The 47,755-nt window shown below is 70.3% G+C and carries 43 protein-coding genes (1 of these 43 running past the window's edge); 22 read left to right on the forward strand and 21 right to left on the reverse strand.

The genetic code is table 11. The annotated features are described in order from the left end of the window. Together ABGB01_RS32670 and ABGB01_RS32675 are read left to right on the forward strand one after the other, a co-directional pair. Nucleotides 1–212: the final stretch of a histidine kinase gene (locus ABGB01_RS32670; RefSeq protein WP_347777392.1), read on the forward strand. It extends 940 nt beyond the left edge of the window; 212 of the gene's 1,152 nt are visible here — the last part of the coding sequence; its start codon lies off the left edge, out of view; its stop codon occupies nt 210–212. Between the two features lie 78 nt (nt 213–290). Then, the gene (locus ABGB01_RS32675) at nt 291–608 is read left to right on the forward strand and encodes an STAS domain-containing protein (protein ID WP_347777394.1); all 318 of its coding nucleotides are present in this window, start codon (nt 291–293) and stop codon (nt 606–608) included. Between the two features lie 115 nt (nt 609–723). On the opposite strand, the gene ABGB01_RS32680 is transcribed toward ABGB01_RS32675, so the two are convergent. From ABGB01_RS32680 to nucS, 3 genes are all read right to left on the reverse strand, one after another. Further along, on the reverse strand, nt 724–1,272 hold the full coding sequence (locus ABGB01_RS32680) for a TetR/AcrR family transcriptional regulator (protein WP_347777396.1): 549 nt from the start codon (nt 1,270–1,272) through the stop codon (nt 724–726). 144 nt (nt 1,273–1,416) lie between these two features. Then, nucleotides 1,417–2,889 (reverse strand): aldehyde dehydrogenase family protein, encoded by a 1,473-nt coding sequence (locus tag ABGB01_RS32685; RefSeq protein WP_347777398.1) that lies wholly within the window; start codon nt 2,887–2,889, stop codon nt 1,417–1,419. A 309-nt stretch (nt 2,890–3,198) separates the two neighbouring features. Then, nucleotides 3,199–3,861 carry an endonuclease NucS gene (gene nucS / locus ABGB01_RS32690; RefSeq protein ID WP_132595512.1) on the reverse strand — a complete coding sequence of 221 codons (663 nt, stop codon included), beginning with the start codon at nt 3,859–3,861 and terminating at the stop codon, nt 3,199–3,201. Between the two features lie 124 nt (nt 3,862–3,985). Between nucS and ABGB01_RS32695 the strand changes: the two genes are divergently transcribed. From ABGB01_RS32695 to ABGB01_RS32715, 5 genes are all read left to right on the forward strand, one after another. Next, entirely contained in the window at nt 3,986–4,276 is a 291-nt protein-coding gene (locus ABGB01_RS32695) for an ATP/GTP-binding protein (protein WP_347777400.1), read from the forward strand. A gap of 11 nt (nt 4,277–4,287) precedes the next feature. After that, entirely contained in the window at nt 4,288–4,992 is a 705-nt protein-coding gene (locus ABGB01_RS32700) for an alpha/beta fold hydrolase (RefSeq protein ID WP_347777469.1), read from the forward strand. A gap of 275 nt (nt 4,993–5,267) precedes the next feature. Continuing rightward, nucleotides 5,268–8,438, forward strand: coding sequence for a LamG-like jellyroll fold domain-containing protein (locus tag ABGB01_RS32705; RefSeq protein WP_347777401.1), 3,171 nt, complete (start codon nt 5,268–5,270; stop codon nt 8,436–8,438). A gap of 238 nt (nt 8,439–8,676) precedes the next feature. After that, the gene (locus tag ABGB01_RS32710; protein ID WP_347777403.1) at nt 8,677–14,766 is read left to right on the forward strand and encodes an RHS repeat-associated core domain-containing protein; all 6,090 of its coding nucleotides are present in this window, start codon (nt 8,677–8,679) and stop codon (nt 14,764–14,766) included. A 182-nt stretch (nt 14,767–14,948) separates the two neighbouring features. After that, on the forward strand, nt 14,949–15,731 hold the full coding sequence (locus tag ABGB01_RS32715) for an alpha/beta fold hydrolase (protein WP_347777405.1): 783 nt from the start codon (nt 14,949–14,951) through the stop codon (nt 15,729–15,731). 98 nt (nt 15,732–15,829) lie between these two features. Here the strand turns inward: ABGB01_RS32715 and ABGB01_RS32720 are convergent, their stop codons facing one another. The 3 genes from ABGB01_RS32720 to mce form a co-directional block, all read right to left on the reverse strand. Further along, complete coding sequence (locus tag ABGB01_RS32720) at nt 15,830–17,092, reverse strand: AI-2E family transporter (RefSeq protein ID WP_347777406.1); 1,263 nt, start codon at nt 17,090–17,092, stop codon at nt 15,830–15,832. Between the two features lie 138 nt (nt 17,093–17,230). Then, nucleotides 17,231–18,523, reverse strand: a complete 1,293-nt coding sequence (locus tag ABGB01_RS32725; RefSeq protein WP_347777408.1) for a DivIVA domain-containing protein — start codon at nt 18,521–18,523, stop codon at nt 17,231–17,233. Nucleotides 18,524–18,717: 194 nt separating this feature from the next. After that, nucleotides 18,718–19,140, reverse strand: coding sequence for a methylmalonyl-CoA epimerase (mce, locus tag ABGB01_RS32730; protein WP_347777410.1), 423 nt, complete (start codon nt 19,138–19,140; stop codon nt 18,718–18,720). 86 nt (nt 19,141–19,226) lie between these two features. Here mce and ABGB01_RS32735 point away from each other — a divergent pair, with 86 nt between their 5' ends. Next, on the forward strand, nt 19,227–20,408 hold the full coding sequence (locus tag ABGB01_RS32735) for an acetyl-CoA C-acetyltransferase (protein ID WP_347777412.1): 1,182 nt from the start codon (nt 19,227–19,229) through the stop codon (nt 20,406–20,408). A 325-nt stretch (nt 20,409–20,733) separates the two neighbouring features. Here ABGB01_RS32735 and ABGB01_RS32740 read toward each other — a convergent pair whose 3' ends face one another. The 5 genes from ABGB01_RS32740 to ABGB01_RS32760 form a co-directional block, all read right to left on the reverse strand. Beyond that, a complete protein-coding gene (locus ABGB01_RS32740) occupies nt 20,734–21,012 on the reverse strand; it encodes a PIN domain-containing protein (protein ID WP_347777414.1) in 279 nt (92 codons plus the stop codon). A gap of 109 nt (nt 21,013–21,121) precedes the next feature. After that, nucleotides 21,122–21,388 carry a hypothetical protein gene (locus tag ABGB01_RS32745; protein ID WP_347777416.1) on the reverse strand — a complete coding sequence of 89 codons (267 nt, stop codon included), beginning with the start codon at nt 21,386–21,388 and terminating at the stop codon, nt 21,122–21,124. 194 nt (nt 21,389–21,582) lie between these two features. Beyond that, nucleotides 21,583–21,735 carry a hypothetical protein gene (locus ABGB01_RS32750; RefSeq protein WP_347777418.1) on the reverse strand — a complete coding sequence of 51 codons (153 nt, stop codon included), beginning with the start codon at nt 21,733–21,735 and terminating at the stop codon, nt 21,583–21,585. Between the two features lie 141 nt (nt 21,736–21,876). Continuing rightward, entirely contained in the window at nt 21,877–22,548 is a 672-nt protein-coding gene (locus ABGB01_RS32755; RefSeq protein ID WP_347777420.1) for a DUF4230 domain-containing protein, read from the reverse strand. A gap of 25 nt (nt 22,549–22,573) precedes the next feature. Continuing rightward, nucleotides 22,574–24,055, reverse strand: coding sequence for a hypothetical protein (locus ABGB01_RS32760; RefSeq protein ID WP_347777422.1), 1,482 nt, complete (start codon nt 24,053–24,055; stop codon nt 22,574–22,576). A gap of 228 nt (nt 24,056–24,283) precedes the next feature. On the opposite strand from ABGB01_RS32760, the gene ABGB01_RS32765 reads away from it, so the two are divergent. The 4 genes from ABGB01_RS32765 to ABGB01_RS32780 are packed head-to-tail and all read left to right on the forward strand — an operon-like array spanning nt 24,284 to nt 27,873. Continuing rightward, entirely contained in the window at nt 24,284–24,835 is a 552-nt protein-coding gene (locus ABGB01_RS32765; RefSeq protein ID WP_347777424.1) for a MarR family transcriptional regulator, read from the forward strand. Next, nucleotides 24,819–25,769, forward strand: a complete 951-nt coding sequence (locus ABGB01_RS32770; protein ID WP_347777426.1) for a tetratricopeptide repeat protein — start codon at nt 24,819–24,821, stop codon at nt 25,767–25,769. The genes ABGB01_RS32765 and ABGB01_RS32770 overlap by 17 nt, the downstream gene beginning before the upstream one ends. A 9-nt stretch (nt 25,770–25,778) precedes the next feature. Further along, entirely contained in the window at nt 25,779–26,408 is a 630-nt protein-coding gene (locus ABGB01_RS32775; RefSeq protein WP_347777428.1) for a cytidylate kinase-like family protein, read from the forward strand. Between the two features lie 55 nt (nt 26,409–26,463). Beyond that, nucleotides 26,464–27,873, forward strand: a complete 1,410-nt coding sequence (locus ABGB01_RS32780) for an NAD-dependent malic enzyme (RefSeq protein ID WP_347777430.1) — start codon at nt 26,464–26,466, stop codon at nt 27,871–27,873. A 121-nt stretch (nt 27,874–27,994) separates the two neighbouring features. On the opposite strand, the gene ABGB01_RS32785 is transcribed toward ABGB01_RS32780, so the two are convergent. From ABGB01_RS32785 to ABGB01_RS32800, 4 genes are all read right to left on the reverse strand, one after another. Then, a complete protein-coding gene (locus ABGB01_RS32785) occupies nt 27,995–28,531 on the reverse strand; it encodes a hypothetical protein (RefSeq protein WP_347777432.1) in 537 nt (178 codons plus the stop codon). Nucleotides 28,532–28,681: 150 nt separating this feature from the next. Next, on the reverse strand, nt 28,682–30,232 hold the full coding sequence (locus ABGB01_RS32790; protein ID WP_347777434.1) for a glycerol-3-phosphate dehydrogenase/oxidase: 1,551 nt from the start codon (nt 30,230–30,232) through the stop codon (nt 28,682–28,684). Then, nucleotides 30,229–31,722: a glycerol kinase GlpK gene (glpK, locus tag ABGB01_RS32795; RefSeq protein ID WP_347777436.1), complete on the reverse strand. Its 1,494-nt coding sequence runs from the start codon at nt 31,720–31,722 to the stop codon at nt 30,229–30,231. The genes ABGB01_RS32790 and glpK overlap by 4 nt, the downstream gene beginning before the upstream one ends. Nucleotides 31,723–31,802: 80 nt before the next feature. Then, on the reverse strand, nt 31,803–32,552 hold the full coding sequence (locus ABGB01_RS32800; protein WP_347777438.1) for an IclR family transcriptional regulator: 750 nt from the start codon (nt 32,550–32,552) through the stop codon (nt 31,803–31,805). A 501-nt stretch (nt 32,553–33,053) separates the two neighbouring features. On the opposite strand from ABGB01_RS32800, the gene ABGB01_RS32805 reads away from it, so the two are divergent. Next, nucleotides 33,054–33,671 (forward strand): TetR/AcrR family transcriptional regulator, encoded by a 618-nt coding sequence (locus ABGB01_RS32805; protein ID WP_347777440.1) that lies wholly within the window; start codon nt 33,054–33,056, stop codon nt 33,669–33,671. A 16-nt stretch (nt 33,672–33,687) separates the two neighbouring features. Here the strand turns inward: ABGB01_RS32805 and ABGB01_RS32810 are convergent, their stop codons facing one another. Beyond that, complete coding sequence (locus ABGB01_RS32810) at nt 33,688–34,194, reverse strand: hypothetical protein (RefSeq protein ID WP_347777442.1); 507 nt, start codon at nt 34,192–34,194, stop codon at nt 33,688–33,690. Between the two features lie 112 nt (nt 34,195–34,306). Between ABGB01_RS32810 and ABGB01_RS32815 the strand changes: the two genes are divergently transcribed. Then, on the forward strand, nt 34,307–34,885 hold the full coding sequence (locus ABGB01_RS32815; protein ID WP_347777444.1) for a YqgE/AlgH family protein: 579 nt from the start codon (nt 34,307–34,309) through the stop codon (nt 34,883–34,885). Between the two features lie 22 nt (nt 34,886–34,907). Here the strand turns inward: ABGB01_RS32815 and ABGB01_RS32820 are convergent, their stop codons facing one another. After that, on the reverse strand, nt 34,908–35,516 hold the full coding sequence (locus ABGB01_RS32820) for a TetR family transcriptional regulator (RefSeq protein ID WP_347777446.1): 609 nt from the start codon (nt 35,514–35,516) through the stop codon (nt 34,908–34,910). A 157-nt stretch (nt 35,517–35,673) separates the two neighbouring features. Between ABGB01_RS32820 and ABGB01_RS32825 the strand changes: the two genes are divergently transcribed. From ABGB01_RS32825 to ABGB01_RS32850, 6 genes are all read left to right on the forward strand, one after another. Next, a complete protein-coding gene (locus tag ABGB01_RS32825) occupies nt 35,674–37,281 on the forward strand; it encodes a DHA2 family efflux MFS transporter permease subunit (protein WP_347777448.1) in 1,608 nt (535 codons plus the stop codon). Between the two features lie 167 nt (nt 37,282–37,448). Then, a complete protein-coding gene (locus ABGB01_RS32830; RefSeq protein ID WP_132509798.1) occupies nt 37,449–37,709 on the forward strand; it encodes a DUF3039 domain-containing protein in 261 nt (86 codons plus the stop codon). Nucleotides 37,710–37,785: 76 nt separating this feature from the next. Continuing rightward, the gene (locus tag ABGB01_RS32835) at nt 37,786–38,658 is read left to right on the forward strand and encodes a zinc metalloprotease (RefSeq protein WP_347777450.1); all 873 of its coding nucleotides are present in this window, start codon (nt 37,786–37,788) and stop codon (nt 38,656–38,658) included. A 28-nt stretch (nt 38,659–38,686) separates the two neighbouring features. Further along, entirely contained in the window at nt 38,687–40,072 is a 1,386-nt protein-coding gene (locus ABGB01_RS32840; RefSeq protein WP_347777452.1) for an MFS transporter, read from the forward strand. Between the two features lie 84 nt (nt 40,073–40,156). After that, a complete protein-coding gene (locus tag ABGB01_RS32845) occupies nt 40,157–41,404 on the forward strand; it encodes a hypothetical protein (RefSeq protein ID WP_347777454.1) in 1,248 nt (415 codons plus the stop codon). 134 nt (nt 41,405–41,538) lie between these two features. Beyond that, nucleotides 41,539–43,290, forward strand: a complete 1,752-nt coding sequence (locus tag ABGB01_RS32850) for a DEAD/DEAH box helicase (protein WP_347777456.1) — start codon at nt 41,539–41,541, stop codon at nt 43,288–43,290. Nucleotides 43,291–43,362: 72 nt separating this feature from the next. Here the strand turns inward: ABGB01_RS32850 and ABGB01_RS32855 are convergent, their stop codons facing one another. The 3 genes from ABGB01_RS32855 to ABGB01_RS32865 all read right to left on the reverse strand — a co-directional run bounded on the left by ABGB01_RS32855 (nt 43,363) and on the right by ABGB01_RS32865 (nt 46,191). Then, complete coding sequence (locus tag ABGB01_RS32855) at nt 43,363–43,866, reverse strand: GNAT family N-acetyltransferase (protein ID WP_347777458.1); 504 nt, start codon at nt 43,864–43,866, stop codon at nt 43,363–43,365. Nucleotides 43,867–43,958: 92 nt separating this feature from the next. Further along, nucleotides 43,959–45,104, reverse strand: a complete 1,146-nt coding sequence (locus tag ABGB01_RS32860; RefSeq protein WP_347777460.1) for a hypothetical protein — start codon at nt 45,102–45,104, stop codon at nt 43,959–43,961. Beyond that, nucleotides 45,094–46,191, reverse strand: coding sequence for a helix-turn-helix transcriptional regulator (locus ABGB01_RS32865; RefSeq protein WP_347777461.1), 1,098 nt, complete (start codon nt 46,189–46,191; stop codon nt 45,094–45,096). Before ABGB01_RS32865 ends, ABGB01_RS32860 begins: the two co-directional genes overlap by 11 nt. Nucleotides 46,192–46,580: 389 nt before the next feature. On the opposite strand from ABGB01_RS32865, the gene ABGB01_RS32870 reads away from it, so the two are divergent. Then, a complete protein-coding gene (locus tag ABGB01_RS32870; RefSeq protein ID WP_347621815.1) occupies nt 46,581–46,805 on the forward strand; it encodes a hypothetical protein in 225 nt (74 codons plus the stop codon). 187 nt (nt 46,806–46,992) lie between these two features. Further along, nucleotides 46,993–47,364, forward strand: coding sequence for an STAS domain-containing protein (locus tag ABGB01_RS32875; protein WP_347777463.1), 372 nt, complete (start codon nt 46,993–46,995; stop codon nt 47,362–47,364). Nucleotides 47,365–47,512: 148 nt separating this feature from the next. On the opposite strand, the gene ABGB01_RS32880 is transcribed toward ABGB01_RS32875, so the two are convergent. Further along, on the reverse strand, nt 47,513–47,755 hold a 243-nt coding region (locus ABGB01_RS32880; protein WP_347777465.1), incomplete at its 5' end, for a transposase.

Genomic DNA, 47,755 nt, shown 5'->3' on the forward strand with positions numbered 1-47,755 from the left:
TCTGCCGCATCACGATCCGCTTCACCGATGAGGAGGCGGAGCTGGAGGTGCGCAACGACGGGGCGGTCGAGCACCAGAGCGAGGACCTGGGGAGCGGATTGGCGGGCCTGAGGGAGCGGTTGGCCGCCGCGGGCGGGGAGGTGAGCGCCCGGCCGGCAGGTGATGGCGAGTTCGTGCTGAACGCAGTCGTGTCACTTCCGATACGTGGGTAGGAGAGGTTTGCGGGGAGTTTCACCCGGCGCGGTTCGCGATGGCGGTGACCTGCCCGTAGGCGTGACTGAGGAGGTGACATGCGCGTCCGGGGGAATCCGAGAGCCCAGGTGGTGCGGATAGGGGTCCGGCTTGACGCCGGAACGTCGGCCGGGGTGCGCGAGCGCCTGCACAAAGCTCTCGACACCGGCGAAGGCGATCTGATCCTCGATCTCACCAAGCTGGAGATGATCGACGCGACTGGTCTCGGGGTGCTCGTGGGAGCGCATCGGCGCGCGTTGAGCGTGCAACGTCGCCTCGTTCTTCGGGGGGTGCCCCCGCGGATCATGCGGATACTCGCGGTGACCCGGCTGAATCGGGTGCTGCACGTGGAGGTTCCCGCCGCCGCGGTGGCCTGAGGTGACATATCGGAGCGGGCGACGATCAGCCGTCGCCCGCTCTTTCTTGGCATAGACAAAAAGCAGATTACGGCTGTCCGTGATTCCGCTCTGAATCCTCGTGCAAAAGAGATGGTTATGCGGAGCCGGAGCCGAGGCTGCGGTAGAAGATGTGCACGGCGACGGCGACGAGTTCGTCGATCTCCGGTTGCTCCTCGGAGAGCAGCCATTCGATGAGCAACTCTTGGAGCGCGCCAATGACACCCAGCGCCACCAGGCGCCGATTGGACGGGGCGGCCTGCGGGAAATCGGCGGACGCCTCCTCCACGAGCCCGGCGAACGACTCGGTCGCGCGCTGGCGCGACATGGCCAGCACATCCCCTGATCTGCGCACCTCGACGTGCATGATGCGGGCCCGGCGCCAGTCGGCCGTGGCGAACTCGACATACGCGCGGATCCCCGCCTCGACCCGGCCCGCCAGCGTGTCGGGCGCTTCCTGTAACGCCTTGGCCACGATGGCCAGAGTTTCCTCCACGCAGCGTTCGTGCAACGCCTGAAGGAGCTCTTCGCGGCCGCCGAAACATTCGTAGAAGGCCCGGTTGGAGATCCTCGCCTCCGAGCACAACCTTTCGATGGTCGTCGCCGCGAAACCCGGTTTCGCGTATAGCGTGTACGCGGCCGTCATCAGCCGCTCTCGTCTGTCCGCCAGCCTTTGCTCAGCCGACATTCCCCGGTAAGACCGGTTCACATTCCACCCGTCCAACATGATCGTGGCCCCCAGAGCACACAATTATGGACGGATGATCGGATTTGGGAAAGAGTGCGGCGATTATCTCTTACGTCGCCCGTGCAAGAACGTGACAAGCCTGATCAGCCGCTCAAGATCCGCGGGCCCACGGGAGAACGACGTCAGGTTCATCCCGGGCATCGCGAAGCGCTGCCGGGAGATCGCCTTGGGCCTGGCGAACTCGCGCAGGCCGTCGGCTCCGTGGATCCGGCCGAACCCCGAATCACCCATCCCGCCGAACGGCAGCGCCGGAACCCCGGCGAACGAGATCACCGAGTTGATGGCGGTCATCCCCGTGCGCATCCTCCTGGCCAGGTCCGTCGCCCGCCGCGCGTTCCTGGAGAACACCGTGCCGCCCAGCCCGTAGGCCGAGGCGTTGGCCAGCTCCAGCGCCTCGTGCGCGTCACGGGTGCGCCGCACGGTGATGGTCGGCCCGAACGTCTCCTCCCGCACCGCGGGGGAGTCCTCCGGCACGTCCTCCACGATCACCGGATCGACGTACGGCGCCCGCACCGAGCCGGCGCCGCCGGCCACCACGCGGCCCGCCTTGGCGGCGTCGTCGATGTGCCGCTTGATGATGTCCACCTGACCGGGCATCGTGATCGGGCCGTAGTGCTCGCCGGCCCGCACCCCGGCCACCCGCTCGGACAACTCGCGCATGAAGCCGTCATAGACGGCGTCGACGACGTACACACGTTCGACGCCCACGCACGTCTGGCCCGCGTTGGACATCGCGCCCCACAGGCAGGCGTCCGCCGCCGCCCGCAGGTCGGCGTCGGCGTCCACGATGAACGCGTCCTTGCCGCCGCACTCGGCCACGATCGGCGTGAGGTTCTCGGCGCAGGCCGCCATGACGCGCTTCGCCGTGGCGGTCGAGCCGGTGAACGCCACCTTCTTCATCCTCGGGTCCGCGGCCAGCGCCGCCCCCGTCTCGCCCAGCCCTGTCACGGTCTGCAACACCGGGTGCTCCGGGACGGACTCCTCGAACAGCTCCGCCAGTCGCACGCCGATGCCGGGAGTGAGCTCGCTCGGCTTGAACACGACCGCGTTGCCGGCGGCGAGCGCGTAGGCGATGGAGCCCATCGGGGTGAAGACCGGGTAGTTCCACGGGCCGATCACGCCGACCACGCCCAGCGGCAGGTATTCGAGGGTGGCGGTCAAATTGAGGCCGATCATGCCGGTGGCGACCCGGCGGCGGCCCAGCACCTTCGCCGCGTTGCGGGCGGCCCAGTCGAGGTGCGTGATGGCGAGGACGAGCTCCAGCGTGGCGTCGCCGACCGGTTTGCCGGTCTCCTGATGGACCAGCTTGGCGAGGGCCCTGAGCTCCCGGGTGACGACCGCCTTGTAGTCGAGCAGCCGCCGCCTCCGCTCGGCCGCCCCGATCGCGGCCCACCACCGTGCGGCCTCCTCCGCCCGCCCCACCGCCTGGTGCACGGCCTCGGGGGCCTGGTTGGGGTGACTGCCGACGATCTCGCCGGTCGCCGGGTTGAGTGAGTCGAACGTCAGCGTCGCCATGGCGTCACCATAAACCGCCCACCCTCCGCTTACCACAGCCCCACCCACGCCGGAAAGCTCCTGAAGGGAAGGAGACCCGGCGAGGGCCGACATTTCGCTACTTACAGGGCCTACAGGGCGCGCCGTAGCGGCGGGCCACCACTGAAGGGTCAGATGCCGTTCCCCTGGAGGGCCGTCAGCCGGAGTGTGGCGGGTGGCTGGCCTTCGCGGAGCCGTAAAGGATCTAGAAGAGAGCCGGGTCAGCGGGCGTTTCCTGGAGGGCGGCCGACCGGCGACGGCGGGTGGCCGGCCGCGGCGGAGCCGTAAAGATCAAAAAAGAGTGGGATTCTCTGGCTGGATGCCGCGGAGGGCGTCGTAGTCGAGGGTGACGCAGGCGATGCCGCGGTCGGAGGCGAGGACGCGGGCCTGGGGTTTGATCTCCTGGGCGGCGAAGACACCGCGCACGGGCGACAGCAGCGGGTCGCGGTTGAGCAGCTCGAGGTAGCGGGTGAGCTGCTCGACGCCGTCGATCTCGCCCCGGCGCTTGATCTCGACGGCCACCGTCGCTCCGTGCCCGTCGCGGCACAGGATGTCGACGGGGCCGATCGCCGTCATGTATTCGCGCCGGATCAGCGAATAGCCGTCGCCCAGCGTGGTGATGTGCTCGGCGAGCAGCTCCTGCAGGTGGGCTTCCACGCCGTCCTTGATCAGCCCGGGGTCGACGCCCAGCTCGTGGCTGGAGTCGTGGAGGATCTCCGCCATGGTGAGGACGAGCTTCTCGCCGGTCTTGCCGTGCGTGACCGTCCAGGTCTCGCCGTCCTCTTTGAGCTTGCACGGCGGGTTCATCCAGTTGAGCGGCTTGAACGCGCGGTCGTCGGCGTGAATGCTCACGCTGCCGTCCGCTTTGATCAGCACAAGTCTCGGCGCCATCGGCAGGTGCGCCGTGAGCCGTCCGACATAATCCACGCTGCACCGCGCGATGACCAACCGCATGACGCCCCACCTTAGCGGCTCTGGAAAACTGGCCGCATGGCGTTCGAACGGGTGGGAGCGGCCGGGCCAGGCAGACGGGCACGGCGCGGATGGCGGATGTGGGTGTGATGGGTCTCCGGAGCCGATGAGCCCGCGTCGCGCCCGCCGCAGGGAGTCCTCCCGCCCTTTCGGCTTCCCGACCGGCCTGGACAAGGTGGAGGAGTGGCCTGACGGCTCGTGGAAAGTACGCGTGCTGACCGGCTCGTCGTCCACGAAGAACTACCGGTGCCCGGGCTGCGACCAGGAGATCCGCGTCGGGCTGCCGCACATCGTGGCCTGGCCCGCCTGGCCGGGGGGCGACGAGGAGCGCCGCCACTGGCATCAGGCCTGCTGGCGTAAGAGACTCGACCGCGGCCCAGGCCGCAGCCGTTACTGAGAGGACCCATGGTGGAGATTCGCGCGGCCACGGTGCTGCCCGCCCGGCGAGAGCCGATCGAGTTGCACACCGGCGACGGCCTGACCCTGGTCGGCGAGCTGGCCCTGCCCTTAGACCGGCCTCCTGTGGCCACGCTGGTCACGCTGCACCCGCTGCCCACCCACGGCGGTTTCATGGACAGCCACGTCTACAAGAAGGCCGCCAACCGCCTGCCCGCCCTCGCCGACCTGGCCGTGCTGCGCTTCAACACGCGTGGCACGTCGTCGGAGCGCGGCACCTCGGAGGGCACGTTCGACGGCGGTCAGGGTGAGCGGTTCGACGTGGCCGCGGCCCTCGAATACGCCGAGTTCCACGATCTGCCGCACGTGTGGGTGGTCGGCTGGTCGTTCGGCACCGAGCTGACGCTGAAATGGGCGCACGATCCGCTCGTGGAGGGCGCGATCCTGCTCTCGCCCCCGCTCCACCGGGCCACGGACGACGACCTGGACGCCTGGGCGCGGTTCGGGCGGCCGCTGGTCGCACTGGTGCCCGAGTTCGACGACTATCTGCGGCCCGAGGAGGCCCGCGAGCGGTTCGCCCGGGTGCCGCAGGCCGAGGTCGTCGGGGTCGACGGCGCCAAGCACCTGTGGGTGGGGGAGCCGTACGTGCGCGTCGCGCTGGACGAGATCGTCAAGCGGGTGAATCCGGGGGCCTGGCCTCTCCCGACGGAGGTCTGAGACCGCCTTGGCGGATAGTTCCATGTGCCCAAGATCACTGAAGATTTTTTTGAGCAGAATGAGCAGAACTCTGGACCAAGTGAATCAACCGGGGTGAAAATCCGATCGTCAACCGAAGATCGTGGAGACGCCGGGTGCTTGGGCCCCGCGCGTAACCCCTGCTCAGCGTGGGCGAGGAACGTATGCGGGTGATGCGTGGAGTGGCTGCGGCGGCGTTATCGGCGACGATCTTAGTGGTTCCGCAGTCGGTGTCCGCACAGGAACGATCACAGCGGGTGGCCGGGCCGCCGGCGCACGTCCCGGCGGAGACCGAAGGGGCCGCGCTGGCGATGGCCAGGCGCGCGGGCAGGCCGGTCGAGGTCGAGTCGATGCGCAGCGAGACCCGCCAGGTGTTCGCCCAGCCCGACGGCAGGCTCACCATGGAGATGCACGTGCGGCCCGTACGCGTGCGCAAGGGGGACCGCTGGGTCCCCGTCGACACCACGCTCCGCCTGCGCCCCGACGGCGCGGTCGAGCCGGTCGCCACGGCGGTCGGCCTGACGTTCTCCGGCGGCGGCAGCGGCCCGCTGGCCGCCATGTCGCGCGGGGGCAAGTCGATGCGGCTGGGGTGGACGGGCACCCTGCCCAGGCCGGTGCTGAAGGGCGACACCGCCACCTACCCCGAGGTCATGCCGGGCGTGGACCTCCAGGTCACCGCGGACGTGGACGGCTTCTCGCACCTCCTGGTGGTCAAGTCGCGGGCCGCCGCGGCCGGGCTGACCGAGCTGGCGTTCCCGCTCTCCGTCTCTGGCCTGTCGGTGAAGGCGGACAACGCGGGCAACCTTGAGGCCGTCGACGACAACGACGGCACGATCTTCGTCGCGCCCACCCCCAAGATGTGGGACTCCGAGGGCATGACGAGCCCGCAGGCGCTCAAGGAGGGCCGCTCGCCGGAGGCCAGGGAGACCACGATGGGCGTGCGGCTGGCGGACGGCCGGCTGCGGCTCAGGCCCGACAGGAAGATGCTGACGGACCCGGGGACCCGCTTCCCCGTCTACCTCGACCCGTACTTCTCCGCCGCCCGCAACGCCTGGACGGCCGTCTGGAGCAACTGGCCCAACTCGAACTACCTCAACTCCAGCGACGTCGCCAGGGTGGGCCACGTCAACTCGCAGAAGAACCGCTCGTTCTTCCAGATGAACACCGGCTCGGCCATCCACGGCAAGCAGATCGTCAAGGCCACGCTGCGCACGTACGAGACGTGGTCGTACTCGTGCAGCGCCCGCAAGGTGGAGGCCTGGGCGACCAACACCATCAGCAAGAGCACCACCTGGAACAAGCAGCCCGCATGGGTCACCAAGCTGGACACGAAGAACGTCGCCAAGGGCTGGGGACCGAGCTGCCTGCCCGGCGGGGTCGAGTTCGACGTCACCCCGCAGGTGGTCAACGCCGCCGCCAAGCAGTGGCCCAACGTCACCATCGGCCTGCGCGCGACCAGCGAGACCGACCAGTACGCCTGGAAGAAGTTCAGGAACAACCCGAGCCTGGTCATCGAGTACAACTCGGTGCCCGGCGCCCCCGTGGCCGCGGACCTGTGGTCGGACCCGGGCGGCGCCTGCGTCTCCGGCGACGGCAGGCCGGTCATCGGCACCGACACACCCAAGTTGTGGGCCAAGCTGACGGACGCCGACAACTCGGTCAGGGGCCGGTTCGAGTGGTACGACGCCGGCGGGGTCAAGTCGGGCGAGTACGTCACCCCGCTGGGTTCGTCGGGCGGCGCGTTCTCCGCGACCATCCCGAACAGCCTGTTCGCCGACGGCGCGATGATCCGCTGGCGGGTGCGCGCCGAGGACGGCACGGCCACCGGCGCGTGGAGCCCGTGGTGCGAGGCCACGGTGGACGCGACGGCCCCCGGCAGGGAACCGCAGGTCTCCTCGCCCGACTACACGGAGAACGGCTGGAGCGACGGCGTCGGCCTGCCCGGCACGTTCGCGTTCGCCCCGAACGGCGTCCCTGACGTCGCCGCCTACCTCTGGGGCCTCGACACGACGCCCAAGGCGGAGTCCGTGCCCGCCGCGGACGGCACGGCCTCGATCGTGCTCACCCCGCGCCACAGCGGCCCCAACGTGCTGGCGGTGCGCAGCAGGGACCGCGCCGGCCACCTCGGCCCGATCCGCACCTACGTCTTCAACGTCAACACCGGCAAGCCGCCGAGCGGGCACTGGACGATGGACGAAGGCCAGGGGACCGTGGCCGCCGACGCCACCGGCGCCCACCCGGCGGCGCTGCACGGGGCCACCTGGACGGCCGGCAGGACCGGGTCCGCGCTGGGCCTGGCCGGCGCGTACGCCCAGACGTCCGGCCCTGTCGTCGACACCAGCCGCAACTTCACCGTCAGCGCCTGGGCCCGCCTGACCAGCACGGCCGCCTCCGCGACGGCCGTCACCCAGGAGGGCGGCAGGACGGGCGCGTTCGCGCTGCAGTACGCCAAGGCCGACGACCGCTGGGCGCTGAGCCTGCCGGGCGCGGACGCGGACGGCGCGCCGGTGGCCCGGGCCCTGTCGCAGGCCGCGCCCCGGCTCGGCGAATGGACCCACCTGACCGGCGTCTACGACTCGGCGGCCGGCCAGATCGCGCTCTACGTGAACGGCCGGCTGGAGTCCACGGTCGCCGTCTCACCACCATGGAACGCCACAGGCCCCCTGACGATCGGCCGCGGAAGGGTCGGCGGGGCGGCTTCGGACCACTGGCAAGGGGACGTCGACGAGGTGCGGGTGTACGCCCGCGCCATGTTCGCCGACGAGGTCGCCGATCTGGTCAACAGCGCTGCCACGCTGGTCGGCCACTGGAGGCTGGACGAGGAGTCCGGCTCGTCGGCTGCCGATTCCTCGGGCCGCGCGACCGCCGCGTCGTTGTCCGGAGCCGCCTCGTGGACGGGCGGGTGGCTGGACGGCGCGCTCGCGCTGGACGGCGTCGACGGGCACGCCCAGACGAGCGCGCCCGCCGTCAACACCAGGACGGGTTTCACCGTCGCCGCCTGGACCCAGCTCGACTACCTTCCCACCCGCGCCACCGCGGCCGTGGCCCAGACCGGCAGCCGCGCCGCCGGTTTCCAGCTCGGCTTCGACCAGGGGCGGTGGGCCCTGGGCATGGCCGCCGCCGACACCGACGACGCCGCCCTCGTCAGCACCCGGTCCGACGCCGTTCCCATCCCCCTGGAGTGGACGCACGTGGCCGGCGTGTACGACGCCCTGGCCGGAGAGCTGCGCATCTACGTCAACGGCCGCCTGTCCACGACCACCGTGACCGACCACATCAGCGCCTGGAACGCCACCGGCCCGTTGCACCTGGGCCGGACCAGGACCGCGGGCGTCCTCACCGGCTACTGGCCGGGTGCCCTCGACGACGTCCGCACGTACGACGGTGTGCTCAACGCCGAGCAGATCGCCCAACTGGCCGCCCAATAAGTGTCGCAGTAAGTCCCGACTAACCCAGTAATTCCCCCTAGCAGCACCTCACTGGGAGAGATCCATGGACCCACAGAGCGAGTTAGACCTGCCCGAATCCCGCTGGAATCGTTTTCAGCAACCCCGGGAACCGGGCGACCCAGACATCGCAGACCCCTCATGGAACAGGCTCATCGAGCCCAAGCCGGAGCCCCGCTGGCCACGCCGGCTGGCCACAGTCCTCTCGATCGTCCTAGTCATGCCCATGGCGTACGCCATGCCCGCCCACGCCGCGCCCCGCCAGGCCCCGTCCGTGCAGAAGGAGACACCGGTCAAGGGCGAGAAGGTCCCGGTGGTCCCGCCGATGGCCGACCCGGTGAAGAAGCAGGCGTGGCAGGCGCCACCGGGCGTCACCTGGCCCAAGCCGCAGACGGCCGAGCTCGGAGGCGCCGGCGCGAAGACCCAGGCGGCCGGATTCCCGGTACGGCTGGCCGCGCGGAAGGGTGTGACCGCGGCGGCCCCGGTGAAGGTCGAGATCCTCGGCCCCGAGGCCACCGGCAGGCTGGGCCTCGCACTGCGCGTCTCCCCCGGCGGAGGGGCCACGGCGAAGGCAGCCGAGGCCAGGACCAGCCTGGAGATCGACTACTCCGGCTTCCGCCACGCGTACGGCGGCGACTACGGCGCCCGGCTCCGGGTCGTCGAACTGGAGGAGTGCGCCCTCGACGCCAAGGCCACCGGCTGCGCCCAGCCGCAGCCTGTCAAGAGCGTGAACGACACCGAAGCGGGCACGCTGACCGCCGAGGTGGCGACGACCGGCCTGTACGCCGTGACCGCCGCCGCGTCGGGCCAGTCAGGCGACCACTCCGCCACCGGCCTGGCCCCCTCCGCCGACTGGAGCGTCGGCACCCAGTCGGGCGACTTCAGCTGGACGTACGAGCTGCGCACGCCTCCGGCGCTGGGCGGCGAGGAGCCGGACGTGTCGCTCGTCTACTCCTCCCAGAGCGTGGACGGCCGCACCGCCTCCACCAACAACCAGCCGTCCTGGGCCGGTGAGGGCTTCGAGCTGAACCCCGCCGGCTACGTCGAGCGCCGTTTCAAGTCGTGCATGGTCGACGGCAAGAAGACCGGCGACCTGTGCTGGGACCAGGACAACGCCACCCTGTCGCTCGGCAACTCCTCCATGGAGCTGGTCAAGGACGCCACGACGAAGCAGTGGCGGCCCAAGCGCGACGACGGCACCAGGATCGAGCAGCTCACGGGCGCGACCAACGGCGACAACGACGGCGAGTACTGGCGCGTCACCACCGCCGACGGCACGCAGTACACCTTCGGGCTGAACCGCCTGCCCGGCTGGGCATCCGGCAAGCCGGAGACGAAGTCGGTGCAGACGGTGCCGGTGTTCGGCAACAACAAGGGCGAGCCCTGCTACTCCAGCACCCCGGCCAACGCCTGGTGCCGGCAGGCGTACCGGTGGAACCTGGACTCGGCGGTGGACCCCCACGGCAACGCCACCACCTACTGGTACGCCCAGGAGAGCAACTACTACGGCCGCAACATGAAGCCCGAACAGGGCACCCAGTACGTGCGCGGCGCCTACCTGACCCGCATCGACTACGGCTACCTGAAGGGGGAGCTGTTCACCAAGGCGCCCGCCGCCCGCGTGGTCTTCGACGTGGCCGAGCGCTGCCTGCCCAGCGGCACGGTCACCTGCGCCCCCGACCAGCTCAAGAAGGACACCGCCAAGCACTGGCCGGACGTGCCGTTCGACCAGATCTGCGACTCGGGGCAGAAGTGCACCGACCGCCTGGCGCCGACGTTCTTCAGCCGCAAGCGGCTGGCCAAGGTCACCACGCAGATCCTCAACGGCGGAGGACAGTACGCGGCGGTGGACTCATGGGCGCTGGACCACCAGTTCCCCGCCACCGGCGACGGCATGAGCCCGTCGTTGTGGCTGGCCTCGATCCAGCAGACCGGCCACGTGGGCGGCACGATCACGCTGCCCAAGACCACGTTCACCGGCGTTCAGCTGCCCAACCGGGTCGACGCGGACGAGGGCCGCGCCCCGCTGGTCAAGTGGCGTGTGCAGGCCGTGAACAACGAGTCCGGCGGCGAGCTGCGCGTCCACTACTCGGCCGCCGAGTGCGAGCCCGGCGCGCTGCCCGCCGCCGACAAGAACGACAAACGCTGCTACCCGCAGCGCTGGGCACCGCCGGATGAGGCCCAGATCACCGACTGGTTCCACAAGTACGTGGTGACGCAGACGGTCGAGGTGGACCGTGTCGCGGGCTCGCCGAGCGTGGTCACCGACTACGAGTATCTCGGCGGCGCCGGATGGCGCTACGCCGACAACATCCTCGTCAAGCCCGAGCACCGCACGTGGGCGGACTACCGGGGGTTCGGCCGGGTGCGCGTCCGCCAGGGCGACGGCCAGGACACCGAGCGCACGCTCACGGAGTTCCGCTACTTCCGCGGGCTGCACGGTGACCGGCAGTCCGACGGCTCCAAGCGCAGCGCGCAGGTCGAGGACACCGAGGGCGTCAAGCTCGACGACCTCGACCAGCTGGCCGGGTTCGAGCGGGAGGAGATCCTGTACGACGGCGACGGCGGGCCCATCGTGACCTCGACCGTCGAGAAGCCGTGGTCGCTCAAGACCGCGGAGTCCACGCACGACGGCGTCACCAAGGCCGCGTACGTGGTCGAGCCGGAGTCCATGGTCACCCGCACCGCCCTGGGCGGCGGCAAGTGGCGGCGGACCGGCGAGGAGCGCACGTACGACGCCAAGGGCCTGCTCACGCAGGTGGAGGAGAAGGGCGACCTGGCCGCCGCGGACGACGACCAGTGCACCCGCTACACCTACGCCCGCAACGACACGGCCTGGATGCTCGACTACACCAGCAGGATCCAGAAGGTCGCGGCGAGCTGCGACACCGCCGTGTCCACGCTCTCCGCCGGAGAGGTGATCTCCGACGAGCGGGTGCAGTACGACGGCAAGGACTTCGGCCAGGCCCCGAGCAAGGGCGACGTGACCCAGGTCCAGCAGCTCGTGTCCGGGGACGGCGCGACGATCACCGACCGCGTCCACACCTACGACGCCTACGGCCGCGAGACCAGCGAGACCGACGCGGCCGGCACCCGATCCGTCACCACCTACGTCCCGGCCGCGGGCGCCCCCGCGACCGAGGTCAGGCAGACCAACCAGCTCGGCCACGTCGAGCGCACCCTCCTCGAACCGGCGTGGGGCGAGCCCGTCGCCGAGATCGACGCCAACAACCGCCGCGTCGACATGGAGCACGACGCGCTCGGCCGCCTGACCAAGGTCTGGCAGCCCGACCGCAGCAAGGCGGCCGGGCAGTCGCCCAGCACGGAGTACGCGTACCTGATGCGCGCCGACGGCCCCAGCGTCGTCACCACGAAGACGCTGCGCGCCGACGGCGGCTACACCACCAGCCACGAGCTGTACGACGGCCTGCTGCGCGAGCGCCAGACGCAGGAGCCCGCGCCCCGCGACGACCAGACGGACGACCCCGCGCTGCGTGAGGGGCGCACGATCACCGACACCTTCCACAACTCGCTCGGCGAGCAGTACAAGTCGAACACCGGCTACTTCGCCACCGGGACGCCCTCCACCGAGCTGCTGGCGGTGGCGGACGCCGACGTGCCGACGCAGATCGTGTCGTCCTTCGACGGCTCGGGCGACGTGACCGCCCAGGTGATGAAGGCGAAGGGCGTGGAGAAGTACCGGGTGAGCGCCGAGCAGGAGGGCGACAGGATCCACGTGACGCCGCCGCCGGGCGGCACGGCGACCACCCGCATCGGCGACGCCGAGGACCGCCTGATCGAGCTGCGCCAGTACAAGGGCGCGACCCCGACGGGCGATTACGAGTCCACGAAGTACACCTACGACCACGCGGGCCGGCTGGCCACGGTGACCGACCCGGCGGGCAACGTGTGGCGCCACCACTACGACATGCGCGGACGGGAGATCAAGTCCGAGGACCCCGACAAGGGCGTCACCACGATGACGTACAACGACGCCGACGAGGTCGTCAGCACCACCGACGCCCGCGGCAGGACGCTCTGGTACGTCTACGACGAGCTGGGCCGCAAGAAGGAGCTGCGCGACGGCTCGGCGAGCGGCCCGCTGCTGGCCGAGTGGAAGTACGACGGCCTGGCCAAGGGGCACATGAACGCCACCATCCGCTACGCGGGCGGGCAGGCGTACAAGGCGGAGATCAACGCCATCGACACCGACTATCGCACGCTGCGCCAGACGGTCACCATCCCCGAGCGCGAGGGCAAGCTGGCCGGCGCGTACGTGCTCAACACCCGCTACACGCTCGACGACCAGGTGCAGTCGATCAGCTTCCCGGCCGCCGGCGGCCTGGCGGAGGAGTCGGTCGTCTACAGCTACGACGAGCTCGGCCAGCCGGTCAGGCTCGCCGGCCTGTCGACGTACGTGAACACGACCCGCTACTCCAAGCTGGGCGAGACCCTGCAGTACGAGCTGGGCTCGGGAAGCAAGAAGACCTGGCTCACCTACACCCACGACGAGTCCACCCGCAGGCTGACGAGCATGCGGCTGGACCGGGAGGGCGCCGCCGACACCGATCTCGACCTGCACTACTCCTACGACGCCGTCGGCAACATCACCAAGATCGCCGAGCGGGCGGGCGGCCAGGACACGCAGTGCTTCACCTACGACCACCTGCGCCGCATGACGTCGGCGTGGACGGCCACCGACGACTGCGCCTCCGGCTCCCCGCAGTCCGGCACGATCGGCGGCGCGGCCCCGTACGCGGTCAGCTACGCCTACGACGTCACGGGCAACCGCGTCAAGGAGACCAAGCACGCCTGGGGCGGCGCGCCCGAGACCGTGCGCACCTCCACCTACCCGAAGCCGGGCGAGCAGCGGCCGCACGCGCTGCTGAGCGCCGGATCGGACCTCTTCGAGTACGACGCGACCGGCAACACCACCAGGCGCAAGGTCGGCGCCTCCGACCAGACCCTCGTCTGGGACGCCGAGGGCAACCTGGAGTCGGTGACGGAGGCCGGCAAGACGACGTCGTTCGTCTACGACGCGGACGGCGAGCGGCTGATCCGCAGGACGCCGGCCGACGCCACGCTCTACGTCGACGACATGGAGCTGCGCTTCGACTTCGCCAAGGACGCCGTCGAGCAGACCCGCTACTACACCGTCAACGACCAGCCCATCGCGGTGCGCACGCCGGACGACCAGGTCTACTTCCTGGCCAACGACCATCAGGGCACCGCGCAGGCGGCCGTGAACGCCGGCAACGGTGAGCTGGCGATCCGCAGGCAGACGCCGTTCGGCGAGGACCGGGGCTCGCCACCGCCATGGTGGCCGGGCCAGCGCGCCTTCGTCGGCGGCACCAAGGATCCGACGACCGGGCTCATCCACCTCGGAGCCCGCGAGTACGACGCGCGCAACGGCCGGTTCCTCTCGGTCGACCCGGTCATCGACGATCTCGACCCGCAGCAGCTCAACGCCTACGCCTACGCCAACAACAGCCCCGTCACCATGAGCGACCCCGACGGCCAGCTGTTCTGGTTCGCGGCCGGCATCGCGGCCCGGATCGCGATCCGGTGGGCGGCCAAGCGGGCCGCCCAGGCGGCCGCCAGGCGGGCGGCGCTGGCCGCTGCCAGGCGGGCCGCGGCCAGGCGCGCGGCGATCGCGGCGGCCCGGCGCCGTGCCGCGGCGCTGGCCAGGAAGAAGGCCGCCGCGGCGGCCAGGAGGAGAGCGGCAGCCGCGGCCCGCAAGCGGGCGCTCGCGGCGGCCAGGAAACGAGCGGCCGCCAAGGCCAGGAAGGCGCGGGAGGCGGCGGCGCGGCGCAGGGCCGCGGCTGCGGCACGGAGGAAGGCGAGGAAGGAGGCTCGCGAGGCGGCGGCCAGGAGGCGCGCCGCGGCGGCGGCCAGGGCGCGCAACCGGCGGGCCGGCAGGGTGCCGCGCGGCATCCAGCGGGCGCGGTCGCGCCCGGCGAGCCGGCCGACCAGCCACAGGTCGACGCAGCGGCAGTCGCCGCCGAAGGTGAACCGGCAGCCGGCCCAGCCACGGCCGAGCCACATCTGGCGCAACGACGGCACGAGGCAGCCGACCCAGTCCTACACCATCTACGGCAACGGCCGGATGTACCCCCAGGGCCGGCCGCCGTCGAACCTGGGCCGGGGCAGCGGCAGCGGCCAGGGTGAGAAGCAGCTGTTCAAGCCGGAGAAGATCGAGCCGGAGAGCACGCGGGCCGGCACCATCGCCGAGACCGGCGGCCGGTTCACCCGCTGGATCGACAAGGGCGGCCTGGGAGACGCCCTGGACATCATGTTCGGCGGCTTCTGACGGCTGGTCCGGTGCGAGGGCGCGCCCCTGCTCAGGGGGGCGGGCCCTCGCTTCGGCCGGGCTGCGGGTCAACCCCAGCGCGCGGCCTGACCGCGGACGCGACGGGAGAGCCTCCGGTCAGGCCGGGGAGGAGTTCGGGACATGGAGTGATTGTCGCCGTGAACCGGGTTACCGTGGGGCCTGTGCAGCTCTATAAGAGATCGGCCGGGACGGGGATCCCGGTTGTGCTGCTCCACGCGTTCCCCCTGTCGTCGGCCATGTGGCTGGCACAGCGGGAAGGGCTGGCCACAGTCTGCCGGGTCATCACACCTGACCTGCGGGGCTTCGGCGGTTCGCGGCTGGGCGACGACGAGCCGTCACTCGACCTGATGGCCGACGACGTCGCCAGGCTGCTCGACGATGAGGGCATCGACAGGGCGGTGGTCGGCGGGTTGTCCATGGGCGGCTACGTGACCATGGCGTTCTGCCGCCGGCATCCCGACCGGGTGCTCGGCGTGATCCTGGCCGACACCAAGGCGGGCGACGACCCGCCCGCGGCCAAGGACAACAGGGAGCGCATCGCCAGGGCCGTGCTGTCGGAAGGCAGCGATGTGCTGGTCAGCGAGGTGCTTCCGGCGCTCATCGGGCCGACCACGAAGGAGCGGCGGGCCATGGTGTTCGGGCGGGTCAAAGGGCTGGTGCAGTCGGCTCCGCCGGGCGCCGTCGCCTGGGCGCAGCGGGCGATGGCCGCGCGGGCGGGCTCGTTCGAGACGCTGCGGGCGCTGAAGGTGCCGCTGCTCGTCGTGGTGGGGGAGGAGGACGAGCTGTCACCACCCTCCGACGCCGAGGAGATGGTCCGCGCCGTGCCCGAAGGGCGGCTGGAGGTCATCCCGAAGGCCGGCCACCTGAGCGCGGTCGAGCAGCCTGAGGCGTTCAACGCCGTGGTGACCGAGTTCCTCAGGTCAGAGCTCGGCGGGACACGCTGAGACCCCGCGCTCAAGGGGCTTCCCGGGCGGTCCGAGCCTGGGGCTGAGGTCCGCTCAGGCCGCGTTCAAGGGGGTTTGCCTGGAGGTCTGAGCCCGGCTCAGGCCCGGGCCTGGCGGGGCAGCACGACCTCACGGATGATCAGCGAGATCGCCGCCGCGACCGGGATGGCCAGCAGCGCGCCGACGATGCCGAGCAGCGCGCCGCCGAACAACGCGGCGATCACCGTCACGGCCGGCGTCACGTCCACCGAGCGTTTCATCACCTTGGGATAGATGAAGTAGTTCTCGACCTGCTGGTAGAGCACGAAGAAGATCGCGCAGGCGATCCCCGCGGGCAGCGACTGCAGCAGCGCGACAAGGCTCACGAACACCGCGCCGATCGTGGCGCCCACCAGCGGCACCAGGTCCAGCAACGCCACGACCAGAGCGAGCGCGAGCGCGTAGCGCACGTCCACGATCGACAGGAAGATCCAGGCCACCACGCCCGCGATGACCGAGATCAGCACGTTGCCCGCCACGTAACCGCCGATGCCGGTGAGGATCTCCTCGCTGATCGCGCTCGTGCGCTCCCTGCGCGAGGCGGGCACCAGCTTGAGCAGGTAGTCCTTGATCGTGTGCAGCGATCCGAGGAAGTAGAGCATGAGCACCAGCAGCGTCACCGTGGTGAACACGCCGTTCAGCACCACCAGGCCCGCACCCATGATCCCGGTGGCCAGCGACGGCCCCAGCGTGCTCGTCACGAACGTGCGCAGCTGCGGCAGGACCTGATAGTCGGCGTCGATCTGGCGCAGCGTCGGATGGTTGCTCAACTCCGTGATGTAGCCCGGCACCGCCTCGATGAACTCCGACAGCTGCTTGCTCACCGGCGGCACCACGGCCAGGCCGAACAGCACGAACGCCACGATCACCCCGGTGAAGACGATCGAGATCGCCGCGCGCCTGGCCAGCCCCCAGCGCTGCAGGGCCTCCACGGCCGGGTTGAGCCCGACGGCCAGGAACATCGCCACCACGACCAAAATGATCGTGCTCAGCGAGTTGACGACCATCTGGGCGATGGCGATCGCCGTCAGCACCCCCAGCCCGCCGACCAGCCCGAACAGGAACGGCCCCCGGGCCAGCGGCTTGCCGGGCAGCCCGTACGGCTGGGCGCCCGCCTCGCCACCCCCACCCGCGGCCCGCTCCCCGGTCGCGGCCTCGATCCCGCCGCTTTCAGGCTCTTCTCCTGCCGGAGCCTCGAGCCCGCCGCCCTCACGTTGTTCTCCGGTCGAGGCCACGGTCCTGCCGCCCCCAGGCCGTTCCTCGGGTGCGGCCACGAGCCCGGCGGCGGGCTCCGCCTTGGCGGGTTCGGCATCTGTGGACATGGGAACTCCATGGGGGTCGTCGACGTGCCATGCCGGGCCCGCGCGGGGGCATGTCGGCCCGGCAACAAAGAGAGAGCCTAGCGACGATCAGGTCGCCAGGCTCTCTCAGCCGTCACTCAGCCCCCGTGTGACCTTCGGCTATTCCTGCCACCACTCCGCGTCGTCCTCCCCCTTGGCCTGTGCCTTGGCGGCGGGCGCCGGCACCGGCTCCGCGGGAGAGGCCTCGACCACGGGCGCGGCGATCGCCGGCTTGGCCGGGGCGGCCGCGACCTCCGGCTGCTCCTGGCCCGGCAGAGCGGCGCCGCCGAGCAGCTGGCGCAGCTGGGCCAGGTGGCTGGTGATGCTGTCACGCTGGCGGGTCAGCTCGTCGACCTGGCGCTGCATCGCCGTGCGGGTGCGCTCGGCTTCGTTCTTCGCCTCGGTGACGATCGTCTCGGCGCTCGACTTGGCGTCGGCCACGATGGTCTCGGCGCTCTTGCGGGCGTTGGCGACGAGCTGCTTGGCGTGCAGGTCGGCCTCGCGGCGGGTCTGGTCGGCCTGCTGGGTCGCCTTCGTGGCCCTCGACTCGGCCGTGGCGGCGCGCTGCTCGGCCTCGGCGACCAGCTTCTGCGTGGCGGCCTGGGCGGAGGCGTGGCGCTCGGCCTCCTGGCGCTCGGCGTCCTCGCGGCGGGCGGCGAGCTGGATCTCGAACTCGGCTTCGTCCTGGGCCCGCTTGGCCTCCGACTCCTCCAGCACCCGCTGGGCCTGCGCGCGCATCTCGTCGGCCTGCCGCTTGGCGGTGGTCAGCACCTCGTCGCGCTCGCGCTTGGTCGAGGCCCGCAGCTGGGCGACCTCACGCTCGGTGGTGGTGCGGAGCTTGGCGATCTCGCGCTCGGCGTCGGCCCGCTTCTCCGCCACCTCGTGGTCGGCCGTGGCCCGCAGCTTGGCGGCCTCGCGCTCGGTGGTGTTGGTCAGCTCGTCGGCCTCGCGGCGAGCCGTCGAGCGGATCTCCTCGGCATCCCGCTCAGCGGAGGTGCGCATCTCGTCGGACTCGCGCGTGGCCTGGGCGCGCTTCTCGGCCGCCTCGGCCTCGGCGGCGGCCCGCAGGTCGGCGGCCTCGACCTTGGCGGCGGCCTTGATCTCGTTGGCCTCGGACCTGGCGGCCTGCACGAGCTCGGTGGCCTGCTCCTCGGCCAGGCGGAGCAACTGCTCGATGCGGGCGCCGAGACCGGAGTAGGTGGGCCGCTCCTGCTCCTGCAGCTGGCGCTGGGAGTCGGACAGATCGCGCTGCAGGCCGGCAACCTGCTCGCGCGCCTGGCGCAGCTCTCCGTCGAGCTGCTTCAAGTGATCATGGACCTGATGCCGGTCGTAACCACGGAGCACCACGTCGAACTCGCGCGCTGGGGCGTCCTCGAAAAAGTTGTTGAGCTGGGCGTCGATGTCGGACTGCATGGAGGCTCGATCCTGGGTTGTCGAGACGGCTACACGGGCCGGACGGGGGGTTCGGGGCATCCGATCCAGGAGCCTGTGCCTCGCGGCAGGCTCCATGTCCGGTGGAAGGTCAAGCGTACTCCGCTGGTGCCACCTGCGAAGCCCCGTCCAACTTTCTGCGTGACTAGTTACATATGCGCGTTATATGGCTTTTTCTAGCGTCTGGCCGCCTGGACCAACTCGGTCAGCATTCCTCCCACGTCTTTGGGATGCAGGAACGCGATCCGTGAGTCCATCGACCCATGTCTGGGACGCTCGTCCAGGAGCCTCACTCCTCTCTCGTTGATCTTACCCATGGCGTCCGCCACATCTCGTACGCCGAATGCCACGTGATGGACGCCCTCGCCACGCTTGGTGAGGAATTTTCCCACAGGAGAGTCCTCGGAGAGAGGCTCCAGGAGCTGAATGTAGGAGCCCCCGCCTTCGCCGTCGGAGATGTGCAACATGGCCTCCTTGACACCTTGCTCCTCGTTGACCTCCCGGGCAACTACTGTCAGGTCGAACGTGTCAGAAAAGAGACGAATCTTCTCTTCGAGGTCCCGGCACGCGATACCGATGTGGTCGATCCGCAGGAACATATGTGGCCCACCTCCATAGCGAACGGTCACCTACTCGTGGGTATGGTGTCAAAGAACCAGATGGCGAGCACAGGAGGCCCGTGTCCATGTCCAGTTCCGTCATCGTCGCCGGAGCTCGCACCCCGATCGGCAAGCTGCTCGGCGCCCTGTCCGGACTGACCGCTGTCGACCTGGGGGGCATCGCCATCAAGGCGGCGCTCGAGCGGGCCGGCGTGGCGCCCGAATCCGTCGAGTACGTCATCATGGGCCAGGTCCTCCAGGCCGGCGCGGGCCAGATCCCCTCCCGCCAGGCCGCCGTCAAGGCCGGCATCCCCATGACCGTCCCCTCGGTCACCGTCAACAAGGTCTGCCTTTCGGGCCTCGACGCCATCGCCCTGGCCGACCAGCTCATCCGGGCGGGCGAGTTCGACATCGTGGTGGCCGGCGGCATGGAGTCGATGACCAACGCCCCCCACCTGCTGCCCGGCCTGCGCAAGGGCGTCAAATACGGCGGGGCCGACGTGGTCGACTCGATGGCCCACGACGGCCTGTTCTGCGCGTTCGACCAGTGCGCGATGGGCGAGTCCACCGAGCGCCACAACACCAGGCTCGGCATCGGCCGCGAGGAGCAGGACGCCGTGTCGGCCCGCTCCCACCAGCTGGCCGCCGCCGCCATCAAGAACGGCGTCTTCGAGGACGAGATCGTCCCGGTGCCGGTCCCGCAGCGGCGCGGCGAGCCGGTCGTCGTCAAGGAGGACGAGGGCGTACGCGGCGACACGACGGTGGAGACGCTGGCCAAGCTGCGCCCGTCCTTCGTCGCCGACGGCACCATCACCGCCGGCTCCGCCTCCCAGATCTCCGACGGCGCCTGCGCCGTGGTGGTCATGTCGAAGTCCAAAGCCGAGGAGCTGGGCCTGCCGTGGCTGGCCGAGATCGGCAGGCACGGCAACGTGGCGGGCCCCGACGCCTCGCTCCAGTCCCAGCCCGCGAACGCCATCAAGCAGGCCATGGCCAAGCAGGGCGTGTCGGCCGGTGACCTGGACCTGGTGGAGATCAACGAAGCCTTCGCCAGCGTGGTGCTCCAGTCCGCGCAGGAGCTGGGCGTCCCGCTGGACAAGGTCAACGTCAACGGCGGCGGCATCGCCCTGGGCCATCCGATCGGGGCGTCGGGCGCCCGGATCGTGCTCACGCTGGCGTACGAGCTGAAGCGCCGGGGCGGCGGCCTGGGAGCGGCGGGCCTGTGCGGCGGTGGCGGACAGGGCGACGCGCTGCTCATCCGCGTCCCCTGAGCCCGTATCACGCCGGGCCCGCGGAAGAGTGGCCCCGTCCTAGCCGGAGATGACCATGCCGAAGGTGCTGATCACCGGGATGTCGGGCACGGGCAAGTCGTCCGCTTCAGGCGCGGACCGGCAACCCCTACGGCAAACGACCGGAGGAGCGGGCCGCGATCCTGAACGACCTAAAGACCGTGGAGCCGCTGCTCCGGGCCACCGCGACCGCCGAGATCGACGCCACCGCACCGCTCGGCCAGGTCGTACGGCGGTTGGAGGAACTCCTCACACCCCCGTAGGAAGACCGGCGCGCCAGCCCGGGTCAGCACGCACCTACCGGGCGTCAAATGACGTGGACGGGACAGCGGACCCCCGCGGCGACGGCCAATCGGCGGTCTCTCGTGACAAGGACGCACTCCGCGGCCTCCGCCACGGCGACGAACGCGGCGTCGTAAGCCGTGAGATTGGCGCGCGGCTGCCGCATCCGTGGCAGGTGCGGACGCACGTCGACCAGGTCGAACTCGGCGTTGCCCAGCGCGGACAACGCCTCTTCCGCGCGTTCCTGGCTGATCTTGCCGCCAGGAAGCAGACCGCGAATGCCGGAGACGACTTCGGTGACCATGTGGTGAGGGCGGCCCAATGAGGGTCGCTCATCATGAGCTTACGTGCGGCGCGTCCCTTGTCGTCGTCGCGTGTCAGCGCGTCGATAACGACGGAAGCGTCGAGGACGATCATTGCGCGCCGCTGCCGTCCGAGAGGCGGACTTCGCGCCCGGCGCGCATCCCGCGGACCATGTCCGCGGTGTCCTCGTCGCCGCTGTAGCCATCCGCGCGGTTCTCGAACATATTGATCAGATCAACGTTCCTGGTGCGACGAGCATCCTCCTCGACCAGCCTGAGGAGGTAAGACTGGAGACTCTTGCCCTGGGCGCGTGCCCGCGCAGCCAGGGCGTCCCGCACCGGCTCGGGGACGTCACGGATCTGGAGTGCAACACTCATGCATGCATTACACATGCACTGCCGTCCGGCCGGCACCGGACAGCGCGATGCCCCGGTCCGACCAGGAAGTGGACCGGGGCCCCGTAACGCACTGCTCAGGCCCTCACCAGGAATTCAGGGCCCGAGCGCGCCCCCTCAAGGGGGCTGTTCAGCCCGGCCGCGAGGGAGGTTGCGGCCGGGCTGCTTGTGGGCGGTCATGAGGCCAGGAACCTGGCGAGGACCGAGCGGTGGCGGCGCTCGCCCCGCGGGCCCCTGCGCGCCTCCATGACCCGCCGCTGCTCGGCGGCGGCGCGGCGCAGCTCTGACGCGTGGTGCTGCATCACGGTGTATTCGAGTTCGGCGTTCATCCGAGTGCTCCTCTGCTCTGTTGCCTGCACTCTCAAGACTCGTCCTAAGGCCCTCCCCGCCACATCGGGCGGATGCCTTATCTCTGGACGCGGGCAGGTACTTAAGCGGGGGCACGGGCGGCTAAGGCCTCTGAGGCGCGGCTAGGGCTCGCCGGTGAACTCGACCGTCACCTTCGTGAACCCGAGCGACTTGAGCATGCCCGACAACATCGCCTTGGTGTTGGCGTCGGCCCTGGCGCGCAGGTCACTGGCCACCGCCGCTTCCGTGATCTTCTTCTCGGCCAGCAGGTACAGCTCCCGCTGGTCACTCGGCGAGCCCGACAGGAAGTCCTGCACCCGGTCGAACAGCCCCCGCTGGTGCGCGAACACGTAAGAGCGGCTGTTGTCCAGGTTGGGCTTCTCGAGTTGGGCGTGCGGCAGGCGGATGGTCGCCTCCGTGCGGTCCGGCGAGACGGTGACCGCGTTGGTGCCCATGGCGGAGAAGTCGACGTAGGCGTCCACGCCGCCCGCCCCGACGAACAACGTCCGGGTGCCCTTGACGGCGTCGGGCAGGAAGTTGGCGTCCTTCTCCAGGTCGACGACCACCTGGAAGGTGCCGGTCGCCGCCTCGAAGCGGCTCATGTCCTTGATCGACTGCAGCAGCGCCGGCTGGCTGCGGTCGATGGTCCGCCCGCCGAACGGGTCGAGCCAGGACCAGGCCAGGCGGCCGCCCACCACGAGCAGGACCGCCAGGACCAGGAACGCCGCGAGATATCGCCACCTGCGGCGCCGCCCTGGCGTCACCTCGGGCGGCGTCGTACGGGAAGTCGTCATGGGAGCATGACTACCCTCCCGGCGATCACCATCGCCAGCCGATCGGTGACATCTCCGGTCCCTTCGCGGCAGCGGACCTGTCCCCGGCCGCGACCGCCGGCGCCGCCGTGACCCCACTGACCGGAGAGGATGTCCCCGGTCCCCGTCCGAACGGCGGCGAGCTCGTTCCGGGGGCCGAGGTCGCCGCCGGGGTGCCGCCGGCGTCGGGGTAGACGGGATAGACGTGGCTCGACGAGGGCGTGGGGCGTACGGGCGAGGGCGCCAGCTGGGCGTGGGCGGGCCCGCCGCCGAAGTGCGTGCCGGCCAGCCGGCAGCTCTGGAAGTCGCTGTAGAACATCCGCAGCCACTCCCTGCGCTGGTGCTCGCTCAGCCCCGAGAACCACGACGCGGCGTACTGGTGCTCCGGCAGCGGCCCTCCGGGCAGCGGCTCGCCGCGCAGCCAGGCCATCACGATCTCCCGGTAGCCGTCGCCGACCGTGCCGGGGCAGCGGGCGGCCAGCGACTCGATGTACTCGTACGCCGCCTCCTCCGCGAACCCGGCGGAAAGGTCGGGCACGTGGATCGGCGCGAGCCCGTTCGACGGTTTCAGCTCGTCGTCGAGCGGCCGCTGCTCCACCCGCGTGAACGCGGCCGGCGTGCCCGCAAGCCTGGAGGCGATCTGCGTGAACGACGCCCCCAGCTCGGTCAGCCCCGCCCGCATGCCCGGATGCACGCACACCGTGATCGGCCACTCCTGGCAGCTGTAGGCGATCTCCTCGGCGGCGGCCGGCTTGGAGTGGGTCAGGACGCGGGACACGCCCATGCCCGCGGCCAGCACGGCCAGCAGCGCGCACGCCAGCACCAGCGCCTGCCTGGTCACCAGCGCCGCCCAGCCGAGCAGCAGCGCCGCCGTCAGGCCGAGCAGCCAGATCGTCTGGTCGAAGAACGCCGCCCCGCTCAGCCCCTGGAACAGGTCGTACGGCTCACCGGTGCCCGGGGCCAGCTTGTCGGCCCACCCGCGGTCGTCGGCCAGCCACGAGAACACCCCATAGCAGGCCAGCCCGGCGACCGGCGGCGTGAACGGGTGCGGCAGCACCCAGCCGGCCACCCACCCGATCACCGAGTAGAGGGCCAGGCCCGCCATGCCCATGCCCAGGCCCGCCAGGCTCAGCCGGCCCGCCTGGTCGGTGAGCACCGTCTTGACGGCCAGGACCAGCACCGTCGCCCCGAACGACCCCAGCACCACCACCACGATCGCCAGCGGCGCCTTGAGCGCCCGCCACGTCGTGAGCGAGCGCCCGCGCAGCGCCTTGCGCTTGCGCAGCGCCACCCACGCGGCGAAGGCAGCGGCGACCGGCCCGGTCAACCGCAGCGACCCGATGACCGCGGCCACGATGTTCTCCCAGGCGTCGACGCCGGGTATCAGGACGTTCCACGCCGCGACCAGGCCGACAGCGAGCAGCACGGCCACAGTGACGGCCGCGCTCTGCTTCAGCTCCTCCCGTGAAACGCCCCCGTGCTCACGCACCCGTTTTCCCGTTGAAGTTCATCAAGCACCCCCCGTGCCCCTCGGCAAGGCGGAAACGATCAGTCCGGCCGGTCCCCACAGGCTGATGGACTTGGTATCCGCGTCACCATTCGTAGGAGAACCATAACTGAGCGTGATGATTGATGTCCGGACTCTTGGCCAAGCGGAGAGGCCTGTCGCTGTGAGTAGCCAGACGAACCGGGACGACCAGCGCGCTACCGTATCGCTGTGACGCAGCCGAAGCCGCTCAACCTGCCGTTCGACCCGATTGACCGCGCCGCGGAGAGCTGGCGCGCGCACTTCGGTCCGTCCGCGGCCATGGCCGCGGTGACGTCGATCATGCGAGCGCACCAGATCCTGCTGTCGCAGCTCGACGCGCTGCTCAAGCCCTACGGCCTGACCTTCGCGCGGTATGAGGCGCTGGTGTTGCTGACGTTCAGCAGGACGGGGGCGCTGCCCTTGTCAAAGATCGGGGAAAGGTTGATGGTCCACCCCACCAGCGTCACGAACACGGTGGACAGGCTGGAGAAGTCCGGGTTCGTCCGGCGGTTGCCCAATCCGCGCGACGGGCGCGGCGTGCTCGCCGAGATCACCGAGTCCGGGCGCGACGTCGTACGCCGTGCCACCGGTGACCTGATGGCCGCCGAGTTCGGCCTGTCGATGTACGCCGAGGACGAACTCCAGGAGATGTTCGACCAGTTGCGCACCCTCCGGGTGGCGGCTGGTGACTTCCCCGGGTCGCCGATGCGGCAAGATGAGGAGCATGGCGGACTTCTCTAAACCCGGGTCGCTCTACGGAGCTGTGGACCTGGGCGCGCGCAAGCAGGCACTGGAGGCGCAGGCCCGGCGGGAGACCGCAGGTCCCCAGGCGGCCACGGCCTCGGTCGTCGACGTGACCGAGGAGACGTTCACGAGCGACGTCATCGACAAGTCCATGACGGTGCCCGTCGTGCTCGACCTCTGGTCGCCGAGGGCGCCGGGCAGCGCCCAGCTCAGCCCGGTGCTGGAGAAGGTGGTCGGCGACCTCGGCGGCAAGGCCGTGCTGGCCAAGGTCAACGTCGACGCCAGCCCGCAGATCGCGCAGGCGCTGCGCGTCCAGGCCGTGCCGACCGTGCTGGCGATCTTCCAGGGCCAGGCCGTGACCGGTTTCCAGCAGGTGCTGCCCGAGCAGGAGGTGCGCCGCTGGCTCGACGAGCTGATGGGCGCGGTCGAGCAGTTCTACCAGGCCAACCCCGGCGCGAGGCCCCCGGAGGCCGGCGAGGCCGGCCAGCCCGGCGAGCAGGAGGCGCCGTCGGGGCCGCCCGCCGACCCCGACATGGTGGCGGCCGAGCAGGCGATCGACCGGGGTGACTTCGACGCGGCCATGCAGGCCTACCAGCGACTGCTGGCCCGCGAGCCGGGCAACGAGGACGCGACGATGGGGCTGGCCGGGGTGGGCCTGCTCAAGCGCACGTCCGAGGCCGACCCCGCCGACGTCCAGCGCCGCGCGCAGGACCCCGCCGACCTGGACGCGCAGCTGCTCGCGGCCGACCTCGAAATGATGTCGGGCGCGGTCGACCAGGCGTTCGAGCGCGTCATCGCCGTGGTCAAGCGCACCTCGGGCGACGAGCGCGACAAGGCCAGGCGGCACCTGCTCGGGTTGTTCGAGGCTTTGCCCGCCGAAGACCCATCCTTGGCCAAGGCCCGTAGAGCGTTGGCGAGCGCACTGTTCTAACCTGAATTCATGCGGGTCGTCACCATATCGGCGACATACGGCACGGCCGGCAGCCAGATCGGCCCGGCCGTGGCCGAGCGTCTCGGCGTGCCCTTCGTAGACCGCGCGATCCCCAGTGCCGTCGCCGAGGAGCTGGGCTGCACGCTGGAGGAGGCGCTGGCCCACGACGACCGGGCCGAGCACGGCATCGGCCGGCTCTTCTCCGGGGCGATGCGGCTGCCCACGGTGACGTTCGGCGGCGTCGACATGTACGTTCCCGGCGCGATGCCGCTCGCGCCCGAGGAGTTCGTCAATCGCACCGAGCGCGTGCTGAAAGACACCGCGCGCCTCCAGGGCGGCGTGTTCCTCGGCAGGGCGGGGGCGCTGGTGCTGGCCGACCATCCCGGAGCGCTGCACGTCCGGCTCGACGCCCCCGTCGCCCGCCGGGTGCGGCAGACCGCCACGCTGGGGCAGCTGGGCGAGCGCGAGGCCCGGCAGATCATCGAGGACAACGACCGGGCGCGCAGCGCCTACGTGCGCCACTTCTACCGCACCGACCCGGCCGACGCCTGCCTCTATCACCTGGTGATCGACAGCACCACGATCCCCCTGGCAACCTGTGCCGACCTGATCGTCATGGCCGCCGAGGCGCGGGATTGACCGAATGACCTCTAACATGGATGCATTCTTGGTCAGTCCCGAAGGAGCGATTGACGTGGCGACCGTCCCCAGTGTGTCGTACTCCATCACCGTGCGCCTCGAGGTGCCCGCAGGCGGCAAGGCCGTGAGCCTGCTCACGCACGCCGTAGAGTCGGCAGGGGGTGTCGTGACCGCCCTCGACGTCACCAACGCAGGCCACGAGAAGCTGCGCATCGACGTGACCTGCGCCGCCAGGGACACCGACCACGCCCAGGCCATCGTCGACCAGCTCGAGGCGGTCGAGGGCGTCGTCATCCACAAGGTGTCCGACCGCACCTTTCTCATGCACCTCGGCGGCAAGATCGAGATGGTGTCGAAGGTGCCGCTGCGCAACCGCGACGAGCTGTCCATGGCCTACACGCCGGGTGTGGCGCGGGTGTCCATGGCGATCGCGCGCAACAAGGAGGACGCGCGGCGCCTGACCATCAAGCGCAACACCGTGGCGGTCGTCACCGACGGCTCCGCCGTGCTGGGGCTGGGCAACATCGGGCCCGAGGCGGCGCTGCCCGTCATGGAGGGCAAGGCGGCGCTGTTCAAACGGTTCGCGGGCATCGACGCCTGGCCGATCTGCCTCGACACGCAGGACGTCGACGAGATCGTCCGCACGGTGCAGGTGATCGCGCCCGGGTTCGGCGGGATCAACCTGGAGGACATCGGCGCGCCCCGCTGCTTCGAGGTGGAGCGGCGGCTGCGCGAGCTGCTCGACATCCCGGTCTTCCACGACGACCAGCACGGCACGGCGATCTGCGTGCTGGCGGCGCTCACCAACGCCCTGCGGGTGGTCGACAAGAACATCGAGAACGTCAAGATCACCATGGCGGGCGCGGGGGCGGCCGGCTACGCCGTGCTGCGGCTGCTGCTGGCGGCGGGCGCCCGCGACGTGATCGTGTGCGACTACCTCGGGGCCGTCCACAAGGGGCGTGCAGACCTCGACGACTCGCTGCGCTGGATGGCCGACAACACCAACGCCGAGGGCTACGCGGGCGACCTGCGGGGCGCGGTCAAGGACGCCGACGTCTTCGTGGGCGTCTCCGCGCCCGGCATCCTGACCGGCGACGACGTCGCCTCGATGGCCAAGGACGCGGTCGTGTTCGCGCTGGCCAACCCCGAGCCTGAGGTGTCGCCCGACGACGCCCGCGAGCACGCCGCCGTGGTGGCCACCGGGCGCTCCGACTACCCCAACCAGATCAACAACGTGCTGGCCTTCCCTGGGGTCTTCCGTGGCCTGCTCGACGCTCAGGCGTCCGTCGTGACGGAGGAGATGTTGCTGGCCGCCGCGGGCGCGCTCGCCGCCGTCGTCACGCCCGAGGAGCTCGGCCCCAACTACATCATCCCGAGCGTCTTCCACCCCGACGTGTCCACCGCCGTCGCCGCCGCCGTCCGCGAGTCGGCCGGCGGGCGCGCGCGGGGCTTCACCGAAGCATAAGATCATCTTCTGTTACGGCACAGCCAAGGTCACGCCAGTCGCCGCACGCGGCTGAGGACCTCCAGGGAGACGCTCGCTGACCCGCACGTCGCAGGCGCCGCCACGGCGCCTGGCGGGCCGGCTACGTGGTCTCCCGTGTGCCGTCGGGCAGTGTGAGGCTCTCCTGGCCCGGCTCCTCCCGGGTGAGGGCGGGCATCAGGCGGTAGCTCTCCTGGAAGACCAGGTTGTGGGCGTCCCCGGCGGCGATCACCCGCAACGTGTCGAGTTGCGCCGCGGCGTCCGCCTCGTCGAAGACGTTCAGCGGCCAGTCGCCGACCGTGTTGCCCCGCAGGTGCGGATGGTGGAAGTCGCTGCCGTAGTGGGCGACCACCGCGACCGGCTGGGCGTGGCACGCGCGCTGCTCCTGCCACGTCAGCGACCACATCGCGTTGAGCCCGCCCTCGCGTGACCGGGTGACGCCGCTGGCGACCACCTCCCCGGCGCCGAGCAGCAGGTCGGCGTTGAGCTCGTCGAGGGCGGTACGCGCCACCGGGTCCAGCAGCCCGACCGCCGTGATGAACACCTGCTCCTTGTCCTCCCGCGAGACGGCCTTCCCATGAGTGCCGTCGCGCAGGTCACGGAAGTGCCTGAGCAGGGCTTCGTTGATGGGAGTTCGCATGCCTCCCCCCTGCCCAGCGGGTTCGCCAGGCCACCTCCGGCCGACCCCCGTCACCGCCCTACCCGCACCCCGCGCTCAGCGCCACGTAAGAACCGCGGACCCTGCCGCGCGCGCCGCGGACTCGCTGCGCCGCCTACGCGAACAGGGCCGTCAGGCGAGCAGCTTCTCGATCCTGGCCCGCACGTCGGGCGTGTCGAGGCCGCGCACCGTGAGCGTCGTGCGGCGGCGTACGACGTCGTCCACCGTGGCCGCCCACTCGCGGTCGCGGGCGTAGACCGCCTGGGCCCAGATGTCCGGCCCGTCGGGGTGGATGCGCTCGCCGAGCGCCGGGTCTTCGCGGATGAGCCGCGCCAGGTCGAACGCGATCGATCCGTAGTGCGTGGCCAGGTGCCTGGCCACCAGCGGGTCCATGCGCGTGCCCGGGTCGCGGTCGGTCCACAGCCGCATGGCCACCGCGTCGGGGCTGGCCAGCCCCGGCAGCGGCACGGCCGGCAGGATGTCGGCGAGGTCGTCGCCCAGCGGCTGCCCCGGCAGGCGGGCGAGCGTGTCGAGTACGTGCCTGCCGATGTGCCGGTAGGTGGTCCACTTGCCGCCGGCGACGGAGAGCATGCCGCCCGAGCCGCTGGTCACCACGGTCTCCCGCTTGGCCGCCGCGACCTGCCCGGGGCCGCCGGGCAGCACCCGGAGCCCGGCGAAGGCGTAGGTGATGTCCTCGCGCCTGAGCTGGGAGTCGCGTACGGAGTGGCTCGCCTCGTCGAGGATCTGCGCGATGTCGGCCTCGGTGGCCCGCACCGCGGCCGGGTCGCCTTCGTACGCCTCGTCCGTGGTGCCGAGGAGCAGGTGGTCCTCCCACGGGATGGCGAACGACACGCGGTATTTGTCGATGGGCGTGGTCAGCGCGGCCTTCCACGGCTCCTGCCTGCGCAGCACCAGGTGAGCGCCCTTGGACAGCCGGATGCTGGGCGCCGCGGAGGGGTCTTCCATGCGGCGCAGGTGGTCGACCCACGGCCCGGTGGCGTTCAGCACGAGCCTGGCCGACACGCCGAACTCGGTCCCGTCGAGCCGGTCGCGCAGGTCGGCGCCCGTCACGGTGCCGCCCGTCTGGCGCAGCCCGACGACCTCGGCGTGGTTGAGCACGACCGCGCCCGCGTCCACCGCGGCCCGCACGGTCATGACCGCGACCCGGCTGTCGTTCATCTGGTGATCGCCGTAGACGGCGGCGGCCCGCAGGCCCTCGGAGCGCAGGGCGGGCACCTTGGCCATGGCCTGCTGCGGCGTGATCACCCTGCCCATGCCGTCACCGAACACCGACAGCGCGGAGTACAGGAACACGCCCGCGCCGAGCTTGGCGGCGCCGTGCGGGCCGCCCTTGTAGATCGGCACCACGAAGGTCAGCGGCTTGACCAGGTGGGGTGCGATGTCGGCGGCCAGGGCGCGCCGCTCGCGATGGTTCTCCGCGACCAGCCGCACGTTGCCGGTCTGCAGGTAGCGCAGGCCGCCGTGGACGAGCTTGGAGGAGGCGCTGGACGTGGCGCCGGCGAAGTCGCCCGCGTCGACCATCGCCACCCGCAACCCCGCCTGCGCGGCCATCCAGGTCACCGACGTGCCGAGGATGCCGCCGCCGATCACGAGCAGGTCGTATGCGGTGCCGGCCAGCTCGTGCCTGGTCTCCGCGCGGTCGGTGCCGATCGCGAGTGTCATGCTCTGCTCCCCTCCTCCTGCTCCACCCAGCCGAGGGTGCGCGCCACGGCCTTCTTCCAGTTGCGGTATTCGCGCTCGCGTACGGCTTCGTCGATCGCGGGACGCCACTCGGCGGCCTTGTGCCAGTTGGCCCGCAGGCTGTCGACGTCGGGCCAGTAGCCGGTGGCCAGGCCGGCCGCGTAGGCGGCGCCCAGCGCGGTGGTCTCGGCCACCATCGGCCGGATGACCGGCACCGCCAGCACGTCGGCGAGCGTCTGCATGAGCAGGTTGTCGGCGGTCATGCCGCCGTCGGCGCGCAGGGTGGTCAGGTCGAGCCCGGAGTCGGCGTTCATCGCGTCGACCACCTCGCGGGTCTGCCACGCCGTGGCCTCGAGCACGGCCCGCGCGAGGTGGCCCTTGTTGACGAACCCGGTCAGTCCCGCGATCACTCCGCGCGCGTCGGAGCGCCAGTGGGGCGCGAACAGCCCGGAGAACGCCGGCACGAAATAGCAGCCGCCGTTGTCGTCGACCGTCCTCGCCAGCGTCTCGATCTCGGCCGCGCTGGAGATCAGGCCCAGGTTGTCGCGCAGCCACTGCACCAGGGAGCCGGTGACGGCGATGGCGCCTTCGAGCGCGTACGTGGCCGGGCCCGAGCCGATCTGGTAGCCGACGGTGGTCAGCAGGCCGTGCTTGGAGACGACCGGCTCGTGACCGGTGTTCATCAGCAGGAAGCTGCCGGAACCGTAGGTGCTCTTGGTCTCGCCGGGGGCGAAGCACGTCTGCCCGAACAGCGCGGCCTGCTGGTCGCCGAGCGCGGAGGCGACCGGGACGCCGCCCGCCGTGCGGCCGTAGACCTCGGCGGACGGGCGGATCTCCGGCAACATCGCGCGCGGCACGCCCATCGCGGCCAGCAGCTCGTCGTCCCAGCCCAGCGTGTGGATGTTCATCAGCATCGTACGGCTGGCGTTGGTCACGTCGGTGATGTGGCGGCCCGTGAGGTTCCACAACAACCAGCTGTCCATCGTGCCGAACAGCACCTCGCCGCGCTCTGCCCGTTCCCGCAGGCCGGGGGTCTCGTCGAGCAGCCAGCGGATCTTCGGCCCGGAGAAGTAGGTGGCCAGCGGCAACCCGGCCCGCTCCTTGAACAGGCTCTCGTGCTCGGCCAGGGCCCGGGTCAGCGCGTCGGTGCGGGTGTCCTGCCAGACGATCGCGTTGCGGACAGGCCGGCCGGTCTCGCGGTCCCACAACACGGTGGTCTCGCGCTGGTTGGTGATGCCGAGCGCGGCGATCTGGGCGTCCTCGATGCCGGCGCCGCTCACGGCCTCTCCGAGCAGGCCGCGCACGGCCTGCCAGATCTCGTCCGCGTCGTGCTCCACCCAGCCGGGCCTGGGGAAGATCTGGCGGTGTTCGCGCTGGGCGACGGAGATGATGTTGCCGGCCTCGTCGAAGACGATGCACCGGCTGGACGTGGTGCCCTGGTCGATGGCTGCGACGTAGTGCGGTCGAGGCACGAGCTTCCTCGCTTGGATCAGGGTTCGACAATGTCGAACGATGGGACAGATGTTATGCGGTCGTCATGGGGGTGGACAAGTCAGCGGGCGAGGGCGCGCGTGATCGCGCGGGCGGCGTCGCGCACGTATGAGACGTACTCCATGTGCAGGGCTCCGTCCGAGGCCAGCCGCTCGACGGCGCCCCGGATGCCGATGGCGCCGACAACGATGCCGCGCGCGTCCTTGATGGGCGCGGCGATGGCGACCTCGCCCTCCGTCAGCTCCTCCGTCTCGGCCGCCCAGCCGCGGGTCCTGACCTGGTCGAGCTCGGCCTCCAGCGCCTTGGGGTCGGTGAGCGTGGCCCTCGTGTACGCCCGCAGCGGCGCGGCCGGCGCCTCGCCGTAGGGATCGTGGGCGAGCAGGACCTTGCCGAGGGCGCTGGCGTGCGTCGGCAGGTAGGTGCCGACCTGGAGGGTCTGCATGCTGTCGTCCGGTCTGAACACGTGGTGGATCACCAGCACGTGCCCCTCGTGCAGGGTGCCGATCCAGGCGCTCTCCCTGCTGCGCCCCGCCAGGGCGTCGGCCCAGTTGATCGAGCGGGTGCGCAGCTCGTTGACGTCGAGGTAGCTGCTGCCGAGGTGGAGCAGCGTGGCGCCGAGCCGGTATTTCCCCGTCGCCTGGTCCTGCTCGACGAACCCCACACGGACCAGCGTGCGCAGGATGCCGTGCAGTGTTCCCTTGGGCAGGCCCAGCGCCTTGGCCAGCTCGGCCACGCCGAGCTGGCGCGGGCCCGAGGCGAGCAGCCGCAGGATCGCGGCCGCCCGCTCGACCGATTGAATCGTCTCTCCCACACCTCGCACCTTAGTGCAGAGGGGTTCGATATTGCCGAACGGTAATCGCACGCCGGTCGTCGGGTGCGCGGATCGCGAAAAGGTGCCCGCCTACCAGCAGCGCGGCAGCGGGAGTCGGCCTAGAATGTCGCCAGCGGTGAACCCGGCAGACCACAACGCCCCGTTCAGCCCCGCGCCCGACTCCGGAATGCCCCCTCAGTAACGACATGGTCAGCAGGGAGAGCCCGGCGGGCGTGCGATGGCGGCGGCGAGTCCCCGGGTCACCTGCCACGAGCACAACCCCCGGCGAGGTCGCCAGCCCTCCCGTGAACGAGGAGAGCCCGAGCACGCCATGCCGACAAGGAGATGCCTGCGCCGCCTGACCAGGCCGGCGACCCTGTCCACGAGCAGGGGCACCTGGTCCGCCGCGGGTCGTAAGAGGCCGGGGCCGTAAGAACATGCGCCATTAACGGGATAAGTGTCCCGTTAGCCGGGCATGCCGGTATGCGGTGAGGAGTTTAGATGGAACAACCTTCCCGTCTGGCGGGAACCGTGCGGCCGGGGGGCCGCACCGCGAGGGTACGCGCAGCCGTACTCGAGGCCACCCAGGACATCCTGGTCGAGCACGGCTTCCACGGCCTGACCATGGATCAGGTGGCGGCCAGGGCCGGCGTCGGCAAGACCACGGTCTACCGGCGCTGGGGGAGCACCCCGGGCCTGGTGGCCGACCTCATGAAAGAGCTGGCCAACCAGTCGTCGCCGCACGCCGACACGGGCGACGTCGAGCGTGACCTGCTGGCCAACGCCGTGTCCGTCTGGGAGGCGGTCACCGACGGGCGGCTCGGCGCCACGCTGCAGGCGGTGATCGCCGCCGGGACCTGCGACGAGGAGGCCGCCGACGCGCTGCGGGCCTTCTTCACCCGCCGCATCGACGAGTGGGTCACCGTCGTCGACCTGGCCGTCAAGCGGGGAGAGCTGCCCGAGGGGACCGACGGAGGTGAGCTGGTCAGGGCGATCTCGGCCCCGCTCTACTACCGCCTCGTGGTCACGAGGGAGCCGGTGACGCGGCGGGACGCCGAGCGGTCGGTGTCGCGCGGGCTGGCCGCCGCGCGGGCCGGCGCGTTCGTTCCCGACCCTTAGCGGGCCCCGTCCGGGCTCACGGGGCCGAGCGCGGCCAGATCCAGCCGTACCACCACAGAACGCCTCCCATGATCACCAGCCCGCCCGCCGTGGCCAGCTTGGCCATGAGGTCCACGGGCGGACCTGTGAAGGGGAGGCGGTCGAGGTGGTGGCCCCAGGGGCAGTCGTTCTCGATGTCGGTCGAGTCGATCAGCGTGTCGGGGTTGTGCTCGGCGACGGAGTACGCCTCGATCTCGGCGCGGCTGCCCCTCCTCACCCGGACCTGCTTGACGACCGTCTTGCGCGCCGGGATCGAGCCGCTCGCCACCGTCCTGCCGTCGGCCCTCAGGTCGTACCTTGCCAGCTGGCGGGTCACGTTGCGGAGCGTGACGGTCGCCCGGCCGGAGCGGCAGGCCACGTCGTCGACCGTCATCGTGAACGGGTCTCCTGGATCCAGCCGCGGCCAGGCCCAGGCGGTGGCAGGGAGGAGCAGCGCCACGGTCATGGGCAGCGTGGCCAGGACGACACGAGTACCGATACGCATGCGCTCCCCCCGGAGTGTGATCTTTGCTACGTAAGGTGCCCAAGCAGCAACGAAAAGTAACATCGACTCACGAGGGGAGCGCACGCCCCCGGATACACGCCATGATGGATGTATGGCGGAAGCGATCTACGTCGGCGGGTTGTTGGTGGCGACGCCGCTCCTTGACGACCCCAACTTCCGGCGTAGCGTCGTGCTGATCCTCGAACACGACCACGACGGGGGCACTCTGGGCGTGGTGCTCAACAGGCCGAGCGACATCTCGGTGACGCAGGTGCTGCCCGTGTGGGATCCGCTGGTGACGGGGCCTCCGGTGCTCTTCGAGGGCGGGCCCGTGCAGACCGACAGCGCGCTCGCGCTGGCGGCGGTCCCGAGTGGTGAGGAGCCGCTCGGCTGGCGCAGGCTGCACGCCGGCACCCCGGCCGTCTCGCGGCTGGGGACGGTCGATCTGGACGCGCCGCCCGAGATCCTGCAGGGGGAGATCGCACAGATGCGCATCTTCGCGGGGTACGCGGGGTGGACGTCGGGCCAGTTGGAGAGCGAGATCGCCGAGGGCGCCTGGTACGTCGTCGACTCCGAGGCGGGCGACACCTTCTACGCCGATCCAGGCTCGCTCTGGCGGCACGTGCTGCGGCGCCAGAACGGCGAGCTGGCCTTCGTGGCGACCTGCCCGGACGATCCGACGATGAACTGAGCCCTTCGGCGAGCCCCGCGCCTCAGAGGTCCCATCCCGGCCGCAGCGAGCGCTCGGCCAGCTCGATCGTCTCTGCCATGCGGCCGGTGATCTCCGGCACCGAGCCGTCGCGGCGCGGGCACTCGAAGCCGACGCGCATCGCCGACATGGCGAATGCGACGATCAGATGGGAGAGCTGGTCGGTGTCGACGTCGACCCCCCTGCGCTCGGCGACCAGCTCCGCGAGACGGCGCTCGGTGCCGGCGCTCCTGGCCACCGACTGGCCGATCAGCTGCGGATTCTCGTCGAGGATCCGGCGGAGTTTGAGGAACCTGCGGTGCTCGTCCTCCGTTGAGCCTTCCATGTCGCTCAGCACCGCCCGCACCGCGTGCATGAGCGCCGTGAACGGCGGGTCGCCCTGCGGGCGGGAGCGCAGGGTCTCCACCATGAGCTGCTCGCCGTGGTCGTGGAACCACAACACCAGGTGATCCTTGCTGGTGAAGTAGCGGAAGAAGGTGCGGGGGGAGATCTCGACGGCCCCCGCGATCTGCTCGACGGTGGTCGACTCGTATCCTTGTTCGAGGAACAGGTCGAGCGCCGCGTCGAGGATCGCCAGGCGCGTCTTCTCCTTCTTGCGTTCACGCAGACCCACAGCGGTCACTCCCTCGAAACCTTTCTGTCATAGTGTGCCACAAGTCATACGGCGTCATCTGAAAGTCGGTTGTCTGAAGTCGTCGGCTGCCATAAATTAGTGAGGCTTGCGATATCTATGCCCTGATCTGGGGCTATTTGTCATTTGAGGGGGAGTCATGGCTCAAGCGAAGGCGGTCGACGCGCCGTCGTCGCCCGGCCCGGACCGGGCGGGGGCCGGCGGCAATCCGTGGCTGGTGCTGCTGGCGGTCAGCCTGGGCGTCATCATGGTGATGCTCGACGGCACGGTGGTGGGCATCGCCAACCCGGTGATCCAGGCCGATCTGAAGGCTACGCTGTCGGACCTGCAGTGGGTGACCAGCGGCTATCTGCTGGCGCTGGCGGTGTTCCTGATCACCGCGGGCAAGCTCGGCGACCTGTTCGGGCACAAGCGCGTCTTTCTCATCGGTGTCGCCGGCTTTGCGATCACGTCCGTGGGCATCGGTCTCAGCGCCGAACTGGCCGGCGTCATTCCCGGCCTCTCACCCGTCGGCGCGCTCATCGGCCTGCGGGTGCTCCAGGGCCTTTTCGGCGCGCTGCTCCAGCCCGCCGCCCTGGCGCTGCTGCGTGGAGCGTTCCCGGGGGAGAAGCTCAACCAGGCGATGGGAGCCTGGGGCGGCATCATCGGCCTGTCCAGCGCCGCAGGGCCGATCGTGGGCGGTGTGCTGGTCGAGAACGTGAGCTGGGAGTCGGTCTTCTTCATCAACGCGCCGGTCGGGATCATCGCCCTCGTCATGGGCGTCTTCCTGATCAAGGACAACCGCGCGCAGACGATGGCGCGGATCGACTGGCTCGGCGTGCTGCTGCTGTCGGGCGCGATGTTCTCGCTGGTGTGGACGATCATCAAGGCTCCCGACTGGGGCTGGGGCGACAGCACGACGCTGACCTTCCTGGGCGCGTTCGCGGTGCTGATCGCCGCGTTCATCTTCTGGCAGAACAGGGCGCAGAAGATGGGCAGGCAGCCGCTGGTCCCGCTGTCGCTGTTCAGGAACATCTCGATCTCCATCGGCACCGTGCTGATGATGATGGTGGCGTTCGCGATGTTCGGCGCGATGTTCTTCCTGGGCTTCTTCTTCCAGGGCGTGCACGGCCTGACCCCGCTGGAGGCCGGCCTGCGCATGTTGCCGATGAGCGCCGGCATGATCGTCGCCTCGCCGCTGGCGGGCATGGCAATCGGCAGGCTGGGGCCGAAGATCACGATGGCGGCCGGTCTGCTGATCACCGCGCTCGCCATGTTCCTCATGTCCCAGCTCAGCATCGACGCGTCGTTCCTCGCGAGCGCCATCCCGTTCGTGCTGCTGGCCTTCGGCATGTCGCCGGTCTTCGTGGGCGCCACGGAGATCATCGTGGGCAACGCGCCGCTTGAGCTGAGCGGTGTCGCGGGTGGCGTACAGCAGTCGGCCATGCAGGTCGGCGGCGCGCTGGGCACCGCGATCCTGGGTGCCGTGATGGCCGCCGAGATCTCCGGCACGCTGCCCGGCTACCTCGGCCCCGCCGCGCAGACGATCCCGCCCGCGCAGATGATCGGGCTGGAGAAGGCGGCCGCCTTCGGCGCGGCGCCTCCCGGGGTGCCGCAGCCGATCGTCGACGCCGTGCACCACTCCTTCATGGACGGCATGCACCTCGCCTTCCTGGTGAGCACCGGCATCGCCGTGCTGACCGCCCTGCTGACGCTGTTCGTCAGGGCCGGGCGCAAGGCCGAGGGCGTGCAGGTCCATGTGGGCTGACCGGACGGGTTGATCGGCGGGTTGATCGGCGGGTTGACTCGGGTGGGCCGGCCGGCCCGTCCGGTCAGCCGTCCGCCCGCTGCTCGCGCCCGCGGCCCTCGCCTTCGCGGCGGGGGCCGCACCGCTGGGTGGAGGACACGGTCGCGAGCGGGCATAAACTCGGTGGGGTGAGCAGCACGAAGATCCTCCCAGAGCAGGAGACCACGCCGCGGACCTCGCACGGCGACGGCGATCACGAGCGCTTCGCCCACTACGCGGACAAACACAAGATCACCGAGAGCATGGTGACGGGCACGCCCATCCGCGCCCTGTGCGGCAAAATCTGGGTGCCCAGCCGTGACCCCAAGAAATACCCCGTTTGCCCCGAGTGCAAAGAGATCTACGAGGGCCTTCCCTCTGGTGACGGCGAGGGCGACGACAAGCAGTGAGTGTTGCTGAGCGGTAATCCTCCGCTAAACAGCTACGGTCTGTAGCCATATCGGCTCATTCCGTAGTGGAGGATCTATGGCTCGGCGTGCGACGGCCGCCTCGTTGGCATGTCTGCTGGCGGTCTGGTTCGCCCCGCCGGTGCGGGCCGGCGCCGCCCACGCGGCCGGTTGCAGCCGGCATGCGCCGGAGGAGCCCTGGCCGCGCTCGCCCCAGCCGGGAGACGTGGCCAAGGTTCAGTCCGAGCTCGCCCGGCGCCTGGCGGGCGTCACGCCGCCGACTCAGATCACCGTGCCCACCGTGGTGCACGTCATCACGCGGCCTGACCGCGAGGTCTCCGACCAGGCGGTCGAAGCGCAGATCGACGTGCTCAACTCCGCGTACGCCGGCCTCTTCGGCGGCGTGGACACCGGCGTGCAGTTCCGGCTCGACGCCATCACGGTCAGGCAGAACGCCGCCTGGTTCGGCGACCCCGTCGGTCACGAGCGGGCCATGAAGAGCGCGCTGCACCAGGGCGGCCCCGGCACGCTCAACCTCTACATCGCCCAGCTCAGCGAGCACATGCTGGGCTTCGCCAGCTACCCCTACTGGTACGCCGACGCGCCGGTGCTCGACGGCGTGGTCATCGACTGGCGCAGCCTGCCCGGCGGCGCGATGACCAACTACAACCGCGGCTTCACCGGCGTCCACGAGATCGGCCACTGGCTCGGGCTGTTCCACACCTTCGAGAACGGCTGCAAGGAGCCCGGCGACGGCATCGACGACACCCCCGCCCAGGCCAAGCCGACCAAGGGCTGCCCCGAGCGCGCCGACTCCTGTGCGAAGGCGGGCCTCGACCCCGTGCACAACTTCATGGACTACGCCCACGACCGGTGCATGTCGGAGTTCACCCAAGGACAGGCCAAACGGATGCACGAGATGTGGGCGGCGTACCGGCAGGCGACGCCGTGAGCGATGCGGCGCTGACTACGATGTGCTGGTGACAGCACCAAAGGCACTCGACACTCCCTACCAGCCGCCGCGGATCTTCGGCCCGCGCTACCGCACCGCGACCCTCGGCATCCTCCTCGTGGTCACGCTGGTCGCTTTCGAGGGCATGTCGGTCGGCGTCGCCATGCCAGCCATCGCCGAAGAACTCGACGCGCTCAACCTCTACGGCATCAGCTTCTCGGCCTTCCTGATCGCCAGCCTGTTCGCCAACGTGGTGGCCGGCCTCTGGTCGGACCGGCGTGGCTACCCCATCCCGTTCGTGACGGGAGTGGTGCTGTTCGTCATCGGGATGGCGCTGGCCGGGGCGTCGTCGTCGGCGGTGGTGTTCCTCGTGGCGCGGGCCGTGCAGGGGCTGGGGGCGGGAACCACCATCGTGGCGCTGTACGTGATGATCGCCCGGGTCTATCCCGTGGAGTCGAGGCCCAAGGCGTTCGCGGCCATCTCCGCGGCCTGGGTGGTGCCCGCCATGGTGGGCCCGGCCGTGGCCGGATTCGTGGCGGAGAACTGGGGCTGGCGCTTCGTCTTCTTCGGGATCATCCCGCTCGTGGTGCCCGCGCTGGTGATGCTCGTCCCTGCGCTGCGTCAGCCGTCATCGCCGGGCGAGGCGCCGTCGAGCGGGCCGAGGTCGAGGCCGGTGGCCATGACGCTGGCCGCCACCGCCGCGGCCGCCGGTGCCGGGGTGCTGCTGCACGGCATCGACCGGCTGCACCTGCATCCCGTCACGGGAGCCCTGGAGACGGCGGCGGGGCTGGCGTCCCTGGCGTACGGGCTGTTCCGGCTGCTGCCTCCCCGGGCGCTGCGGTTCGGGCGCGGGCTGCCCACCACGGTGATGATGCGCGGTTTCTTCTCGGCCTCCTTCTTCGGCGTCAACTCCTTCATCCCGCTGGCGTTGCAGGAGGTGAAGGGCTTCGACCTGTCGAGCGCGGGCGTCGCGCTGACCACCGGGGCGCTCGGCTGGTCCGCCGGCTCCTACCTGCAGAGCAGGAAAGAAGGGCAGGCGGACCTGCGGATCCGGCTGGGCATGGGATGCATCGCCGTCGCGGTCCTGCTCTGCCTGCTGGCCGTACTGCCCGGGGTGAGCGGATGGATCGCCGTGCCCGCGTGGATCATCGCCGGTTTCGGGATGGGGTTCGGCATGACCACGGTCAGCATCACGGCGCTGAAGCAGTCGCCGGTCAACGAGCAGGGGGCCAACTCGGCGTCGCTGTCGGTGACGGACATGCTGGGCTCGGCGCTGTCGATCGGCGTCGGCGGCGCGCTGGTCAACCTGATCGGGCACTCCTCCACCGAGATCGCCACCGGGTTCGTCGTCATCTCGATCCTCATGGCCGCCATCGCGCTGAGCGGCACCGTGCTCGCCGGCCGCACCCGCTGAATTCCGCCTCTCCTGTCACAACGACAACGGATCGCCTGATCCTCGTCGCGAGGAGTGATAGGACAGCGGGACAAGGAGGTTGTCATGGAGGGTGATCACCGTGTCTGGCCCCCGCAGACGGGCGCCCGGCACCGCCGTACCCCTCCTGAGGACCGCAATCCTTCCGAGGCCGGCGCCTCCCCGCAGGACAGCACCTCTCCTGACCGCATCTCTCCGGAGGGACGCACTTCTCCTGAGGACGGCAAGCCCGTGTGGGGCGCGCACCGCGACGGGAGGCCGCGGCGGGGCAAGAACCCCTTCGCGAGCGTCAGGGACACCGCCGCCGATGCCAAGCGCTCTCCTGCGCCCGCGGACCCCGCGCTGGAGAGGAACACGAGGTCTGTTTCCGATCCTGCTCAGGAGACGGGCTGGGAGCCTGTTTCCGAGCCCGGACGCGAGAAGGGCTGGGGGTCCGCTTCCGAGCCTGGCGAGACCGGCTGGAGGGTTTCTCCCGAGGTCCCGTACGAGACGGGCCGGGGCGACTTTCCCGGGCGTGATGACGGGCCGTCGCGGGGCCGGCGGGAACGGTCCCATCCGCTGGATCTCGGCCCTGACCCGGAGGACGAGGAGGAGCCGTGGAACCCGCGGATCCGCGGGGCCACGTACCCCGGCCGGCACAACGGCCAGGACGACGGGCTCGGCGGCGGACGCGGCCGTGGGAGCGGCACGTCGCCGGCCGGAGAGTCGCTGCCGCCGTCGGCCAGCCTCTACGGCTCCCCGGCCGACCCTGGAGCGCGCGGGCGGGTGGGAGGCAGGAGGTGGCGCCGGTGGGCGGGCGTGCTGGTGGCGTTGCCTGCCGGGGCGGGGCTGATCGTGGTGGTGGCCGTCGTGGTGCTGAGGTTCACCGCGCCGCCGGCGGAGACGGGCCGGCTGAGCGACTCGCGCGCGGGGGTGTCGGCGGCGCTGCCGCAGGGGTGGCGAGAGGGGCCGGTGCCGCCCGTCACCGGGTTCACCTCGGTCGTCAGGGACGACGCCGGAGCACTCGTCATGGCCAGGCCGATGCCGCCGGTGAAGGACGCGGGGAAAGCCGCCAAGGAGGCGGCGGAGCTCTACTCCAGGCTCCTGCTCAAAGGGGACCGCGTGACCGTCGTGGAGGACAAGCAGGTTCCGGGTGGCCACACCCGGGCACTGCGAGCGGAATATCGGGACGTGGTCAACCGGCCGGCCTTCCTGCGAGTGATGCTGCTCACCCGCGGCGCCAGGGCCGTCCTGCTCGTCGGGCTGCTCCAGCCCGCCGACACCGAGCGCAGGCAGGAACTCGACACGGTCATGACGAGCCTGCGGCCGGGATGAGAGCCCGCCCGCCCCTTAACACGCAAGGATCACCTTGGCCAGAATCCTCGGCTCACGGCACGTCTTGTCGGTGGGCCCGATTACTCTAGGGTCACTGTGAGAAAGCGAAGCACACCAACCCCAGAGGTGATGCGGTGAGCACCTTCGCCGCGTCCCACCTTTCGCCTTCCTATCCCGACCGAGCCGCCTGGGGCACCGCCCCCAAGCTGCGCGCGTGGCAGCAGGAGGCGTTCGACCTCTACTTCAGGCGAGAGCCGCGCGACTTCCTCACCGTGGCGACCCCGGGCGCGGGCAAGACGACCTACGCCCTGCGCATCGCCAGCGAACTGCTCGCCAACGGGGTGATCAGAGCGGTCACCATCGTGACGCCCACCGAGCACCTCAAGCGCCAGTGGGCCGACGCGGCCGGGCGGGTGGGCATCAACATCGACCCCGAGTTCAAGAACAGCCAGGGCGCCACGTCGCGCGACTACACCGGGGTCGCGGTGACCTACGCGCAGGTCGCCATGCACCCGGCGCTGCACCGGGCGCGCACCGAGGCGCGCAAGACCATGGTGATCTTCGACGAGATCCACCACGCGGGCGACGCCAAGTCGTGGGGTGACGGCGTGCGCGAGGCGTTCGAGCCCGCCACACGGCGGCTCCAGCTCACCGGCACCCCCTTCAGGTCCGACGACAACCCCATCCCGTTCGTCGCCTACGAGGAGGACACTGAGGGCCTCAAGCGCAGCGTCGCCGACTACTCCTACGGCTACGGCCCCGCCCTCGACGACGGGGTCGTGCGCCCGGTCATCTTCCTGGCCTACTCCGGCGAGATGAAGTGGCGCACGCGGGCCGGCGACGAGATCGCCGCGACCCTGGGCACCCCGCTCACCAAGGACCAGCTCTCCCAGGCGTGGCGGGCCGCGCTCGATCCGAAGGGCGACTGGATCCGCCAGGTCATGCAGGCCGCCGACCGCCGCCTCACCGAGGTGCGCAGGGGCGTCCCCGACGCCGGCGGCCTGGTCATCGCCACCGATCACGAGACCGCCCGCGCCTACGCCCGCCACCTGCGCACCATCAGCGGCGAGGGGGCCACCGTGGTCCTCTCCGACGACCCCGGCGCGTCGAAGAAGATCAAGCAGTTCGCCGCGTCCGAGGACCGCTGGCTGGTGGCCGTGCGCATGGTGTCCGAGGGCGTCGACATCCCCCGCCTGTGCGTGGGCGTCTACGCCACCTCGACCTCGACCCCGCTCTTCTTCGCGCAGGCCGTGGGCCGGTTCGTCCGCGCCCGCAAGCGCGGCGAGACCGCGTCCGTCTTCCTTCCCTCGGTGCCCACGCTCATGGGCCTGGCCAACGAGATGGAGGCCGAGCGCGACCACGTCCTCAACAAGCGGCCGCCGGAGGACGGCCTCGACGACACCCTCCTCGAACAGGCCAACCGCGAGAAGGACAACCCCGACGTCCTGGGCGACGAGTTGCCGTTCGAGACGATGCAGACGTCGGCCACGTTCGACCGGGTGTTGTTCGACGGAGGTGAGTTCGGCACGGGGGCCGAGCTCGGCTCGGCCGAGGAAGAAGACTTCATCGGCCTGCCCGGCCTGCTCGAGCCCGACCAGGTGGCCACGCTGCTGCGCAAGCGCCAGTCCGACCAGCAGGCCGCCAAGCGCAAGCAGCCGGCCGACGAGCCGCGGCAGAAGCTGGCGCCGCACGAGCAGATCGCCGAGCTGCGGCGCGAGCTCAACGGCCTGGTCGGCGCGTGGAACCACCGCACGGGCCAGCCACACGGGGTCATCCACTCCGAGCTGCGCCGCGCCTGCGGCGGCCCGCCGATCGCCCAGGCGACCGCCGAGCAGATCCAGGAGCGCATCGCCACCATCCGCCGCTGGGCCACCCAGCGGCGCTAGGCGCACCGGCCGGGAGGCCGGTGACGTGCACGGCCCGATGGGATGACTCCCGTCGTGGTGGAGATGCCGTCTTCACCCGACGGGAGGGCTTCGTCGGCCATCTGTGGAAGGCGGCTCATCTGACGCGGCGAGGCGCCTGACCATGATGCGGCACCGCTCGGGCCTGAGCTCGCGCCGGCCGTCCGGGTGGTAGACGACCTCTGTCGTGGCGACCTGCCCGTACGGCCATTCGGCGTATCCGAGTCGCAGGTAGAGCCGCTGCGCGTCCTCGTTGTCCAGCCCGACGCCCAGGGCGACCCGTTCGTGGCCCAGGGCGGTGAGCCGGTCCTCGGCCGCCCACAGCAGCTCCGTCCCGATGCCCTGCTTGCGCCGCCAGGGCACGACCTCCAGGTGGGTGAGCAGGGCCACGCCCGGTAGACGGGCGCGTAACTCGGGCTCCTCCGCCGGGGCCAGCCAGACGTACACGTCGCCCACCGCCTCCTGCCCGTCCCAGGCGACGAGCAGGAGCCCGTGGCCGGTGTCCTGCCTGCCCAGCCGGTCGGCGAAATAGGCCTCCTGGCCGAGGGACCGGACCATGGCAGGGAGGTCAGTATGGATGGCTTTGCGAATTTCGGAGGCCCCCACGGACCACAGATTCCCGGATGCCGCTCCCCTGAATCAACAGGCGTTTACCGGGACGCCCACCAGCGCAACGGCTTGGCCCCCGGCCTGACCACCCACTTCATGGCGTCCGCCACGCTCGATTCGAGCTGCGGGATCCCGGCCAGGTGGCCGGCCCAGCGATGGCGGTCCGCCTTCCATGCGAGCAGGTAGGAGACGCAGAAGTCGGGGGTGATCAGCTTGAGCCGGCCGAGTGCGGCGAGCAGCGACTCCTCCATGGCGGTGCGGTCGGTTGAGCCGGGCCGCCGCCGGACGCGGCGCAGCACGTCCTCGATGAACGCCCTGCGCCTGGCCAGGAAACTCGTCCAGTGCGCCGGCCGGGTGGCGGCCTCCCAGCTCGCCCCGTCGCCGTCGAGAAGCCAGTAGACGCCCTCCGCCAGCACGTCGCCGAGCTCCTGGTCACGGGCGCGGACGGGCCGGTCGAACGGGTTGTACGCGCGCTGGGTCACCATGCCCGTCACCGCGAGCCGCCGCAGCGACGTCTCGCCCAGCAGGTAGAACCAGTCCTCGTTGTAGATGTTCGGGAAGAACGACGGCCTGCGGGTGGTCTCGACGGCGAGGGCGCCGCCGCCCACGAACGAGTCCTGGTCGCCGCCGGTCAGCCGATGCGCGTGGCACACCACAGAGTTGTCCGGATAACCGCCGATGTGCATGCCCACGGCGTCATAGTCGTCGAGCAGAGCCGCCGCCGCCGCGACCTCCTTGTGCCCTCCGACCACGATGTCGTCGTCCAGGAAGACGACCCGCTGCCAGCCCATCAGGCGGGAGAGGAGCAGCCCGGTGTTGCGTTTGGCGCTGAGATCGGTCGCGCGGTGGAACGGCGTGCCCTTCACGAGCGCGGAGGTCGCGAATTCCGGCAGGTGGAGCCGGGCCGTGTCGTCGACGTCGATCACGATGTAGTCCACGCCGGTCGGGAGCAGGAGCGCCGCCGCCTCGTCCGGGCGGCTCCACCTGCGGCTGTGCAGGGTCACCAGCGGGCAGTCCAGCGCGACGGCCAGGCGGATCGCGTGGCCGAGCCAGCTCGGATGCCGGATCGTCGGTACGACGATCGCGTCGACGGTCCCGGACTCCGCGTGCTCGCGGTAGAGGTCGACCAGGTGCCTGTGGGAGCCGTGATGATGCTCCGTGCCGGCTTGTGCTCTCTCATGCTCCATGGAGGGGACCCGGCCATTCGTGTAGCCGGTACGAGGCGACCGTCCAGTCGGGCGTGACGGCGACGCGGCCCTGCACCCTGACCCTCGTGAGGATGCTGTACGCCTCCGCCTCGCGGAACCGGTCACGCAGATAGGCGGTGTTGCGGTCGCGAAAGCGCGCGTCCGTGAGCGCCCGCACCACGCCGTAGACGCCTCGCGAGTGCATGCCGTTGCAGATGGTCAAGGTGTGACTGGTGTTGTCCGGGTTGACGCCACGGTAGAAGAAGCCGACATCCTCTGTGAGCCGTACGCCATCGCCTGAACCGCTGGTGACGGTGTAGTGCCTGTGCGTTTCGCCGCCCTCGTCGACCTCGAAGTACGGCCCCCTCTCGCCCTCCCAGTCGGGCACCTGCCGCACCGGGAGCTCGATCCGCGAGAGCATGTACGCGGTGACCTCGTTGTAGTCGACGCCGCCCAGGAGCACCACGTGGGTGGTGAGGTCGTCGGCGCGAAGGTCCTCCGTCGCGCGCAGCGTCACGAGGCTGTGCGGGTTGGCGGCTCTGACATGGCCCCACAGCTCGAACAGGGAGTCAAGATCGGAGTATTTGTACAGCTCGATGTAGTCGGGGCTCGACGGGTCCGCGTAGGTGATCTTCTCCCGCTCGTCGTGGGGGATCTGCGAGCAGATGATCGTGATCGGCTCGCCGTCGGCGAAGTGCCACGGCCCCTCATGGAGGGCGTCCGGCGCCGGGTCGGAGCTCTCGGCGCCCTGGAAGCGCAGCGCGTTCTTGCGCAGCCGGATGAGCTCGTCGAGCAGGGCACGGTGCTCCGCCAGCTCCTCGGCCGTCATGTCCGACAGCGGGAGCACGCGGGCGTGCCCGTTGGCCAGCGATCGCCGGGTGGCGAAGAACGCGGCGTACTTCTCGAGGCGGTGCACCGGCGGGATCTTGATCAGGTGGGTCGACTCCCACGACGAGATCAGCGGAACGCTGACCCCGAACGCGTCGCGCAACTGTGCCTGGGTGACCCGCAGGCCGGGCCATCGGCTGTCGCGGAGCTCGCGCAGCCGGCGCGCCAGCGCGGTCCGCGCGGATTCGTCACCGCTCATGCCAAGCCTCATTCAAGTGAACTTCAGTGAATATAGGCCCCGGCGGCGAAGTCGGTGAAGAAGTCGCAGCTAGGGCAGCACAACCAGGCTACGTGCGCGAACGGATCGCACAGGAAGCACCAGTCTAGCCACAGCTGCGTGGCTGCCAAGGGTGAATGTGTGGGTTGAGAGTGGGTAAACCTCTGCACATAGAGATTCAGTTAATGAAAACTGAAGTTTACTGAATAGAGGTGGAGGTGGTATCGCAGGCCCGAGTCCCATGAGCCGTACCAGGCCAGAGCGGCACCCCGCGCGGAAAACGAGCGCAGGCGCCCTGAGACGACAGCGAAGGGGTGGCCCGCGATCCCGGATTTCTTGTCAGAGCGCGTCTCCGCACCAGGGAAACCTTCATGACCACACTAGTCCTCCACCTCTCGGTGGCCACGCCCATGTCATCCGACTCCCGGACCATGTCCCTCTTCATGCTGGCAACCATGATCACGCTGACGCTGGCCGCGATCCGCGGGCTGCTCAAGCGTACGCGCCTGATCATGGTGATCAGCGGCACGAGCGCCCTGCTCGTGGTCCTCTCCGTCCTCGCCCTCGCCTACCTGATCACCTTCGGAGCGACCTGAGGCGGTCACCGCGCGCGGCGCACCGCCCCCCCTGCGCTGCGCGCGTGCCGACCGCGCCGCCGCGGGCGCGGTCACGCTGAGTGACTCTGTGTGTTTGGACACAGAGCAGTGACCTTCTGTTAGAAGCTCGACTCAAGCGGCAACAACCACGATTGCCTGTCTTGGGATATGCAGAAGGGCTTCGCCCATGTCGTCTGAGGCCACCGGTAGGTCGACGCTGATCGTCACTTCCGGCCTCTCTCGAAACGCCGTCATCATCAGACTCGAAGGCGAGCTCGACGTCAACGGGCTGCCGGCGCTGAGAGAGCACCTGCAGCGCGTGTGGGAGCTGCCCGCGAAGCCGTTCCTGGTCGTGGATCTGGGCGCGGTCTGGTTCTGCGACTCGATGGGCATGAACGAGCTCGTCGAGGTCCTGCAGCGCTGCGAGGCCAGGGACACCAGGCTGCTGCTCGGAGGGGTGCAGGGAGTGATGGAGCGGGTGTTGTCGATCACCGGTCTCCGGCACGCCTTCGAGGTCTTCGACCACACCGACGACGCCCTGCGACTGACCCGGGGCTAAGAATTTGTCGCGCGGGTGAAGATCTCTCACTCACCGTATGAGGTTCTCTCCGGCGGGCGTTGACCTTCACATGAAGCTTCTCGGCCGTGAAGTGAACGACCGAGCTTGCAGCTCCTCGCCGTCGATGGCTTCGACGGTCCGGTCCGCGTCAGGCAGCGTGACTCACTGCCCAGCCCGTATCACCGCGTGAGGCGATGTTGCGGGCTGCGTTGACGTCGGCGTGCTCAGCGAAGCCGCACGACGTGCAGGAGAAGGTTTCCTGGTCGGGCCGGTTGTACTTGTCCACGTGCCCGCAGGCCGAGCACTGCTGGCTGGTGTAGGACGGGTCGACGTGGATGACGGCGACCCCGGCCCGGGCCGCCTTGTAGGAGATGAAGCTCCCGAGTCGGTG

It is taken from the genome of Nonomuraea sp. B5E05 (assembly GCF_039880665.1).
In the GTDB taxonomy this organism is placed as follows: Bacteria; Actinomycetota; Actinomycetes; order Streptosporangiales; family Streptosporangiaceae; genus Nonomuraea.

What these genes read in the sequence shown, in the direction of transcription:
- ABGB01_RS32675 (WP_347777394.1), top strand. Translation starts at nt 291, where the DNA reads ATGCGCGTCCGGGGGAATCCGAGAGCCCAGGTGGTGCGGATAGGGGTC.
- ABGB01_RS32680 (WP_347777396.1), bottom strand. Translation starts at nt 1,272, where the DNA reads ATGACGGCCGCGTACACGCTATACGCGAAACCGGGTTTCGCGGCGACG.
- ABGB01_RS32685 (WP_347777398.1), bottom strand. Translation starts at nt 2,889, where the DNA reads ATGGCGACGCTGACGTTCGACTCACTCAACCCGGCGACCGGCGAGATC.
- nucS (WP_132595512.1), bottom strand. Translation starts at nt 3,861, where the DNA reads ATGCGGTTGGTCATCGCGCGGTGCAGCGTGGATTATGTCGGACGGCTC.
- ABGB01_RS32695 (WP_347777400.1), top strand. Translation starts at nt 3,986, where the DNA reads ATGAGCCCGCGTCGCGCCCGCCGCAGGGAGTCCTCCCGCCCTTTCGGC.
- ABGB01_RS32710 (WP_347777403.1), top strand. Translation starts at nt 8,677, where the DNA reads ATGCCCATGGCGTACGCCATGCCCGCCCACGCCGCGCCCCGCCAGGCC.
- ABGB01_RS32720 (WP_347777406.1), bottom strand. Translation starts at nt 17,092, where the DNA reads ATGTCCACAGATGCCGAACCCGCCAAGGCGGAGCCCGCCGCCGGGCTC.
- ABGB01_RS32725 (WP_347777408.1), bottom strand. Translation starts at nt 18,523, where the DNA reads ATGCAGTCCGACATCGACGCCCAGCTCAACAACTTTTTCGAGGACGCC.
- mce (WP_347777410.1), bottom strand. Translation starts at nt 19,140, where the DNA reads ATGTTCCTGCGGATCGACCACATCGGTATCGCGTGCCGGGACCTCGAA.
- ABGB01_RS32735 (WP_347777412.1), top strand. Translation starts at nt 19,227, where the DNA reads ATGTCCAGTTCCGTCATCGTCGCCGGAGCTCGCACCCCGATCGGCAAG.
- ABGB01_RS32740 (WP_347777414.1), bottom strand. Translation starts at nt 21,012, where the DNA reads ATGGTCACCGAAGTCGTCTCCGGCATTCGCGGTCTGCTTCCTGGCGGC.
- ABGB01_RS32745 (WP_347777416.1), bottom strand. Translation starts at nt 21,388, where the DNA reads ATGAGTGTTGCACTCCAGATCCGTGACGTCCCCGAGCCGGTGCGGGAC.
- ABGB01_RS32750 (WP_347777418.1), bottom strand. Translation starts at nt 21,735, where the DNA reads ATGAACGCCGAACTCGAATACACCGTGATGCAGCACCACGCGTCAGAG.
- ABGB01_RS32755 (WP_347777420.1), bottom strand. Translation starts at nt 22,548, where the DNA reads ATGACGACTTCCCGTACGACGCCGCCCGAGGTGACGCCAGGGCGGCGC.
- ABGB01_RS32770 (WP_347777426.1), top strand. Translation starts at nt 24,819, where the DNA reads ATGGCGGACTTCTCTAAACCCGGGTCGCTCTACGGAGCTGTGGACCTG.
- ABGB01_RS32775 (WP_347777428.1), top strand. Translation starts at nt 25,779, where the DNA reads ATGCGGGTCGTCACCATATCGGCGACATACGGCACGGCCGGCAGCCAG.
- ABGB01_RS32785 (WP_347777432.1), bottom strand. Translation starts at nt 28,531, where the DNA reads ATGCGAACTCCCATCAACGAAGCCCTGCTCAGGCACTTCCGTGACCTG.
- ABGB01_RS32790 (WP_347777434.1), bottom strand. Translation starts at nt 30,232, where the DNA reads ATGACACTCGCGATCGGCACCGACCGCGCGGAGACCAGGCACGAGCTG.
- ABGB01_RS32805 (WP_347777440.1), top strand. Translation starts at nt 33,054, where the DNA reads ATGGAACAACCTTCCCGTCTGGCGGGAACCGTGCGGCCGGGGGGCCGC.
- ABGB01_RS32810 (WP_347777442.1), bottom strand. Translation starts at nt 34,194, where the DNA reads ATGCGTATCGGTACTCGTGTCGTCCTGGCCACGCTGCCCATGACCGTG.
- ABGB01_RS32815 (WP_347777444.1), top strand. Translation starts at nt 34,307, where the DNA reads ATGGCGGAAGCGATCTACGTCGGCGGGTTGTTGGTGGCGACGCCGCTC.
- ABGB01_RS32825 (WP_347777448.1), top strand. Translation starts at nt 35,674, where the DNA reads ATGGCTCAAGCGAAGGCGGTCGACGCGCCGTCGTCGCCCGGCCCGGAC.
- ABGB01_RS32835 (WP_347777450.1), top strand. Translation starts at nt 37,786, where the DNA reads ATGGCTCGGCGTGCGACGGCCGCCTCGTTGGCATGTCTGCTGGCGGTC.
- ABGB01_RS32845 (WP_347777454.1), top strand. Translation starts at nt 40,157, where the DNA reads ATGGAGGGTGATCACCGTGTCTGGCCCCCGCAGACGGGCGCCCGGCAC.
- ABGB01_RS32855 (WP_347777458.1), bottom strand. Translation starts at nt 43,866, where the DNA reads ATGGTCCGGTCCCTCGGCCAGGAGGCCTATTTCGCCGACCGGCTGGGC.
- ABGB01_RS32860 (WP_347777460.1), bottom strand. Translation starts at nt 45,104, where the DNA reads ATGGAGCATGAGAGAGCACAAGCCGGCACGGAGCATCATCACGGCTCC.
- ABGB01_RS32865 (WP_347777461.1), bottom strand. Translation starts at nt 46,191, where the DNA reads ATGAGCGGTGACGAATCCGCGCGGACCGCGCTGGCGCGCCGGCTGCGC.
- ABGB01_RS32870 (WP_347621815.1), top strand. Translation starts at nt 46,581, where the DNA reads ATGACCACACTAGTCCTCCACCTCTCGGTGGCCACGCCCATGTCATCC.
- ABGB01_RS32875 (WP_347777463.1), top strand. Translation starts at nt 46,993, where the DNA reads ATGTCGTCTGAGGCCACCGGTAGGTCGACGCTGATCGTCACTTCCGGC.